General features: G+C 69.2%; 41 protein-coding genes and 7 pseudogenes (1 of these 48 running past the window's edge). 35 read left to right on the top strand and 13 right to left on the bottom strand.

The features are described 5' to 3' along the window. Positions 1–21 precede the first annotated feature (21 nt). The 10 genes and pseudogenes from AB0D57_RS18585 (at position 22) to AB0D57_RS18630 (ending at position 14,289) form a co-directional block, all read left to right on the top strand. Complete coding sequence (locus AB0D57_RS18585) at positions 22–2,220, top strand: FdhF/YdeP family oxidoreductase (RefSeq protein ID WP_362073600.1); 2,199 nt, start codon at positions 22–24, stop codon at positions 2,218–2,220. A gap of 89 nt (positions 2,221–2,309) precedes the next feature. Beyond that, a pseudogene (locus AB0D57_RS18590) lies at positions 2,310–3,267 on the top strand (MFS transporter); the annotation flags it as partial. Beyond that, a pseudogene (gene narY, locus AB0D57_RS18595) lies at positions 3,266–3,806 on the top strand (nitrate reductase subunit beta); the annotation flags it as partial. The pseudogenes AB0D57_RS18590 and narY, both read left to right, overlap by 2 nt. Then, positions 3,724–4,344 carry a nitrate reductase molybdenum cofactor assembly chaperone gene (gene narJ, locus AB0D57_RS18600; protein ID WP_362073398.1) on the top strand — a complete coding sequence of 207 codons (621 nt, stop codon included), beginning with the start codon at positions 3,724–3,726 and terminating at the stop codon, positions 4,342–4,344. The pseudogene narY and the gene narJ, both read left to right, overlap by 83 nt. Further along, positions 4,341–5,120: a respiratory nitrate reductase subunit gamma gene (gene narI, locus AB0D57_RS18605; protein ID WP_362073401.1), complete on the top strand. Its 780-nt coding sequence runs from the start codon at positions 4,341–4,343 to the stop codon at positions 5,118–5,120. The genes narJ and narI overlap by 4 nt, the downstream gene beginning before the upstream one ends. Before the next feature lie 275 nt (positions 5,121–5,395). Continuing rightward, positions 5,396–6,862: a diaminobutyrate--2-oxoglutarate transaminase family protein gene (locus AB0D57_RS18610; protein WP_362073603.1), complete on the top strand. Its 1,467-nt coding sequence runs from the start codon at positions 5,396–5,398 to the stop codon at positions 6,860–6,862. 421 nt (positions 6,863–7,283) lie between these two features. Continuing rightward, positions 7,284–9,266: an IucA/IucC family protein gene (locus AB0D57_RS18615; protein WP_362073606.1), complete on the top strand. Its 1,983-nt coding sequence runs from the start codon at positions 7,284–7,286 to the stop codon at positions 9,264–9,266. A gap of 39 nt (positions 9,267–9,305) precedes the next feature. Continuing rightward, positions 9,306–10,199: a GNAT family N-acetyltransferase gene (locus AB0D57_RS18620; protein WP_362073404.1), complete on the top strand. Its 894-nt coding sequence runs from the start codon at positions 9,306–9,308 to the stop codon at positions 10,197–10,199. A 168-nt stretch (positions 10,200–10,367) separates the two neighbouring features. Then, a complete protein-coding gene (locus tag AB0D57_RS18625; protein ID WP_362073609.1) occupies positions 10,368–12,224 on the top strand; it encodes an IucA/IucC family siderophore biosynthesis protein in 1,857 nt (618 codons plus the stop codon). A gap of 88 nt (positions 12,225–12,312) precedes the next feature. Next, positions 12,313–14,289 (top strand): ATP-dependent DNA helicase, encoded by a 1,977-nt coding sequence (locus tag AB0D57_RS18630; protein WP_362073408.1) that lies wholly within the window; start codon positions 12,313–12,315, stop codon positions 14,287–14,289. 237 nt (positions 14,290–14,526) lie between these two features. On the opposite strand, the gene lexA is transcribed toward AB0D57_RS18630, so the two are convergent. Beyond that, complete coding sequence (gene lexA, locus AB0D57_RS18635; RefSeq protein WP_362073411.1) at positions 14,527–15,303, bottom strand: transcriptional repressor LexA; 777 nt, start codon at positions 15,301–15,303, stop codon at positions 14,527–14,529. A gap of 518 nt (positions 15,304–15,821) precedes the next feature. Between lexA and nrdR the strand changes: the two genes are divergently transcribed. Both nrdR and AB0D57_RS18645 read left to right on the top strand, forming a co-directional pair. After that, entirely contained in the window at positions 15,822–16,376 is a 555-nt protein-coding gene (nrdR, locus tag AB0D57_RS18640) for a transcriptional regulator NrdR (RefSeq protein WP_362073414.1), read from the top strand. 150 nt (positions 16,377–16,526) lie between these two features. Beyond that, the gene (locus tag AB0D57_RS18645; RefSeq protein ID WP_362073417.1) at positions 16,527–19,424 is read left to right on the top strand and encodes a vitamin B12-dependent ribonucleotide reductase; all 2,898 of its coding nucleotides are present in this window, start codon (positions 16,527–16,529) and stop codon (positions 19,422–19,424) included. A 122-nt stretch (positions 19,425–19,546) separates the two neighbouring features. On the opposite strand, the gene AB0D57_RS18650 is transcribed toward AB0D57_RS18645, so the two are convergent. Continuing rightward, on the bottom strand, positions 19,547–19,804 hold the full coding sequence (locus AB0D57_RS18650; protein ID WP_362073420.1) for a hypothetical protein: 258 nt from the start codon (positions 19,802–19,804) through the stop codon (positions 19,547–19,549). Positions 19,805–19,833: 29 nt separating this feature from the next. Here AB0D57_RS18650 and AB0D57_RS18655 point away from each other — a divergent pair. Next, positions 19,834–20,353, top strand: a pseudogene (locus tag AB0D57_RS18655) (transposase); the annotation flags it as partial. Positions 20,354–20,650: 297 nt separating this feature from the next. Here AB0D57_RS18655 and AB0D57_RS18660 read toward each other — a convergent pair. Further along, complete coding sequence (locus AB0D57_RS18660) at positions 20,651–21,634, bottom strand: hypothetical protein (protein ID WP_362073423.1); 984 nt, start codon at positions 21,632–21,634, stop codon at positions 20,651–20,653. A gap of 683 nt (positions 21,635–22,317) precedes the next feature. On the opposite strand from AB0D57_RS18660, the gene AB0D57_RS18665 reads away from it, so the two are divergent. The 3 genes from AB0D57_RS18665 (at position 22,318) to AB0D57_RS18675 (ending at position 25,614) form a co-directional block, all read left to right on the top strand. After that, on the top strand, positions 22,318–22,998 hold the full coding sequence (locus tag AB0D57_RS18665) for a response regulator transcription factor (RefSeq protein WP_362073426.1): 681 nt from the start codon (positions 22,318–22,320) through the stop codon (positions 22,996–22,998). Further along, positions 22,985–24,460, top strand: coding sequence for a HAMP domain-containing sensor histidine kinase (locus AB0D57_RS18670; protein WP_362073428.1), 1,476 nt, complete (start codon positions 22,985–22,987; stop codon positions 24,458–24,460). The genes AB0D57_RS18665 and AB0D57_RS18670 overlap by 14 nt, the downstream gene beginning before the upstream one ends. Before the next feature lie 674 nt (positions 24,461–25,134). Next, positions 25,135–25,614: an S-4TM family putative pore-forming effector gene (locus AB0D57_RS18675; protein ID WP_362073612.1), complete on the top strand. Its 480-nt coding sequence runs from the start codon at positions 25,135–25,137 to the stop codon at positions 25,612–25,614. Here the strand turns inward: AB0D57_RS18675 and AB0D57_RS18680 are convergent. Together AB0D57_RS18680 and AB0D57_RS18685 are read right to left on the bottom strand one after the other, a co-directional pair. Beyond that, positions 25,608–25,991: pseudogene (locus AB0D57_RS18680) on the bottom strand (3'-5' exonuclease); the annotation flags it as partial. The gene AB0D57_RS18675 and the pseudogene AB0D57_RS18680 overlap by 7 nt on opposite strands. Positions 25,992–26,137: 146 nt before the next feature. After that, on the bottom strand, positions 26,138–26,671 hold the full coding sequence (locus AB0D57_RS18685; RefSeq protein ID WP_362073430.1) for a TerD family protein: 534 nt from the start codon (positions 26,669–26,671) through the stop codon (positions 26,138–26,140). 150 nt (positions 26,672–26,821) lie between these two features. On the opposite strand from AB0D57_RS18685, the gene AB0D57_RS18690 reads away from it, so the two are divergent. The 4 genes from AB0D57_RS18690 (at position 26,822) to AB0D57_RS18705 (ending at position 31,103) form a co-directional block, all read left to right on the top strand. Then, the gene (locus AB0D57_RS18690) at positions 26,822–27,427 is read left to right on the top strand and encodes a YdbC family protein (protein ID WP_362073433.1); all 606 of its coding nucleotides are present in this window, start codon (positions 26,822–26,824) and stop codon (positions 27,425–27,427) included. 106 nt (positions 27,428–27,533) lie between these two features. Further along, positions 27,534–28,217, top strand: coding sequence for a histidine phosphatase family protein (locus AB0D57_RS18695; RefSeq protein WP_362073436.1), 684 nt, complete (start codon positions 27,534–27,536; stop codon positions 28,215–28,217). Next, positions 28,207–29,112 (top strand): ADP-ribosylglycohydrolase family protein, encoded by a 906-nt coding sequence (locus AB0D57_RS18700; RefSeq protein ID WP_362073439.1) that lies wholly within the window; start codon positions 28,207–28,209, stop codon positions 29,110–29,112. Before AB0D57_RS18695 ends, AB0D57_RS18700 begins: the two co-directional genes overlap by 11 nt. Positions 29,113–29,630: 518 nt before the next feature. After that, positions 29,631–31,103, top strand: coding sequence for a DUF4173 domain-containing protein (locus AB0D57_RS18705; RefSeq protein WP_362073615.1), 1,473 nt, complete (start codon positions 29,631–29,633; stop codon positions 31,101–31,103). Positions 31,104–31,214: 111 nt separating this feature from the next. Here AB0D57_RS18705 and AB0D57_RS18710 read toward each other — a convergent pair whose 3' ends face one another. Continuing rightward, complete coding sequence (locus AB0D57_RS18710) at positions 31,215–32,762, bottom strand: MFS transporter (RefSeq protein WP_362073618.1); 1,548 nt, start codon at positions 32,760–32,762, stop codon at positions 31,215–31,217. Between the two features lie 173 nt (positions 32,763–32,935). On the opposite strand from AB0D57_RS18710, the gene AB0D57_RS18715 reads away from it, so the two are divergent. The 3 genes from AB0D57_RS18715 to AB0D57_RS18725 all read left to right on the top strand — a co-directional run bounded on the left by AB0D57_RS18715 (position 32,936) and on the right by AB0D57_RS18725 (position 35,037). Beyond that, positions 32,936–33,559 (top strand): TetR/AcrR family transcriptional regulator, encoded by a 624-nt coding sequence (locus tag AB0D57_RS18715; RefSeq protein WP_362073442.1) that lies wholly within the window; start codon positions 32,936–32,938, stop codon positions 33,557–33,559. An 81-nt stretch (positions 33,560–33,640) separates the two neighbouring features. Next, positions 33,641–34,342 (top strand): ribonuclease HII, encoded by a 702-nt coding sequence (locus AB0D57_RS18720; protein ID WP_362073445.1) that lies wholly within the window; start codon positions 33,641–33,643, stop codon positions 34,340–34,342. A gap of 68 nt (positions 34,343–34,410) precedes the next feature. Further along, positions 34,411–35,037 carry a hypothetical protein gene (locus AB0D57_RS18725; RefSeq protein WP_362073448.1) on the top strand — a complete coding sequence of 209 codons (627 nt, stop codon included), beginning with the start codon at positions 34,411–34,413 and terminating at the stop codon, positions 35,035–35,037. Positions 35,038–35,510: 473 nt separating this feature from the next. Here AB0D57_RS18725 and AB0D57_RS18730 read toward each other — a convergent pair whose 3' ends face one another. Beyond that, entirely contained in the window at positions 35,511–36,146 is a 636-nt protein-coding gene (locus AB0D57_RS18730) for a hypothetical protein (RefSeq protein ID WP_362073621.1), read from the bottom strand. A gap of 712 nt (positions 36,147–36,858) precedes the next feature. On the opposite strand from AB0D57_RS18730, the gene AB0D57_RS18735 reads away from it, so the two are divergent. Further along, positions 36,859–39,018 carry a DEAD/DEAH box helicase gene (locus AB0D57_RS18735; protein WP_362073451.1) on the top strand — a complete coding sequence of 720 codons (2,160 nt, stop codon included), beginning with the start codon at positions 36,859–36,861 and terminating at the stop codon, positions 39,016–39,018. 268 nt (positions 39,019–39,286) lie between these two features. Here the strand turns inward: AB0D57_RS18735 and AB0D57_RS18740 are convergent, their stop codons facing one another. Genes AB0D57_RS18740 through AB0D57_RS18750 form a run of 3 tightly spaced genes read right to left on the bottom strand, consistent with a single transcriptional unit; the run spans position 39,287 to position 41,210 of the window. Further along, positions 39,287–40,093, bottom strand: coding sequence for a thioesterase family protein (locus tag AB0D57_RS18740; protein ID WP_362073454.1), 807 nt, complete (start codon positions 40,091–40,093; stop codon positions 39,287–39,289). A 42-nt stretch (positions 40,094–40,135) separates the two neighbouring features. After that, a complete protein-coding gene (locus AB0D57_RS18745) occupies positions 40,136–40,462 on the bottom strand; it encodes an AzlD domain-containing protein (RefSeq protein WP_362073457.1) in 327 nt (108 codons plus the stop codon). Further along, positions 40,455–41,210: an AzlC family ABC transporter permease gene (locus AB0D57_RS18750; RefSeq protein ID WP_362073460.1), complete on the bottom strand. Its 756-nt coding sequence runs from the start codon at positions 41,208–41,210 to the stop codon at positions 40,455–40,457. Before AB0D57_RS18750 ends, AB0D57_RS18745 begins: the two co-directional genes overlap by 8 nt. A gap of 79 nt (positions 41,211–41,289) precedes the next feature. Here AB0D57_RS18750 and AB0D57_RS18755 point away from each other — a divergent pair, with 79 nt between their 5' ends. Continuing rightward, positions 41,290–41,727, top strand: coding sequence for an Lrp/AsnC family transcriptional regulator (locus tag AB0D57_RS18755; RefSeq protein ID WP_362073463.1), 438 nt, complete (start codon positions 41,290–41,292; stop codon positions 41,725–41,727). Positions 41,728–41,793: 66 nt separating this feature from the next. On the opposite strand, the pseudogene AB0D57_RS18760 reads toward AB0D57_RS18755, so the two are convergent. After that, positions 41,794–42,025, bottom strand: a pseudogene (locus tag AB0D57_RS18760) (NADPH:quinone reductase); the annotation flags it as partial. A 2-nt stretch (positions 42,026–42,027) separates the two neighbouring features. Further along, a pseudogene (locus tag AB0D57_RS18765) lies at positions 42,028–42,255 on the bottom strand (recombinase RecQ); the annotation flags it as partial. Positions 42,256–42,432: 177 nt separating this feature from the next. On the opposite strand from AB0D57_RS18765, the gene AB0D57_RS18770 reads away from it, so the two are divergent. The 7 genes from AB0D57_RS18770 to AB0D57_RS18800 all read left to right on the top strand — a co-directional run bounded on the left by AB0D57_RS18770 (position 42,433) and on the right by AB0D57_RS18800 (position 53,682). Continuing rightward, positions 42,433–44,106, top strand: coding sequence for a DUF4192 domain-containing protein (locus tag AB0D57_RS18770; RefSeq protein ID WP_362073466.1), 1,674 nt, complete (start codon positions 42,433–42,435; stop codon positions 44,104–44,106). A 661-nt stretch (positions 44,107–44,767) separates the two neighbouring features. Then, positions 44,768–46,900 carry a glycogen debranching N-terminal domain-containing protein gene (locus tag AB0D57_RS18775; RefSeq protein WP_362073469.1) on the top strand — a complete coding sequence of 711 codons (2,133 nt, stop codon included), beginning with the start codon at positions 44,768–44,770 and terminating at the stop codon, positions 46,898–46,900. A 131-nt stretch (positions 46,901–47,031) separates the two neighbouring features. Further along, on the top strand, positions 47,032–47,790 hold the full coding sequence (locus AB0D57_RS18780) for an NUDIX hydrolase (RefSeq protein WP_362073472.1): 759 nt from the start codon (positions 47,032–47,034) through the stop codon (positions 47,788–47,790). 122 nt (positions 47,791–47,912) lie between these two features. After that, positions 47,913–49,865 (top strand): ATP-binding cassette domain-containing protein, encoded by a 1,953-nt coding sequence (locus tag AB0D57_RS18785; RefSeq protein ID WP_362073475.1) that lies wholly within the window; start codon positions 47,913–47,915, stop codon positions 49,863–49,865. Positions 49,866–49,868: 3 nt separating this feature from the next. After that, positions 49,869–50,756: an FCD domain-containing protein gene (locus tag AB0D57_RS18790; protein WP_362073478.1), complete on the top strand. Its 888-nt coding sequence runs from the start codon at positions 49,869–49,871 to the stop codon at positions 50,754–50,756. A 439-nt stretch (positions 50,757–51,195) separates the two neighbouring features. Continuing rightward, the gene (locus AB0D57_RS18795) at positions 51,196–52,731 is read left to right on the top strand and encodes an RNA polymerase sigma factor (protein WP_362073481.1); all 1,536 of its coding nucleotides are present in this window, start codon (positions 51,196–51,198) and stop codon (positions 52,729–52,731) included. A gap of 132 nt (positions 52,732–52,863) precedes the next feature. Then, the gene (locus tag AB0D57_RS18800) at positions 52,864–53,682 is read left to right on the top strand and encodes a serine protease (RefSeq protein WP_362073484.1); all 819 of its coding nucleotides are present in this window, start codon (positions 52,864–52,866) and stop codon (positions 53,680–53,682) included. Between the two features lie 327 nt (positions 53,683–54,009). Here AB0D57_RS18800 and AB0D57_RS18805 read toward each other — a convergent pair whose 3' ends face one another. Next, the gene (locus AB0D57_RS18805) at positions 54,010–54,240 is read right to left on the bottom strand and encodes a hypothetical protein (protein WP_362073487.1); all 231 of its coding nucleotides are present in this window, start codon (positions 54,238–54,240) and stop codon (positions 54,010–54,012) included. A 441-nt stretch (positions 54,241–54,681) separates the two neighbouring features. Between AB0D57_RS18805 and AB0D57_RS18810 the strand changes: the two genes are divergently transcribed. The 3 genes and pseudogenes from AB0D57_RS18810 to AB0D57_RS18820 all read left to right on the top strand — a co-directional run. Continuing rightward, on the top strand, positions 54,682–56,805 hold the full coding sequence (locus AB0D57_RS18810) for a DNA topoisomerase IV subunit B (protein ID WP_362073491.1): 2,124 nt from the start codon (positions 54,682–54,684) through the stop codon (positions 56,803–56,805). A gap of 447 nt (positions 56,806–57,252) precedes the next feature. Continuing rightward, a pseudogene (locus AB0D57_RS18815) lies at positions 57,253–57,508 on the top strand (helix-turn-helix transcriptional regulator); the annotation flags it as partial. Between the two features lie 105 nt (positions 57,509–57,613). Then, positions 57,614–57,671: the 5' end (the start) of a DUF485 domain-containing protein gene (locus tag AB0D57_RS18820; protein WP_362073494.1), read on the top strand. 431 nt of this gene lie beyond the right edge of the window; only the first 58 of its 489 coding nucleotides appear in the window; its start codon is at positions 57,614–57,616; its stop codon lies beyond the right edge, outside the window.

Consider the following 57,671-nt stretch of genomic DNA (forward strand, 5'->3'; position numbering starts at 1 on the left):
GGGGCGGGGGGGGGGGGCGGACTGGGGTGGGGGCGGGGGGCCGGCGCGGGGGGCGCCCTCGTGGACGGGCCCCGGGCGATCATGCGGATGAACCACGAGAAGAGTGGCTTCGACTGCCCCGGATGTGCCTGGCCCGACGACACCAAGGGCCTGCACCTGGACATCTGCGAGAACGGCATCAAGCACGTCACGTGGGAGATGACCCACAAGCGGGTCGGCCGCGAGTTCTTCGCCGCTCATTCGGTCACGGAGCTGTTCGGCTGGAGCGACTTCGACCTGGAGGACCAGGGCCGGCTGACCGAACCGATGGTCTACGACCCGGAGTCCGACCACTACGTCCCGATCAGCTGGCACGACGCGTTCGAGAAGGTCGGCAGAGCCCTGCGCGAACTCGGCAACCCGGATCAGGCGTCGTTCTACACCTCCGGCCGCCTCGGCAACGAGGCCACGTTCCTCTATCAGCTGATGGCCCGCGAACTGGGCACGAACAACCTGCCGGACTGTTCCAACATGTGCCACGAGGCCAGCGGTCGCGCACTGCGGGCGTCCCTGGGGACCGGCAAGGGGACCGTCGACCTCAAGGACTGGGAGGTGACCGACGCCCTGTTCATCATGGGCGTCAACGCCGCCTCCAACGCGCCCAGGATGCTCACCGCTCTCGCCGAGGCCCACCGCCGTGGCGCCCAGATCGTGCACATCAACCCGCTGGTCGAGGCGGCGGCGACGCGCACCATCGTCCCGCACGGCTTCCTGGACATGGCCACGTTCCACACGACCCGGACCAGCACGCTGAACCTGCAACCGCGCATCGGCGGCGACATGGCGCTCCTGCGCGGCATCTCCAAGACGGTCCTGGAGCAGGCCAAGACCGACCCCAAGGCGCTGGACCAGGAGTTCATCGACCGGCACACCGCGGGCTTCGGCGAGTACCGGGCCCTGTGCGAGGAGACCTCCTGGGAGGAGATCGAGCACCAGTCCGGGCTTGGCCGCGACGAGATCCTCAAGGCGGCACACGTGTACCGCGACGCCGACCGCAGCATCATCAGCTGGTGCCTGGGCGTCAGCCAGCACGAACATGGTGTCGACACCGTGCGGGAGATCATCAACGTCCTGCTGTTGCGCGGCAATCTGGGGCGGGAGGGAGCGGGACCGTCCCCCGTGCGCGGGAACAGCAACGTCCAGGGCAACCGGACCTGCGGCATCGACCACCGGCCCACCGAGGAGTTCTTGGAGCGCCTCGACGAGGCCTGCAAGATCGACGCGCCCCGTGAGCACGGCCTGGACACCGTCGGCACCATTCACGCGATGCACCGCGGCGACGTGAAGGTGTTCGTCGGCATGGGCGGCAACTTCGCCCTCGCCGCGCCCGACACCCCGTACACCTACGAGGCACTGCGCAGGTGCGAACTCACCGTCCAGGTGAGCACCAAGCTCAATCGCAGCCATCTCGTCCACGGCCGGCGGGCGCTCATCCTGCCCTGCCTGGGCCGCACCGAGAAGGACGACCAGCGCCACGGCATCCAGAGCATCTCGGTCGAGGACTCGATGAGCATGGTCCACCTGTCCGTCGGCATGAAGCGCCCCGCCTCGCGGCACCTGCTGTCCGAGCCCGCCATCATCGCCGGGATCGCCCGCGCCGCCCTGCCGGACAGCCCCACTGCCTGGGAGTGGTACATCGAGGACTACGACCGCATCCGCGACACCATGTCCCAAGCCCTCGACGGTTTCGAGGACTTCAACCGACGTGTACGTCTGCCGCTCGGCTTCCGGATCAAGCAGCCCGCCCGCGAACTGGTCTTCCTCACGCCGTCGGGACGCGCCGAGTTCTCCACCGCGCCCCTGCCCGACGTCGTCCCCGCCCACGGCACCCTGGCGCTGGGCACCGTGCGTTCGCACGACCAGTGGAACACGACCATCTACTCCGACAACGACCGCTACCGCGGCATCAAGAATCTGCGCACGCTCGTCTTCATGAACAAGGACGACATGCGCGAGCGCGGCCTCTCCGAGTTCGATCCGGTCGACATCACCAGCACCGCCAAGGACGGCAGCACCCGCTCTCTGGCCGGCTTCCTCGCGATCCCCTACGACATCCCACGGGGTTGCGCCGCCGGGTACATGCCGGAGATGAACGTGCTCTGCGCGATCTGCAACTACAGCACCCAGAGCGACCAGCCGCTCATGAAACACGTCAAGGTCACCATCACCCCCGCCACCTGAGAGAGCGTCGTCGAGGCCGGCTCCAGCGATCGCCGGTTTGACGTTCTCCCGCGTCTGATCCTGTCGCTGGCTGTCGGCCCCCCGCTGCGCTGCTCAGCCCGCTCGGCCCCCGGCTCAAGGACAGCCTTGATCTGTCGTCGTTCGAGCAGTCGCTGCTGGTGGCGGTGCCGGTCGTGGTCGGCTCCCTGGGCCGTATCCCGGTCGGCGCGCTGACCGACCGGTACGGCGGGCGCGTCATGTTCCCGATCGTGTCGGCGGTCACCGTCGTGCCGGTGCTCTATCTCGGCCTGGCCAGGCATTCCTCCCTCGCCGCGCTGCTGATCGGCGGATTCTTCCTCGGCATCGGCGGCACCACCTTCGCTGTCGGCGTGCCCCTCGTCAACGCCTGGTTCCCGCCCGAGCGGCGCGGCCTGGCCATCGGCATCTTCGGCGCCGGTATGGGCGGTACCGCCATCAGCGCCCTGACCACCGTGAAGCTGGTCGACGCGCACGGTATGGCGACACCGTTCCTGATCACCGCCGTGGTCCTGGCCGTGTACGCCGTTGTCGCCGCGCTGCTGCTGCGCGACGCCCCCGGCCGAACCGTACCGACCGAACCCCTGGTCCGCAGGCTGGCCGCCACCGCCCGGCTGGGCATCACCTGGCAGGCGTCCGCGCTGTACGCGGTGGCCTTCGGTGGCTACGTCGCCTTCTCCGTCTACTTGCCCACCTACCTCAGGACCGGCTACGGCCTGACCCAGGCGGACGCCGCGAACCGCGTGGCGGGGTTCGTGCTGCTGGCGGTGGCGATGCGCCCGATGGGTGGCTGGCTGGCTGTCCGACCGGCTGGGCCCGATCCGGGTGCTGGCCGGCTCGCTGGCCGTGGTCGTGGCAGGGGCGGTCGCGCAGTCGTTCACCCCGGCGCTGGCGCCAGTGGGGACCATTGCCTTCCTGGCCATGGCGGCCGCGCTCGGGGCGGGCAGCGGGGCGACCTTCGCCCTGGTGGCCCTGCTGGCCCCGGCCGGCCAGGTCGGCTCGGTCACCGGAGTGGTCGGCGCCGCGGGCGGCCGAGAAGTGCACGCTCTGCTTCCCGCGCGTCGAGGTCGGCCTGCCCACCGTCGGCTCCGAGACCTGCGTGGGCCGGCTGCGCTACATCGGTCTCGTCCTCTACGACGCCGACCGCGTCCTGGAAGCCGCCTCCACCCCGGACGACACCGGCCTGTACGAGGCCCAGCGGCAGGTCTTCCTCGACTCCCGACGACCCGCAGGTGATCGCCGCGGCGGAGAAAGCCGGCATCCCGCGGGACTGGATCGAGGCCGCCCAGCGTTCCCCGATCCACGCCCTGATCAACACCTTCAAGGTCGCCCTGCCGCTGCACCCGGAGTACCGGACGATGCCCATGGTCTGGTACATCCCCCCGCTGTCCCCGGTGGTCGACGCCGTCCGCGACACCGGCCAGGACGGCGAGGACCACCACAACCTCTTCGCCGCCGTCGACGCCCTGCGCATCCCCGTCGACTACCTTGCCCAGCTGTTCACCGCCGGGGACCCCGCGCCCGTCGACGCCGTGCTGCGCCGTCTGGCCGCCATGCGCGCGTACATGCGCGAATCGCCGTCACCCTTCCCGACCCGGGCGCCCGCCCCTGCTGCGCTTCACCGCCCACGCCGAGCAGACCGCGCCCGCGGACCTGGCCGCCGCCTACGTGGCCACCTTCGACCTCCGCAAACGCTGCTGCCCGTATCTGACGTACTACGCGTACGGTGACACCCGAAAACGCGGCATCGGCCTGCTGCGGTTGAAGCAGACCTATGCTGCGGCCGGATGGCGCCTCGCCGACGACGAACTGCCCGACCACCTCGCCGTCGTCCTCGAATTCGCCGCCGCCGACCCCGCCACCGGAGCGCGCCTGCTCACCGAACACCGCGCCGGCCTGGAACTACTGCGGCTGGCTCTGACCGACGACGGCTCGCCCTGGGCGTATGTCCTGGACTCCCTCTCCGCCACCCTGCCGGCTCTCGCCGGCGACGACCGCGAAGCCGTGATGCGCCTGGCCGCCCAGGGCCCGCCCGAGGAGCAGGTCGGACTCGACCCGTACGCATCCCCGGTGTTCCTGCCCGACCCCGTAGTAGGAGGTCCCCGATGACCGCGCCCGCGCAGTTCGTCACCGCGGCTCCGGAAGCAGGCATCGGCGGCATTCTGCTGTGGATCGTCCTGCCCCATGTCTGCCTCGCGGTATTCGTCCTCGGCCACGTCTGGCGCTACCGCTACGACAAGTTCGGCTGGACCACCCGCTCCTCCCAGCTCTACGAGAGGCGGCTGCTGCGTATCGGCAGCCCGCTGTTCCACTTCGGCATCCTCGGCATCCTCGGCGTCCTGATCGGCCATATCGGCGGCCTGGTCATTCCCAAGAGCTGGACCGAAGCGGCCGGGATCAGCGAGCACACCTACCACATCGTCGCGGTCGCCCTCGGTATGGTCGCCGGCGCCGCCACTCTCGGCGGGCTGGCCATCCTGATCTACCGGCGGCGCACCGTCGGCCCGGTCTTCTCCGTCACCACCCGCAACGACAAGGCCATGTACGTCTCCCTCACCGTGACCATCGCGCTGGGCCTGTCCGCCACCGTGGCCGCGAACGTCGTCGGCGGCGGCTACGACTACCGCGAAACCGTCTCCCCCTGGTTCCGCTCCCTCTTCTACCTCCAGCTCGATCCGGACCTGATGACCGGCGCCCCGGTGCTGTTCCAACTCCACGCCCTCAGTGCCCTGCTGCTCTTCGCGGCCTGGCCCTTCACCCGGCTCGTCCACATGCTCACCGCGCCGCTCGGCTACCTGACCCGTCCCTACATCGTCTACCGCAGCCGCGACACCGGGCTCGGTGCCCGCGCCCCGCGCCGGGGCTGGGAGCGTACCGGGTCATGAATGCCCCGTGGTCGCTGACGGAGGTGGGCGATTGATGTCACCTACCTCTCCATCCTTGGCCGGGCCGTCACCGCATCGGTTCCGTCCCCACAAGGATCTTGGACTCACCCGCTTCCCACCATGGGGCGCGTCGTTGGTACGTACGGGGGTCTGCCGCCTGCGTTCAGAGCCCCCTGCCAACTCGCCTTTGGAGAGCGGGAGGACCCGAAGTCGTGGCCGTGACCGAGTCTGCGGTGGTGCCGGTGGGGCGCGAGCCCGAGGAGCCGCGGGAAGGTGTGCCCGAGACGGCGCGAGAGGGTGTCGGCCCGTCCGAGCGGGCGCGCACGGCGCATGAGGGGATTCTGCGGCGCCAGTCGGCGCGCGAGTCGGCGGCGCGCACCTATGCGCGCGCCCTGCCGATCGTCCCCGTCCGGGCGCGCGGGCTGACGATCGAGGGCGCGGACGGGCGCCGGTATCTCGACTGCCTCTCCGGCGCGGGGGCCCTGGCCCTGGGGCACAACCACCCGGTGGTCCTGGAGGCGATCAGAAAGGTCCTCGACTCCGGGGCACCGTTGCACGTCCTCGACCTCGCCACGCCCGTCAAGGACGCCTTCACGACCGAGCTGTTCCGCACGTTGCCGCCGGAGTTCGCCGGCCGCGCCCGGGTGCAGTTCTGTGGACCGGCCGGGACGGATGCCGTCGAGGCCGCGTTCAAGCTGGTGCGCGCGGCGACCGGGCGCTCCGGGATGCTCGCGTTCACCGGCGCGTATCACGGAATGACCGCGGGGGCGCTCGAAGCGTCCGGGGGAGCGACCGAGGTGCGGGTCGCGCGGCTGCCCTACCCGCAGGACTACCGCTGTCCGTTCGGTATCGGCGGCGAGCGCGGAGCCGAACTCGGCGCGCGCTGGACCGAGTCCGTGCTCGACGACACCAAGTCGGGCGTGTCCCACCCTGCCGGGATGATCCTCGAACCCGTCCAGGGCGAGGGCGGAGTGATTCCCGCGCCCGACGGCTGGATGCGCCGGATGCGCGAGATCACCGCGGCGCGCTCCATTCCCCTGATCGCCGACGAGGTCCAGACCGGGGTCGGCCGGACCGGCGTCTTCTGGGCCGTGGAGCACAGCGGGATCACCCCGGACGTGATGGTCCTGTCCAAAGCCATCGGTGGCAGTCTGCCCCTGGCCGTCGTCGTCTACCGCGACGACCTCGACGTCTGGCAGCCGGGCGCCCACGCCGGCACGTTCCGCGGCAACCAACTCGCCATGGCCGCTGGCGCGGCGACCCTCGCGTACGTTCGCGAGAACGGTCTCGCCGAGCGCGCCGCAATCCTGGGTGACCGCATGCTCACTCAACTCCGCCAACTCGCAGGGGAGTTCTCCTGCATCGGCGACGTACGTGGCCGTGGGCTGATGATCGGTGTCGAGCTGGTGAACCCCGAGGCATGCGCGAATCCCGCCGCCGACGGTCCCCGACCCGCCGCCCCCGAACTGGCCGTCGCTGTGCAACGCGAGTGCCTGCACCGGGGCCTGATCGTGGAACGGGGGGGCCGGCACTCCAGCGTGGTGCGGCTCCTCCCACCCCTGACCATCAGCGACGAACAGGCGACCGCGGTGCTCGACCGACTGGCGGACGCGATCGGGGCGGCGGTGGGCGGGGGTTCGGGCCGTGGTGGTCCGGTTCTGCGGAGCGGCGGGGGCCGTGGTGAGCCGGGTGAACCAGCCGAGCAGGGCCGGAGCCACGAATTCGGTGAGCTCGCCGGATAGGACCTGGGTGCTGGCCGGCCACATCCCACTGTGCCCCCCCGCAGCCGACCGCCTCCCGCCCCCAAGCAGCGTCCGTCTCCCGCACCAATGTCCCCGCCCCGGGCCGCCGCTCGCTGAGGCAGGAAACAGTCCCTCACCCGGACCACCACTCCCTCGACCTGATCCACAGACCCCACCCGATCAACCAGGAACACCAAAGGCCCCACGCACGACGCAGCACGCACCACGTACGCCAGTACCGCCTCGGTTCGTCGCCGCACGAGCCTGAACGACCCCACGAGGAACTCTCTTGAACGCCACCCCCGCATCCGACGGCCGTCCCGACACCCACGAGCGAGCCGCCCGTGGCACGCAGACCCCGCTCGCGCCGGGGGCCGAATCGGTCCCCCGGCAGAAGAGAGGGGCAGGGGAGGTCGAGCGGCTGCGCGGCACCACCGCCGACCTGCTGGAGCACCCCGCCGCTCACACCGCGGCCCAGTCGGCTGCGGTCGAGAACCTGCTGCGCTGCTGGGTGCGGGAGAACAACCTGTCCGCCCCCACCGACGGCACCCTCCGCATCCCCCTCCCTGCCAGCGGCACGTCCCTCCTTGCCCCGGTCCGCTACTGGTCCCCGACAGGCTGGCACCGCTTCGGCCTCCCACACCTCGCCGACACTCCCGACGGGGCACCGCCCGCCGACGCGGTCACGCTGGCAGCACTGCTCGCGCGCCAAACGGCGACGGGCGCCGAGACGGAGGCGTCCGCCGAGACCGCGCTGGGCGCGGAGATGTTGGCTGGCGTCGCGACGACAACCGCGGGCACTGCGGCGCCTGCGGGCACTGCGGCGCCCGCCGATGATCCCGCGCCCCCCACCGACGCGACAGCCACGGCCGGCACGGCGCCCGCTGCCGACCCCGTGCCCGACGCTTCCGCGCAGGACCCGCACAACCCCGCCGGTGACGGTTCCGACCTTGTCGGCCGCGTCGCGGACTCCGTGCGGCGCACGGTCGTATTTCTCAGCGACCGCAGGGAACGCCCCGCCGACACCCCCGACTTCTTTCTCGCCGCCGAGCAGTCACTTCTGCTGGGACACCCGTGGCACCCCACCCCGAAGAGCCGGGAGGGACTTTCCGAGGCCGAAGCACGGCGGTACTCACCTGAGCTGCGCGGCTCCTTTCCGCTGCACTGGATGGCGGTCGCCCCGTCGGTGCTGGCAGCCGGCTCGGCGTGGACGGAGCGCGGTCGCCCCGTCTCCGCCGAGCAGCTCACCGCGCGGCTGGCCGGAGCCGGGCTGTCGCTGCCCGACGGGTATGCCGCCCTGCCGCTGCACCCCTGGCAGATGGGCGAGGTCCGGCACCGTCCCGAGACCGCGGCGCTGCTCGACGCGGGGCTGCTCCGGGACCTCGGCCCGCACGGCTCCGCCTGGCACCCCACCTCCTCCGTCCGCACCCTCTACCGCTCCGGCGCTCCCGCGATGCTGAAACTGTCGCTGGGCCTGCGCATCACCAACTCCCGTCGTGAGAACCTCCGCAAGGAACTCCACCGTGGAGTGGAGGTCCACCGTCTGCTGCGCAGTGGCCTGGCCAAGCAATGGCAGGCCGCCCACCCGGGCTTCGACATCGTCCGCGACCCGGCCTGGCTCGCCGTCAATGCCCCCGACGGCACCCCTCTGGTCGGGCTCGACGTGATGATCCGCCACAACCCGTTCGGCCCGATGGACGACGCGGGCTGCATCGCGGGGCTCGTCTCACCTCGGCCCCACGCCCAACCCGGCGCACGGAGTCAGCCACACGACAGGCCCGCTATGCGGTCCCGGCTCGCCGAGATCGTCACCCGCCTCGCCGGGCGCACCAGTCGACCTCGGGGTGCCGTCGCCACCGAGTGGTTCCTGCGCTACCTGGAGCAGGTCGTACGCCCCGTGCTCTGGCTGGACGGCGAAGCCGGGATCGCGCTGGAAGCACACCAGCAGAACACCCTCCTCCTGTTGGACCCCGAGGGCTGGCCCGCGGGCGGCCGCTACCGCGACAACCAGGGCTACTACTTCCGCGCCTCACGGCGCGAGGAACTCGACGCCCGGCTGCCCGGCATCGGCGAGCACAGCGACACTTTCGTCTCCGACGAGGTCACCGACGAACGCTTCGCCTACTACCTCGCCATCAACAACGTGCTCGGTCTCATCGGCGCCTTCGGCTCCCAACGCCTTGCCGATGAACAGCTGTTGCTCGCCGCTTTCCGCCGCTTCCTCACCGACGTGGCCTCCGGCCCGGCGCGACTGCGTACGTCCTTGCCCGCCCACCTGCTCGACTCACCCGTCCTGCGGTGCAAGGCCAACCTGCTGACCCGGCTGCACGGCCTTGACGAACTCGTCGGCCCGGTCGACACCCAGTCCGTCTACGTCACTGTCACCAACCCCCTTCATTCCTGAGGACCATGACCCACCCCGTCTCCTGAGAGGAGCGTCGCCGTGCCTCCCACCGACGCGAGCACCGACGCCGGCACCGCCGCCGTCACCGATCTTGGCGCCGACCCGGGCCCCGGCTCGGGCACGGACAGCGAGGACACCCTCGACCTGCGTCTGCCCGACGAGCTCATCGCGCTCTTCGCCGGCGAGGTCGAATCAGCCGCGGGTACCGGGGAAGCCGCGGGACACAGCGCGGCCGCGGGCGACGCGAAGGCCAATGACGGCCGTGGCCGGTGCGACGAGCGCAGCCAGGACCAGCAGGGCAGAAAGGGCTGGCAGGGCTGGGCAGATGCCGCGGAGACCGCTCACGTCCGTCCGGCCGGTGACGACCTGCTCGACCACGTCGGTGGCTGGGGCCCGACCATCACTCCTCTGGGCACCTTCCACCTGGTTCCGGTACGTGTCGAGCGTGATCTCCCGCTCATCACCCGCTGGATGAACGACCCGGCCGTCGCGGAATTCTGGGAGCTGGCAGGACCTGAGTCGGCCACCGAAGCTCATCTACGCCTTCAACTCGACGGCGACGGACGCAGCGTGCCCTGCCTCGGCGTGCTCGAGGGCACCCCCATGAGCTATTGGGAGATCTACCGCGCGGACCTTGATCTCCTGGCCCGCCACTATCCCTCTCGTCCGCACGACACCGGAGTCCACCTCCTCATCGGTAGTGTCGCCAACCGCGGACGAGGCCTCGGGTCCGCCTTGCTCCGAGCGGTGGCCGACCTCGTACTGGACAAGCGCCCTTCATGCGCACGTGTCGTCGCTGAACCCGATCTGCGCAACACCCCCTCCGTGTCCGCCTTCCTGAGCGCCGGTTTCCGGTTCTCCGCCGAGGTCGATCTGCCCGACAAGCGGGCAGCCCTCATGGTCCGAGACCGGGCCCTGCGCGATCTGTTGTAGCGCCATCACTTTTAGTACACCGCTCGTCCCGATCCGGTTCCCTGTCGAGGAGTCCCCGTGCCGAATCCATCCGCCACCCCGGCCTTCGGAGAGCCGCCCGCCCTGTACGACCCACCTGAGCTGCGCAAAGACCGATGGGAGCAAGCCGGCCGCCGACTGCTCGCGAAGATGATCGGAGAGTTCGCATACGAGGAGATCATCCGACCGGAGCCGGAGCCGGAGCCGGAGCCGGAGCCGGAGCCGGAGCCGGAGCCGGAGCCGGAGCCGACGGGAGGACTGATCCCAGCGCGCAGCCAGCACGATGCAGCGACCAGCCTGGACACCGCACAACGGTCACTGACCCCCGCGCCTGCCCGTCTCTCCCCCCTACGCCCCTACACCCTGCGCCTCGACGCCGGTGACACCCTCTTCTTCCGCGCCCGCCGTGCCGCATACGACAGCTGGCGCGTCGACCCCGCCTCGCTCACCCTCACGGAAGAGGGGGAAGAGCCCCGCCCGCTCACCGACCCGCTCGACTTCCTCACCCGAGCCCGCGGCACGCTGGAACTCGACGGCGCGACGCTCGGCCATGTGATCCGTGAGCTGAACACGACGCTCGCGGCGGATGTGCGCCTCGACCGTGACGCCCTTACGGCGGCCGAGCTCGCCGACCTCGGCTACGCGGAGCTGGAGGGCCACCAGACGGGCCACCCCTGGATCGTGCTGAACAAGGGACGCCTCGGCTTCTCCGCGAGAGACGCCGCCGACTGGACGCCCGAGGCTCGCAGAGCGACGGCGCTTCCGTGGATCGCGGTACACACCACGCTCGCCACCTATCGAGGCGTCCCGGGCCTCGACACCGCGGAACAGCTCTACGCGCGCGAGCTCGCCCCCGCCACCAGGGAGACCTTCGACGCAGCACTACGCGCGCGCGGGCTCGCACCGGAGTCGTACCTCTGTCTGCCGGTGCACCCCTGGCAGTGGGACGCCGTCGTGCTGCCGCTGTTCGCGTCGTCCGTCGCCGTCGGCGCGATCGTGCCGCTGCCCTCGGACGGCGATCTGCGCCTGCCCCAGCAGTCGATCCGTACGTTCCTCAATGTCTCGCGCTCGGACCGGCACACGGTGAAGCTGCCGCTGTCCGTGCTCAACACCCTGGTGTGGCGCGGTCTTCCTACGGAACGAACGCTCGCCGCCCCCGCCGTCACCGCTTGGATGCAGACTCTCAGGGACGCCGACCCGTTCCTGCGGGACGCCTGCGGAGTGATCCTGCTCGGCGAGGTCGCCTCGGTGACGGTGAATCACCCCGTGTACGACGCACTTCCCGAGGTGCCCTATCAGTACAAGGAGTTGCTCGGAGCGATCTGGCGCGAGCCGCTCTCACACCACCTGGCGCCCGGCGAACGCGCCCGCACTTTGGCCGTGCTCCTGCACACCGATCCGGGCGGTCGCGCCTTCACGGCGGAGCTGGTCGCCCGCTCGGGCCTCGCCCCCGAGATCTGGCTGCGCCGTCTGTTCGCCGCGCTCCTGCCGCCGCTGCTGCACTTCTTGTATCGGTACGGCACGGTGTTCAGTCCCCATGGAGAGAACGCGATCGTTGTCTTCGACGACCATGACGTACCTGTCCGCCTGGCCGTGAAGGACTTCGTGGACGATGTCAACGTGAGCGCGGACCCCCTGCCCGAGCACGCGTCCATGCCGGACGACGTACGGAAGGTGCTGCTGACCGAGCCGCCGACGTTCCTTACCCAGTTCATCCATTCCGGGCTTTTTGTAGGCGTCTTCCGCTATCTCGCGCCACTCTGCCAGGAGCAACTGGGCGTTCCGGAGGCCGGGTTCTGGTCGCTGGTCCGCGCGGAGATCGTCCGCCACCAGACGCGCTTCCCCGATCTCAAGGAACGTTACGAGACGTTCGACCTGCTCACTCCTCGTATCGAGCGGCTGTGTCTGAACCGCAACCGGCTGCACCTCGACGGGTACCGCGACCGTCCCGAGCGCCCGCATGTCGCGGTGCACGGCACGGTGCCGAACCCCCTGCACCGGTCTTGATCACGCGCTGCCCACTCGTCTTGATCGCGTCCGTCGTCCCGGCCTTGATCGCCCGGTTGTCAGTGGCGCCCCGTAGTCTGGCAAAGCTATGACAGAGTCCTCACTCCCCGAACTCCTGCATGCTGCCGTCACTGCCGTCGGCGGCACGGAGCGCCCTGGCCAGGTGACCATGGCCGAAGCCGTCGCGGGTGCCATCGACGACAGCTCCCATCTGCTGATCCAGGCGGGCACAGGTACCGGTAAGTCGCTCGGCTACCTGGTGCCGGCGCTCGCCCACGGGGAGCGTGTCGTCGTGGCCACCGCCACCCTGGCGCTCCAGCGGCAGCTCGTGGAGCGCGATCTTCCGCGGACCGTGGACGCGCTGCATCCGCTGCTGCGCCGCCGCCCTCAGTTCGCGATGCTCAAGGGCCGGTCGAACTATCTGTGCTTGCACCGACTGAACGAGGGCGTGCCGCAGGACGAGGAAGAGGGCCTCTTCGACCAGTTCGAGGCGGCCGCGCCCACGAGCAAGCTGGGGCAGGACCTGCTGCGGCTGCGGGACTGGTCGGACGAGACCGAGACAGGCGACCGCGACGACCTGACGCCGGGCGTCTCCGACCGGGCGTGGGCCCAGGTGTCCGTGTCGTCCCGGGAGTGCCTGGGCGCCTCGAAATGTGCTTATGGGGCGGAGTGCTTCGCCGAGATGGCCCGCGAGCGTGCCAAGCTCGCCGAGGTCGTCGTCACCAACCACGCGCTGCTCGCCATCGATGCCATCGAGGGCGCGCCGGTCCTCCCGCAGCACGAAGTGCTGATCGTCGACGAGGCCCATGAGCTGGTCTCCCGGGTCACCGGTGTCGCAACCGGCGAGCTCACCCCCGGCCAGGTCAACCGCGCGGTCCGCCGCGCCGCGAAGCTCGTCAACGAGAAGGCTGCCGACCAGCTTCAGACCGCTGCCGAAGGCTTCGAGAGGCTGATGGAGCTCGCGCTGCCGGGACGCCTGGAAGAGATCCCGGAGGATCTGGGATACGCGCTGATGGCGCTGCGCGACGCCGCCCGGACGGTGATTTCGGCCATCGGCTCCACCCGCGACAAGTCAGTCCAGGACGAGGACGCCGTACGCAAGCAGGCCCTCGCCTCGGTGGAGAGCGTGCACGACGTGGCGGAGCGGATCACGAACGGCTCCGAGTGGGACGTCGTCTGGTACGAGCGCCACGACCGCTTCGGCGCATCGCTGCGGGTCGCCCCCATGTCCGTGTCCGGCCTTCTCAGGGAGAAGCTCTTCGCGGATCGCTCCGTCGTCCTCACCTCCGCGACGCTGAAGCTCGGTGGCGACTTCAACGGTGTGGGGGCGTCGCTGGGGCTGGCCCCGGAGGGTACGGAGGGCGACGACCTTCCGCAGTGGAAGGGCGTCGACGTCGGCTCGCCCTTCGACTACCCCAAGCAGGGCATTCTGTACGTGGCCAAGCATCTGTCGCGCCCCGCGCGTGACGGCGACCGCGCGGACATGCTGGACGAGCTCACCGAGCTGATCCAGGCCGCGGGTGGCCGCACGCTCGGCCTGTTCTCCTCGATGCGGGCCGCCCAGCTCGCGGCGGAGGAGCTGCGGACGCGCATCCCCGAGTATCCGATCCTGCTGCAGGGAGAGGAGACGCTCGGCGAGCTGATCAAGAACTTCGCGGCCGATCCGAAGACCTGTCTTTTCGGCACGCTCTCGCTCTGGCAGGGAGTCGACGTCCCCGGCCCCAGCTGCCAGCTGGTCGTCATGGACAAGATCCCGTTCCCGCGCCCCGACGACCCGCTGATGAGCGCCCGCCAGAAGGCCGTGGAGGACGCCGGGGGCAATGGCTTCATGGCTGTCGCCGCGACCCATGCGGCGCTGCTGATGGCGCAGGGCGCCGGCCGCCTCGTACGAGCCACGGGAGATCGCGGTGTTGTGGCCGTATTGGACCAGCGACTGGCGACGGCGCGCTACGGCAGCTATGTCAAGGCGTCACTGCCCGACTTCTGGTACACCACGGACCGTAACCAGGTGCGGCGGTCGCTCGCCGCGATCGACGAGGCGGCGCGGAGCGTGGAGGACGCGTAGCGTCTCCACGGCGGGCTGGTGCAAGCTGCGTTTCCGGGCCGGACCGATAGGAGCCTCGCCCGGAACGGTCCCACAACACCGGTCGTGTGACGACGCCAAGGGCAGCGGGAACAACGCCCCCCAGGGCCTGCACACATCCAAGGACTGGTCGGGAAAACGTCAGGGCCCCGGAACCGGCGCAGTTGGTTCCGGGGCCCGATCAGGGGCTGGGCGGTATGTCTCGCCCGATGCGCGCTGTCACACGCGCCGCAGTACTGCCACCACCTTGCCGAGGATGGTCGCCTCGTCGCCGGGAATGGGCTGGTACGCGGAGTTGTGCGGGAGCAGCCACACATGGCCGTCCTCGCGCTTGAAGCGCTTCACCGTGGCCTCGCCGTCGAGCATCGCGGCCACGATGTCGCCGTTCTCCGCGACCGGCTGGCGGCGGACCGTCACCCAGTCTCCGTCGCAGATGGCGGCCTCGATCATCGAGTCTCCGACGACCTTCAGCACGAACAGCTCGCCGTCGCCGACCAGCTGCCGGGGAAGGGGGAAGACGTCCTCCACCGACTCCTCGGCGAGGATCGGGCCACCCGCTGCGATACGGCCGACGAGTGGGACGTACGACGCGGCCGGCTTGCCCGTCGTGTCCGTGGGCTGCGCCGAGGACTGGTCGGAGCCCCGGACCTCATATGCCCGTGGGCGGTGCGGGTCGCGGCGCAGGAAGCCTTTGCGCTCGAGCGCCATCAACTGATGTGCGACCGAGGAGGTGCTGGAGAGGCCGACCGCCTGTCCGATCTCCCGCATCGACGGCGGGTAGCCGCGTCGCTGCACGGAGTCCCTGATGACCTCGATCACCCGGCGCTGCCTGTCGGTGAGTCCCGAGCTGTCCGCCCGGATGCCTGGAGGTCGGCCCGGCAGGGAGCGCTTGGGCCCCTCATGATTCGTGGCTTCATTCATCGCATGCACCGGCTCGAGTCGGCCCTGGGAGCGGTCCTGGGCAGTGATGGTGGCACTGTCTGCGGTGGTGGTCACGTCGGCCCCTCTCGATGGTCTCCCTGCTGGACAACGGTAGTTGCTTTCGAAAGGTTGCGCCAAACACACGTTCGAGTGAAAAAACGCAGATTGCCTGACGTGGTCAGGTGTTTGGGTGTATGGCTGACGCTACATCCGGCGGACAAAAGGGATCATTGTTGTACCCTTCACCGCCGGGGCGATGGCTGTGCCGACAGATGTGGGCCGCGGCCCAGTCTGCCATCCGGTACCTCGCCGACCGGGCACCGGCCCCCTTCTCGCGCGATGGCCACGGTATCCCCGTACGCCCGGGATCGGTATGGCCGTGCGGCACATGCCGATACGTGTGCGACACGCGCGCCGTGGGCGAATTTGCGGGTCGATCCCCACATCTAGTGGTTCGATTTCTGTAGCAGCCCAGAAGTTGTGGTCCCCCGGGTCTTCGGGCCTCCCGCCATCGCCTATGCTTGGGGCTGCTTCGAGGGGCCCAGGAGGTCTCGCGAGGTCTATGAGTCGTGCTGTGAAGGAGGGTTGGAGCCATGCACTGCCCCTTCTGCAGGCACCCCGACAGCCGCGTCGTCGACAGTCGTACGACCGATGACGGCACGTCGATCCGCAGGCGCCGCCAGTGCCCCGACTGCTCCCGTCGTTTCACGACCGTGGAGACGTGCTCGCTGATGGTGGTCAAGCGGTCCGGCGTCACCGAGCCCTTCAGTCGTACCAAGGTCATCAACGGCGTGCGCAAGGCGTGCCAGGGGCGGCCGGTCACCGAGGACGCCCTCGCCCAGCTCGGCCAACGGGTCGAGGAGGCGGTGCGCGCCACCGGAAGCGCCGAGCTGACCACCCATGACGTGGGGCTGGCCATACTCGGTCCGTTGCAGGAACTCGACCTCGTCGCCTACCTGCGGTTCGCGTCCGTGTATCGGGCGTTCGACTCGCTCGAGGACTTCGAGGCCGCCATCGCGGAACTCAGGCAAGGGGCGAGGCCAGGCCCCGCCGTGGACGACGAAGACGCGGACGCGGAGCGCCCGGAAAGCGACCGCGGGTCCGGAGGGACTGTGCAGGTCCCCGTGCCCGCCAACGCCGCCGACTGATGAGAGGGCCGGCATGAGCCGGTCGATCGGCGGCGACCACAGACCTGCTGCGAGGGGCCGCGTTCGCGGTGCCCGCAGCGCCAGACACACACCGTGCCACGGGAAGAACGAGGCACTTCAGGGCGTTTTAGCCCGATACAGGGAGGCGGCATGACAGAGACGGCGAGCGGTCCGGCACGAGGTTCCCGCGCCAAGGGCGGAACCAAGGCCACCAAGGGACTGCGCATCGAGCGTATTCACACCACCCCCGGCGTGCACCCGTACGACGAGGTGGAGTGGGAGCGCCGTGACGTCGTCATGACCAACTGGCGCGACGGCTCGATCAACTTCGAGCAGCGTGGCGTCGAGTTCCCCGGCTTCTGGTCGGTGAACGCGGTCAACATCGTCACCAGCAAGTACTTCCGCGGTGCCGTCGGCACCCCGCAGCGCGAGGTGAGCCTCAGGCAGCTCATCGACCGCATCGTGAAGACGTACACGAAGGCAGGTGAGGACCACAAGTACTTCGCCTCGCCCGCCGACGCCGAGATCTTCGAGCACGAGCTGGCGTACGCCCTCCTGCACCAGATCTTCAGCTTCAACAGCCCGGTCTGGTTCAATGTCGGGACGCCTCAGCCCCAGCAGGTCTCCGCCTGCTTCATCCTGTCCGTCGACGACTCCATGGAGTCGATCCTCGACTGGTACAAGGAAGAGGGCATGATCTTCAAGGGCGGCTCCGGCGCCGGCCTGAACCTGTCGCGTATCCGCTCCTCCAAGGAGCTCCTCTCCTCGGGCGGCAACGCCTCGGGTCCCGTCTCCTTCATGCGCGGTGCCGACGCCTCCGCAGGAACGATCAAGTCGGGTGGCGCCACGCGCCGCGCGGCCAAGATGGTCATCCTCGACGTCGACCACCCCGACATCGAGGACTTCATCGAGACCAAGGTCAAGGAAGAGGAGAAGATCCGCGCCCTGCGTGACGCGGGCTTCGACATGGACCTGGGCGGCGACGACATCACGTCCGTCCAGTACCAGAACGCCAACAACTCGGTCCGCGTGAACGACACGTTCATGAAGGCGGTCGAGGAGGGCGGCAAGTTCGGCCTCACCTCCCGCATGACCGGCGAGGTCATCGAGGAGGTCGAAGCCAAGGCGCTCTTCCGCAAGATGGCCGAGGCCGCCTGGGCCTGCGCCGACCCGGGCATCCAGTACGACGACACGATCAACAACTGGCACACGTGCCCGGAGTCCGGCCGTATCAACGGCTCGAACCCGTGCAGCGAGTACATGCACCTGGACAACACGTCCTGCAACCTCGCCTCGCTGAACCTGATGAAGTTCCTGAAGGACGACGGCAAGGGCCACCAGTCCTTCGACGTCGAGCGCTTCGCCAAGGTCGTCGAGCTGGTCATCACCGCGATGGACATCTCCATCTGCTTCGCCGACTTCCCGACCCAGAAGATCGGCGAGAACACCCGCGCCTTCCGTCAGCTGGGCATCGGTTACGCCAACCTCGGCGCCCTCCTGATGGCGACCGGCCACGCGTACGACTCCGACGGCGGCCGCGCGCTCGCCGGTGCCATCACCTCGTTGATGACCGGTACCTCGTACAAGCGTTCCGCCGAGCTTGCCGCGGTCGTCGGTCCGTACGACGGCTACGCCCGCAACGCGCAGCCGCACCAGCGCGTCATGAAGCAGCACGCCGATGCCAACGCCGTGGCCGTCCGTATGGACGACCTGGACAGCCCGATCTGGGCCGCCGCCACGGAGGCCTGGCAGGACGTGATCCGCCTCGGCGAGAAGAACGGCTTCCGCAACGCGCAGGCCTCGGTCATCGCTCCCACCGGCACCATCGGCCTCGCGATGTCCTGCGACACCACCGGTCTTGAGCCCGACCTCGCGCTGGTCAAGTTCAAGAAGCTGGTCGGCGGCGGCTCGATGCAGATCGTCAACGGCACCGTCCCGCAGGCCCTGCGCCGCCTGGGCTACCAGGAGGAGCAGATCGAGGCGATCGTCGCCCACATCGCCGAGCACGGCAATGTGATCGACGCCCCGGGCCTCAAGCACGAGCACTATGAGGTGTTCGACTGCGCCATGGGCGAGCGTTCCATCTCCGCGATGGGCCACGTCCGCATGATGGCCGCGATCCAGCCGTGGATCTCCGGCGCGCTCTCCAAGACGGTCAACCTGCCGGAGACGGCGACGGTCGAGGACGTCGAAGAGGTCTACTTCGAGGCGTGGAAGATGGGCGTCAAGGCGCTCGCGATCTACCGCGACAACTGCAAGGTCGGCCAGCCCCTCTCCGCGAAGACCAAGGAGAAGGAGAAGGCCGAGGTCACCGCCAAGGCCGAGGCGACCATCCGCGAGACGGTCGAGAAGGTGGTCGAGTACCGTCCCGTCCGCAAGCGCCTCCCCAAGGGGCGTCCCGGCATCACCACCTCCTTCACGGTGGGCGGCGCCGAGGGCTACATGACCGCCAACTCCTACCCGGACGACGGTCTCGGCGAGGTCTTCCTGAAGATGTCGAAGCAGGGCTCCACCCTCGCGGGCATGATGGACGCCTTCTCGATCGCGGTCTCCGTGGGTCTGCAGTACGGCGTGCCCCTGGAGACGTACGTCTCGAAGTTCACGAACATGCGCTTCGAGCCGGCCGGTATGACGGACGACCCGGACGTGCGGATGGCGCAGTCGATCGTCGACTACATCTTCCGCCGCCTGGCGCTGGACTTCCTGCCCTTCGAGACGCGCTCCGCGCTCGGCATCCACTCCGCCGAGGAGCGTCAGCGCCACCTGGAGACGGGCTCCTACGAGCCCGCCGACGACGAGGTCGACGTCGAGGGCCTCGCCCAGTCCGCGCCGCGTGCCCAGGAGCTGAAGGCCGTCGCCACGCCGAAGGCCGAGGCCGAGGCGGCCGCGCCCGCCCCGAAGCAGGCCCACACCAGTGCCGAACTGGTGGAGATGCAGCTGGGCATCCAGGCGGACGCCCCTCTGTGCTTCTCCTGCGGCACGAAGATGCAGCGGGCCGGCTCCTGCTACATCTGCGAGGGCTGCGGCTCGACCAGCGGTTGCAGCTGAAAATAGGCGGAGTTGCGTCGGACATAACATTCGACGTGACCCGGGAAGTTGCCTGACCTGCAGGTTTTGGAGGGGACCGGCCATCGGCCGGTCCCCTTCCGCGCACCCTGAAGCAGGGGTGCTTAACCGATACAACGATGTTGACGAACCCTCGGTCCGATCGTGTTCTGCATGTCGAGACGGGCTCGCTGCTGCAGCGCCCACCCCTCCAGCATCGCCGCGAAGACGGCAGGCTCGGGATCAAGATGCACCACCCCGTCCACCAGCACTAGGTGGGCGGCACCCGGCAGATTCGCTGCTCGACTCACGTTGTATTCAACGCAGGCCTTCATCGCCCACCTGCGATCGCAGCGGCCGAGGTTCGCCGTGTCGACGGCCACGAAGGTGATCCCGCCCGACGCCCTCTCAAGCCTGGGTCGTTGAACTCACCGGCAGTCTCCTCGACGGCTGGCCGAAGGGCGTTCGGTCGATCGTCCGCAAAGAACGCCCCCATCCCGGTGCCCAATTGAGGCTCACGGGCGCGGACGGCATGCGTCTGACCTGCTTCGCCACCAACACCATCGGCCGGCCGATCGCCGAACTCGAGCTCCGTCACCGGCTGCGGGCCCGAGCGGAGGACCGGATCCGGGCCGCCCGGGCGACGGGCCTGCGGAACCTGCCCCTATCTATACGACACCGCGCAGAACCAGATCTGGCTCGAGATCGTCCAGATCGCCCTGGATCTGCCGGCCTGGATGCCCATGCTCGCCCTGTCCGGCAAGGCCCGGCTCCGGGAACCGCGTCGCCTGAGGTTCCGCCTGTTCTCCACAGCCGGCCACCTCGTCACGACCGGCCGGCGCCGCATCGTTCGCCTCGCCCGCCACTGGCCCTGGACCGGCGAGATCACAGGCGCGATCGAACGGCGCGCACTCCTGCCGAACCACGGCTGACCTGCGAATTCACCCGTCCCCGCGAGAGAACCTCCAGCCCGGAGCAGTGGAACCCGGCGTTCACCCGAGACGACACCCGGGCCCCCAGCCTGCTCGGCCTCCGCCACAGAAAGCGAAGCGGTCCGCCAACTACGTCGGCGGACCGTCACGAAAGATCGAGGCTAAACATCGAGCAGGTCGCGAAGAGCGCTTCCGCAGCCGCCTGCGACGTCTCATACAACGAGGCGGCCAACGGCTGTCTGGCCGACCTTTTCGCCGCGCTCCGGGCACGCCTGAGGGGCGACGAACCGTCAGCTCCTACGACACCACGAGTTCAGCCTCAGTAGCCGTTGTACGGGGCTCGTAAATAATGACTTGCGCCCCGTCAATTTGTATGGTGCGGTCCTTGGTGAAATATTCTGCCAGAACACTCTCCTTCATTATCTCTGTCTCCTTGTTTTCGACATGAATGCCTTCGGGTTCCGTTACTACGAGAATTCGCGCGCTGCTGCGCATGCGCGCGCGAATCTGAGGGGAGGGCAATTCGGTGCCGTAAAGGTCGTGCGAGGCTGCCGGGGTGAGCGCCTGGGCAAGGTCGAACATCCCTCTATTTACCGAAGGATAGGCTAGTGACCATGCGCGCCTCTTCGTGGACAAGTAGAGAAGTCCGTCGCCAGGAGCGTATTCCCTGGACAGGATTATTGCCAGATCGGTGACATTATCTGATCGGCTTTCCGGTGCCCGCAGCTTAAGGGACTCGGGTATGAGCAGTGCGATTGCCAACGCGACAACAATCACTGCGGTTACTCGCAGGTTGCGCCCCAGCTCAGGCACGCGATCTAGCACGGCCCCCAGAAGGAGCGCCAGGCCGACGAGACTGTAGAGCACGTACCTCTCTACATAGAAAGGCTTGTAAAGAGAAATTAGCATGAGAAGTGCAGTGGGTAATATGAACAGAGGCAGGGCGATCGCCCGTAGACTGAAAGGCGCTTCAGGAGAAACTTTGCCAGTGTTCCCTGATGAAGCGAAGTAAGACAGCACTATCGCGAAAGAAGCTAGTATCGCGAAGCGCTGGTATTCACTACCGGTGACACTGTCGATCCATGCGACTTGCCCGGATTGCGCCATTCCCAGAGCCGCAAGGGGTGCGACTCCTGTCGCAACCAAAAGTGCGGTGTATACCCAAGGGTGCCGCGCATAATCTGGCAGGACGAAGGCATGTACTACCAGGGCAAGGGCGGCAAACTGATGCAGAATGCACGCTACCAGCATGACAGCGCCATATACGATCCACGGCGCCATTGAACTTCTACGCCTAATAATTACCGGGGCTCGGCAGCTAAGTGTCGCACTCACGAGAAAATATGTGGCCCAGACCACAAGTCCGCAGACCAGTGAGTACGAGCGCCCCTCCTGTGAATATCTTTGAACATCTGGGAGTATGGCGAAGGAAAGGCCTGCCAGTATTCCAGCTCGCGTCCCTGCCAATCGGACCCCGAGCGCCGTGACTCCTGCCGCTGCCAGCGCACCGGCGAGAACAGAGGGAAGACGCAGCACCAGGAGGTCGGTCCCGAATAGGCCAAACAGCCCGTGCATGAGAAGGTAATATGCTCCATGCACGGCGTCTATGTTACCCAGCGTCTGCCACAGGTCCGGCAGGCTGCGGGAAGCAAATTCGAGAGTCACAGCCTCGTCATGCCACAGGGTTCCATCTCTGCGAATTCCCCATACACCGAGAAGGGTGGACAGTGAAACGGGCAAGAGTAAGGGAGTGAGGAATCTTCGGCGTGAGAACAAGGAAACTCTCTGAGGAGAATTTTCCGTATCGTTGATAATGGCCAACTCATCGCAGGACATCGGCGGCAGGGCCTTTCAGCAGTGGCGAAGACACTCCGCCAGCGTGCCCGGACCTCGTTGACCGGATGCTGACCCAACCTGACCGGCCGATCAGGAAGGCGGGTCGGCACTGTGCAAGGCTGCACCGCATGCGCATCCTGGTGGTCGAAGACGAGGTGGACCTTGCCCGCACCCTGCACACCGGTCTGACCGCCGAGGGCTACAGCGTCGACCTCGCCCATGACGGCCGGCAGGGACTGTGGATGGCCCGGACCGGCGAATACGCCCTTGTCGTCCTGGACTTGATGCTGCCCGGACTCAACGGCTACAAGGTCTGCGCCCAGTTGCGCCGGGAAAGCAACGCGACCCCCATCCTGGTACTCACCGCCAAGGACGGGGACTGGGATCAGGCAGAGGCTCTGGACACGGGGGCCGACGACTACCTGGCCAAACCCTTCTCCTACATGGTGCTCGTCGCACGGCTGCGGGCCCTGGTCAGACGGGCCGCCACGGTCGCACCGCCCGTCCTTGCCGTGGGCGACCTCTCGTTGGATGTCGCCGGCCGGGTCTGCCGCCGGGCCGGGGCCCGCGTGGAACTCACACCCCGGGAGTTCGCCGTGCTGGAGCTGCTGGCCCGCCGGGCGGGCCAGGCGGTCTCCAAAGCGGATCTGCTCTATCACGCGTGGCCCGACGAGGCCCAGGATCCCAACCTGGTGGAGGCGCGCGTCAGCGCACTGCGCAAGAAGGTGGACGCCGCGTTCCACCGGCAGTCCCTGCAGACCGTACGGGGTTCCGGCTACCGGCTGGTGGACGACCGTGAACGCGACTGAGCCGCGACGCCGCTGGTGGCCGCGTTCGGTACGAGCCCGCGCGGCCCTGGCCGCCGCCTCGACCGCCGCTGTCATCCTGGTCAGCATCGGCTGGTGGGTACACCGCGACGTCTACCGCCAGGGCACGCAGATCGCCGAAAAACAAGCCCAGGAACAGCTCTGGGCTCTCGTCGATCAGCTGAACGAGGGTGTGGTTCCCGTTCGCAGAAGCGCCGTGCCGTACGAGGTCGTCGCGACCGGCCGACGCACCGCTGTCGCCTTCGGCGGAGGCATGGACGACTTCGATCCCGGCACCCGCCATGTGCTGCCCGCCCCATCGGAGGCCAGGCATTCCGGGCTCTTGACGATCCGTCCCATCCGCATACCGGTGCGCCGCGACTACAACCCCAGGGACAGATTCGATATGGCCGGCGGGACCTACATGGTCATGTTCGCCGATATCAGCGCCGATGAACTGAGCAGCGACAAAGTCGCCGCTCTGGGCGTCGCCACCGACGCCACGCTGCGGGTCTATGTGGTGGTGCTCCCGAACACAGCCGAGGCAATCACCAAGACCACCGACCGCCTGCTGCTGCGGGCAGGGCTCGTCAGCCTCGTACTGATCGCCGCCGTCGCCTACTTCGCCGTCCGAATCGCGCTGCGGCCGGTCGAAGCCATCCGCGTCCTCACCGCCTCGGTCACCCCGAGCGACCCCCGCGAACGCGTCACCGTCCCCGCCACGGGACACGAGATCACCGCCCTGGCCACCACCATCAACACCACCCTCCAACGCCTCGACAACGCCGCTGCCCAGCAACGCCGCTTCGTCGCGGACGCCGCCCACGAACTACGCAGCCCCCTCACCACACTGCTCGCCAGCCTGGAAGTCGCGCTCGCCTACCCGGAACGCACCGACTGGCCCGCCGCGGCCACCACCGCCGCACGACAGACCCGCCGCCTCCACGCCCTCGCCGAAGACCTGCTGCTCCTCGCCCGCCTCGACACCCGCACCCCCATAGCCAGCCCCGAAACCGTCGACCTGACAGCCCTCGCCTCCCGGCTGACCGAGCAATACCCCCTCACCGAACGACCGTTGACCCTCACCTGCGACAGCACCGCCCCCGCACACGCACACGGAAACCCCGACGAATACGAACGACTGCTGCGCAACCTCATCGACAACGCCGCCCGCCACGCCGCGCACCGCATCCAGATCACCATCCGAAACCAGGACGCCTGGGTCGTCCTCACGGTGCATGACGACGGACCAGGCGTGCCCACCAAGGACGCCGAGCGCATCTTCGAACGCTTCGTCCGGCTCGACGACGCCCGCTCCCGCGACCACGGCGGCACCGGCCTGGGCCTCGCCATCGCCCGCGACCTGGCCCACCGCCACCAAGGCACCCTCACTCTCACCCCCCGGACCCTCGGAGCATGCTTCCAGCTACGCCTCCCCCAAGCCCCCACCCCAGCCGGGAAATGACGCACCTTTCCACGTGAGACGCGTGGCGCGACGCGCGCCGGGAGCATGTGCATGCCCCCGAGCGCCAGCGTGAGGGGGAACACCACTGCTCCACGCGCAGACCCCGGTCGCATCTCAGGCATGCGAAACGTGGAAACCTCGACGGAAGCCGCAGTCACCTCAAGCTCGGGAAAAGCGTCGACCAGCCGCAGAAAGGGCGCTGCGGCTGAGGTGGGCCTGGGTTTGGCTGGCGTTCCACAATTCGCGGGCCTCTTCGTTGCCCGCAGCAGCTCTCCGGATTTCGGGTGGGTGGTGATGGCGTAGCGGATCTGCGCAAGGAAGGGTGCGGCCCAGTCGGTACGCCATTCAACTAGTACTCCAGCTGTTGATCGCGATCTTGCTCGTCGGGGCTGGTCCGGGAACGGGTGCGGCCACCGGTGATCATCGGTGTGTGAAGAAGAAGATCAGGCGGTGGCCGCGGGTCACAGCGTAGATCCTGCCCGCTGGCAGGAAGCGTTCGAGGTTCTGATGGGCCGGATCGCGGGATGGTTTGGCCGGGTGGAACCACGGGGCCGGGCACGGGCGTTCGTGCTCGGACTGTTGTCGGACCTGCCGCGCAAGAACTGCTGGACGCTCGCCGAGAAGGCCTCCGTATCTCCGACCACGGCCCCCATCTCGACTGGTACAGCGTCGACCTGGGCGACACCCCGTGGCCCGGCGACGTCTTGCTGTGCCAGCGCCAAAGCGCAGTGTGGAGCCGCCGGGACCACCACGCCTACGGCTCATTCCTGGCAATCACCGGCAGCCTGTGGGCTCTCGCGATCAACGTGTTCGCCCTCGTGCGCGAAATGACACTGCTCACTTTCCTCGTGGCGCTCTTCCTGCCCAGCGCAGCAGCGCTCCTCGACACCATCGAACTCGCCCGTAGCCACTGGCAGCAGGCCGCCAAACGCGGACAAGTCGAAGACGACATCCACGATGTATGGAACAAGCACCAGGCCAACGCCGGGGACATCCCAGCCGAGGAATGCCGACGCCTCCAGGACGCCACCTACCTCCTGCGGCGGGACGGTCCATCCGTGCCCAACTGGTTCTATAACCGGCGCCGCCCCGACACCAATGCCGTCACGAACGACGGCACCACGACTCTGCGATCGTCATCAGACCCTCATTGAGACGAGCAGCCCACCTGGGAAGGGTTGCTCATGGCTGTGACCAAGGCTTCGCCTGATGTGGGGCTGCGGCTTGTCTGAGGCGCAGGGCTCGTGCCGCTTGGCGCCGCGGGGTACGTGTCAATCCAGGACAGGCCGCCGAGGTCGCGCTGATAGCGAGCCCGAGTCACGGCGTCGTAGGCAAGGCGGGCGTCCGTGTCGTTGATCGGTTCCGGAATCCGGCGGCCTTGGGCGTCATGCTGGTCGGTGTCCTTGGGCGGAGGGAAGTCGTCGGCGATCTCGACGGTAGGCCATTCGCGGCCCTTGGCCTTGTGGGCCGTGGAGACGGTGACGTCGGCGTGCTTCTCGTCGGTGAGTTCATCGACGGCGGCAAGGATGGCGAGGAATAGCGCACGTCAGGAATATCGACTCTGCGCCAGTACCTGAAGCCCTGAAGGGCGGCACGACCACCGGTCGTGCCGCCCTTCGGCGTTTTCACGGTCCTACGGCGGGCCCATTGTGGGAGTGGGGTCCCCGGGGGATCCGTTCACGCGTCGTGGCGACTGCCCATCACCTGAGGGAAGGCCGCCAGGTCCGTGTCGTAACCGTGGATGCCCGGGTGGAAGGTCCACTCTCCGGAGTCGTCGCGCACGAACTCGCCTACCGTCGCGGCCGTCGCCGCCAGGACGTCGCCGAAGTCCTCCTCCGCCAGGACGGTGTAGCCCTCGCGCATGCGCAACGCGGGGTTGGGTACGCCGACGAACGTCCTGTGGCCGGCGCCCTGTTGGATCAGGACGCCGACCACCACGCGCGTGTAGCGGCTGTCGAGGCGGTTCAGCTCCAGCGTCATGACCTCGTCCCAGCCGAACCCCTTGCCGTCCTTGCTGTCCCGGTTGAGATACATGGTGCCGTCAGGTGAGCGGCTGTCGAAGTGCACTACGTAGGCGGGCTTTCCGTACGGGTCGCTGCCCAAGTAGGTCGCCGCGATGATGTCGAGGTCGGTCGCCGGCTCGCCGACGGGACTCGGGTCCCACTTCATCGCGAGCTCGACCTTGCGGATGCCCTTGTTGAGACCGTTCACTGGATCTCCCCCTTCTCCAAGTGCTTCCTGCCCCAACTGTTGTGCGGTCAAGGCCGGTTGTCCATCGTGCCATGCGCGCGGGGGCGCACGCTCGGGTGCACTACGCCGGAGCGTGACCTACGCCACGCGCGGTGGCCTTACGATGGCGCGGTGCTGGTCAAGTGGATTCGCTGCACCGTGGTGGACCGCCGCGGTTTCGAGCGGGGGCAGCGAAAGTGGGCGGGGCTTCTGGGCGAGCCGGGTTTCCGGGGACAGGGCGGGGGCTGGAGCCGGGGGCGGGCCGGTGTGGCGCACGTCTTCACCTTCTGGGAGAGTCGTGCCTTCTACGACTCCTTCATGGCCCGCTCGCACGACCGGCTTGCCGCCGCCCAGTCGGGCACCTTCAAGGACTCACAGGTCAAACTCTTCGATCATCGATTTGATGTGAAGACCGGTTTCGAACCGCGCTTCACGGACGCGGACCTGCTGCGGGTGGCCCATTGCCGCATCCACGAGGAACGGGCCGAGCACTTCGCGCTGATGCAGGAGAAGGTCTGGAATCCCGCGATGGCGGGCTCGCCCGGCATGGTGCGAGGGCTGTTCGGTGAGGCGCCGGGCCATGAGTTCCTGATTCTGTCCATGTGGCAGTCGGCCGCCGAGCACGGAAAGTACCGCTCCGAGCGCGTGGAGCGGCTCGCGCTGCGCGCCCAGACGGAGGCCGACGTCGCGGCCCTCGCGGGCGACATCGTCGGGCTGGAGCCGACCTGGACGGTCTGACGGGAGTGCTTGTCGTGGGTGCCGTATGGGCGGGAGATGTGTGATCTATGCCGTACGGAGCCCGTATGAGTGCTCGATTAGCCGTCAGCCGTTTTAGGGTCTTGGCATGGTACGACCACGGCGCATCGTCCTTGTCCGGCACGGCGAGTCAGCGGGCAACGCCGATGACACCGTGTACGAACGTGAACCCGACCACGCTCTGGCGCTCACCGAGAAGGGGTGGCAGCAGGCGGAGGAGACGGGCAAACGGCTGCGGGAAGTGTTCGGGCGGGAGCGCGTAAGCGTTTACGTGTCCCCGTACCGCCGTACCCACGAGACGTTCCGGGCCTTTCATCTCGACCCCGAGCGCATACGGGTGCGTGAGGAACCGCGGCTGCGTGAGCAGGACTGGGGAAACTGGCAGGACCGCGACGACGTACGCCTCCAGAAGGCGTACCGGGACGCCTACGGGCACTTCTTCTACCGCTTCGCGCAGGGGGAGTCGGGCGCCGATGTGTACGACCGGGTCGGCGGTTTCCTGGAGAGCCTGTACCGGAGCTTCGAGGCGCCCGACCACCCGCCGAACGTGCTCCTGGTGACGCACGGCCTGGCCATGCGCCTGTTCTGTATGCGCTGGTTCCACTGGACGGTCGCGGAATTCGAGTCACTGTCGAACCCGGGGAACGGCGAGGTGCGGATGCTCGTTCTCGGAGACGACGGCAAGTACACGCTCGACCGGCCGTTCGAAAGCTGGCGTGACCCCGAGCCGTACGGAGTCAGCGGGATAGAGTGGCAGAGCGATGACCGCTGACTCCTCTCCCGACGGGCGCCTGGACCGAGCCCTGGCCAGCTTGCGCGGACTCGCGGTGGGAGACGCGCTGGGCTCTCAGTTCTTCGTGCCCGCGAACTATCCGCTGCTCAAGTGCCGAGAACTGCCGTCCGGCCCCTGGCAGTGGACGGACGACACCGAAATGGCCTCCTCCGTAGTGGCCGTTTTGGCCCGGCACCAGCGCATCAACCAGGACGAACTGGCCCGCTCCTTCGCCGAGCACCACGACTTCGACCGAGGCTACGGACCTGCGGTCAACCGCCTGCTGCGGCAGATCCGGGAGGGGGGAGACTGGCGCGAGCTGGCGTCCGCCCTCTTCAAGGGACAGGGGTCGTGGGGCAACGGCGCAGCGATGCGCATCGCCCCCCTGGGAGCCTGGTACGCGGACGACCCCGAGCAGGCGACCCACCAGGCGGAGATCTCGGCGTACCCCACGCATCAGCACCGAGAGGCCGTTGTCGGAGCCATGGCCGTCGCCGCGGCAGCCGCCCTGGCGGCCGACCCCGCGGGCCCGCCGAGCGCCGAGGCACTGCTCGACGGCGTCATCGCGCTCGTCCCGCGCAGCGCCGTGGGTGCGGGGCTGCGGCGTGCCCGGGACATGCTCGACTACGGGGACACCGCGACGGTCGCCGCCGTACTGGGCTGCGGACGGCGTACGACGGCGCACGACACCGTGCCGTTCGCTCTCTGGTCGGCGGCCCGGACCCTGAGCGATTACGAAGAGGCCTTCTGGACGACTGCCCAGGTGGGCGGCGACATGGACACGACCTGCGCCATCGTGGGCGGCGTGGTCGCCTCCGGGAAGGCCGGGGCTCCGCCGGGCGCGTGGGTGCGGCGGACGGAGGCGCTGCCGGACTGGGTGGCGATGGGGGCGTAGGCGGACGGGGGCCGACGGGGGGCCGGGCGCGCGCCTCGTCAGGCCCGGGGAGCGGCTTCCGAATCTCGGCGCAGCCCCGCGTTCGGAGCGGGTGCCGCGGGTGCGCCGTCGTCCCATGGGCCCTCCGCGCCACGGACGCCGCTACCGTCCGCACAAGGCCACCGAGACCCATGAGGCTCCCTCTGTCACAGGCTTGCTACAGCGTGGCCGCCAGGGTCTGAGGCGGTTCGTCTGTGGATACTCTTTCCGCCACGCCGCCTGTTGATCATGCCGGGCGTGCGCCGACGAGACACCGGTCACCAGCCTTCCGCCTCAGCGGCGTCCAGTGGATTGCGCATGGGCCGGCAGGGAGGGGGCCCGTGTCCGACATACCGTCCACGCCTGAGCCGAGAGATCCGGAACCGGCGAAGTCGAGGGATCCAGAAGACTCCGTCCGCACGTTCGCGTCCACGCGCGAGCGGACCGGGTCCACCGAAGATGCCGACTGGACCCAGGCGTCATTCACGCCCGTTCCGTGGCTGGCCGAATTCCAGGCGGAGCCGGCGGCGCCGGTGCGTACCGCCACGTTGTGGGCCGTGCTCGCCACCGGCGTACTCAGCATGCTGCTCTTGGGGGACGGCCTGGCGGTCAACCTGCTGTTGGTCGCGATCCCGGCCGCGCTCGCCGCGTACTTCGCAGCCGAGGCTGCCGGACGCCGCCCCCGCCTGTGGACCCTGACCTGGGCCATCGGCGGGCTCGCCCTGCTGATCGTGCCCGCCCTGCGCGACGCGGACTGGCCGTCGTTCCTCGCCGGCGTCACCGCGGTCGCGCTGGGCTCGCTGGCACTGCACGGCGGCCGTACCTGGCCCGCCGTTCTGCTCGGTCCCATCGGCGTGCTCAATGCCCTGGTCACCGGCCCTACCTGGGGCTGGCGAGGGCTGCGTGAACGGTCCGGCGGCGGTCGGGGCAAGCTGGGCGTGGGCCTGCGCGCGCTCGTCGTGACCGCGATCCTGCTGCTGGTCTTCGGAGCGTTGTTCGCGAGTGCCGACGCGGCCTTCGCGGATCTGCTCAGCGATCTGGTGCCGGATGTCTCCGTCTCGGGTGTACCCAAGCACGTCCTGCTCCTGGTGCTCGGCCTGGCCGGATCGCTCGCGGTCGCGCACACGGCCGCGGCGCCCCTGCGGTGGGACCGCGTCCAGGTGCCCGCAGGCCGTCCCCGTGGCCGCTTCGAGTGGGCGCTGCCCCTGATCGTGCTGACCGTGCTCTTCGCGGCCTTCAACGCCGTCCAACTCGCCGTTCTCGTCGGCGGATACGACACCGTCCTGGAGAAGACCGACCAGACATACGCCCAATACGCGCGCCAGGGCTTCTGGCAGCTGTTGCTGGTGACGCTTCTGACCGTGCTCGTCATCGTCTTCGCACTGCGCTGGGCGCCCCGTGACGGCGCGCGCGACCGGACGCTGGTACGCGGAGTGCTGGGAACTCTGTGCGCGCTGGCGCTCGTTGTCGTGGCATCAGCGGTGCGGCGTATGGACATGTATGTGGGGGAGTATGGGCTGACGCGACTGAGGATCTCGGTGGTGGCCGTGGAGCTCTGGCTCGGTCTGGTCATCGTGCTCATCATGGCGGCCGGAGTGTGGGGCGCCCGCTGGCTGCCGCGCGCCGTCGCCGCCACCGCCGCGGCGGGAGTGCTCGCCTTCGGGCTGATGTCGCCGGACGCTGTGATCGCCGAGCGCAATGTGCAGCGGTACGCGGATACCGGCAGGTTCGACCTCGACTATGCGCGCGACCTGTCCGCCGACGCCGTACCGGCCCTCGACAAGCTGGCGGAGCCGCTGCGCTCCTGCGCGCTGCAGTCGCTCGCGGACCAACTGGGTGAGGATGCGTCACCTTGGTACGCCACCAGCTGGGGAGAGGCCCGCGCCCGGGACATCCTCCGCGACCGGCCGCCGTCCAAGGGCGCGGACTGGAGTGTGTGCGCCGACCTGGGGGAGAGCACCGCGTACCGCTGAGCGCAGGGGTTCACGCCGCACAAGGCTCGGCACTGTGTCGTACTGCGGATGGCCGGATCGTGGTCCTCGCCGTCTGTCCCCGGACCCGATCCGGCCTCCGCAGCCCCCTTGTCAGCCCGCGGCAGGTCCTGCTGTGCCGGCGAGGGCGTCCAGGTCGCTTTTGCGGACCCGTATCACCACCACGGCGGTGACCAGGGCCACAGCGGCCATCACGGCGGCCGGGATGAAGGCGGTCGAGATGCCGTGGGCGAGCGCTTCGTGGCCCCAAGGAGCGGGCAGTTGGCCGGTCTTGGCGAACTCCGCCTGCTGCTCCGGCGAGGAGTCCGTCAGGAACCTCGGCATCTGGTCCTTCGCCTCGTCACGGCTGGCGGAGCCGAAGACCGTGGTCAGGATGGAGAGTCCGAGCGAACCGCCCACCTGCTGCGTGACGTTGAGGAGCCCGGACGCCGCGCCCGCTTCGTGCTGGGCGACACCGGAGACCGCGGTGAGGGTCAGCGTCACGAAGTTCAGGCCCATGCCGAAACCGAAGAGCAGCATCGGGCCGAGCACCCCGCTGACGTACGAGCTGTCGGGGTTGATGAAGGTCAGCCAGCCAAGGCCGAGCGCGACGAGGGCGGACCCGACGACCATGAACGGCTTGGGGCCCAGGACCGGCAGGAATCGCTGTGAGAGACCGGCGCCGATGCCGATCGCGGCCGTGATGGGGAGGAAGGCGAGACCGGCCTCGATGGGTGTGTAGCCGAGCACGTTCTGTACGAAGAGGACGATGAAGAAGAACATGCCGAACATCGCGGCGGCCAGGCTCAGCATGATCACGTATGAGCCCGAGCGGTTGCGGTCGGCGAACATCTTCAGCGGCGTGATCGGTTCTTTCGCCCGGCTTTCGATGAGGGCGAAGCCCAACAGCAGGACCACGGCCGCGGCGAACGACCCGATGGTGAGGCTGTCGCGCCAGCCTTCCTCCGAGGCGCGGATGAACCCGTACACCAGGGAGGCCATACCGGCCGTCGAGGTGAGCGCGCCCGCGATGTCGAAGCGTCCGGGATGGCGCTCGGACTCGTTGATGTACATCGGCGCGAGCACGGCGATCAGTACACCGATGGGCACGTTGACGAAGAGCACCCAGCGCCAGTCGAGCCACTCGGTGAGCATGCCGCCCGCGAGGAGACCGATGGCGCCACCGCCTGCGGAGACCGCGGCGAAAACGGCGAAGGCCCGGTTCCGTTCCGGGCCTTCGGGGAAGGTGGTGGTGATGAGGGCCAGCGCGGTGGGGGACGCTATTGCGCCACCCACACCCTGGAGGGCGCGTGCGGCCAGCAACTGCCAAGGCTCCTGGGCGAGTCCGCCCAGCAGCGAGGCGAGCGTGAACAGCAGGATGCCGGTCATGAAGACCCGGCGCCGGCCGAGGATGTCACCCGCCCTGCCACCGAGAAGCAGCAGGCCACCGAAGGTGAGGGTGTACGCGCTGACCACCCAGGTCAGGTCGGTCGTACTGAACTTGAGTGCGTCTTGAATGTGCGGGAGGGCGATGTTCACAATCGTCGCGTCGAGTACCACCATGAGTTGGCAGGCCGCGATGACGGCGAGTGCGATGCCGGGATGCCCCTCCCGGCGGGCCGCTCCTGGCTTTGAGTCTTTGACTAACTGAGAGGTTGTCACCATGGTTCCCCCACAAGTGCGTTAGTGAACGCTCGCGTTCACTGTCGCGTCAACGGTAGTGAGTCCCCGACAGTGAACGCAAGCGTTCACTGAAGTCGCTGCCGCGTGGCGTCATTCGAACGCTCGCCCTGCCCCGAACTCCCCGCTCCCCCATGCACAACGGAGATACTCAGATGGTTACTTCGCGTTGGACGGCCGCTCCCGCTCAGACGGCCTCCCTGCGTCGACGCGGTGCCGTGCTCGAACGCGCGATCCTCGACGCCGCGCTGGAGCAGCTCAGTACGGTCGGCTGGAACGGCCTCACGATGGAGGGTGTCGCCGCGCGCGCCCAGACGGGCAAAGCCGCGGTCTACCGACGCTGGCCGTCCAAGGAGGACCTCGTCGCGGACGCGCTGAAGGCCGGCCTGCCGAGCCTGGCGGAGGCGCCCGACCTGGGGAGCGTCCGGGAGGACCTCCTGGAGCTGTGCCGGCAGGTGCGTGAGGCGATGTTCTCGCAGCCCGGATTCGCACTGCGCTCAGTGCTTTACGAATGCGACGCAGCGCAGGCGGAACGCTTTCACGGTGTGATCCTCAGCGGGGTCATCGAGCCGACCAAGCATCTCCTGCGAGAGATTATTCACCGCGGTATTGAGCGGGGAGAGGTGCGCTCCGACGCTGCGAACTCCTATGTCTTCGACGCCATTCCGGCGATGATGATGTACCGCTCCAAGGTGTGCGCTAGCGAATGGGGTGAGCGGGATCTGGAGGAGTTGATCGACCAGCTGATGGTCCCGCTGCTGCGACACGGGGGCGCCTGATCCTTGCTGCCGGGGGGCTGTGGTTGCTCGGGGAAACCTGGGTGTCGCGAGGGTCTCCGGGCGGCGTAGGCTGAGGGCGCCATGCCGTACGAACCACCTACCCACACCGTCGAGCGCTCCCTCCGCGCCACGACCGGAGCGAAGATCATTGCCGGTGTCGACGAGGTGGGCCGCGGTGCCTGGGCCGGCCCGGTCACCGTCTGCGCCGCGGTCACGGGGCTGCGTCGGCCACCCGAAGGCCTCACCGACTCCAAGCTCCTCACCGTCAAGCGGCGTACCGCACTGGCCGTGGAACTGGAGAAGTGGGTGACGTCGTACGCCCTGGGGCATGCCTCTCCGCAGGAGATCGACGACCTGGGGATGACTGCCGCGCTGCGGCTCGCCGCGGTGCGCGCCCTGGAGGCCTTGCCGGTCCGCCCCGACGCGGTCATCCTCGATGGGAAGCACGACTACCTCGGGTCACCGTGGAAGGTCCGTACGGTGATCAAGGGCGACCAGTCCTGCGTGGCCGTCGCGGCGGCCTCGGTGATTGCCAAGGTTCAGCGCGACAAAATGATGGCCGAACTGGGTACCGACCATGCAGACTTCGGTTTTGCGGCCAACGCCGGGTATCCGTCCCCGGTGCACAAGGCCGCGCTGGAGGAGCGGGGCCCCACTCCGTACCACCGGCTGTCCTGGGCGTATCTTGATGCGCTGCCCCAGTGGCGGCACCTCAAGAAGGTCCGCAGCTGGGGGAACGGAAGCGGTCCGGAGATCGAAGGTCAGCTCGGCTTCGATTTCTGACGGTCCCGTTCGCACTCATGTGCCACCCGCCGACGCTAGTCGCACCGGCGTTTGATAAAAATCAGCTCATGCCTCTCATTCCCGAGGAGCCTCAGATTCACGAGAGTGCCCAGGGTCCCCGCGCCACTCCGGCCAGTGGCCGAACCGCGCCGACCCCCCGCCCTGTACCCGGTCCCCGTCCCGTGGCTCCGCCGCGTCCCGGACGTCCGGGACCTGTCCGGCCGATGCCGGCCCAACGCACCCCGCGTGAGCCGGTCGTGGCCACGCCGGGGCCATCCGTCCCAGCGGCCGCTCCCGCTGCCGCCACCCCGCAGATCCAGCTGATCCCGGCCTCGGCCGAGGGGGCGCTGGACGCTGCCGAAGAAGCCGTCGACCTGCTGTTGGAGTCGGGCCGCGCCCCCGGTGAGGTGCTGGTGATCACCACCGGCGAACCGCATCCGTGGGCCGCGCACGAACTCTCCTTCGGCGAAGCCGCCTACTGGGCGCAGCACGACGCGGGCGACGACGTCTTCTACGCCGACGCCTCCGCCGCGGGCCGGGCGGTGTCCCGTCCTGTGGTCGTGGTCGCCGTCAACGGCGGCCCTGACGCTGTTGCCGCCACCGCCCTGCCGCTGGCTCTCGGTCGGGCCGGCGCCCTGCTGATCGTCTGCGGTGACCCGCAGCAGATCAACTCGGTGCTGGGCGCCGGGGTCTGAGCGAATCCCGGACGGTGTCCGGGGCGCTCGCGGTGCCCGAAGGCGACGGAGGTGGCGCTGCGGCGGCACTTGCACGGCGGTCTTTTCGGCGTGCGCGCAGTGCGCGCTCGGCACGGCCGTGGTGGTGGTTCGTGAGGGGGCGTTCGGTTGGGGATGGGCTCTCCGTGTGCGGGGCGCCTCTCCATGGACCGGGTGCTTCTCTGCGGACGGGGTGCTTCTCCGTGAGGCGGGTGCTTTCTGGGCGTACATCCTTTGTCGTGCGTCCCCGGGGTGAGCCGGACTGTAACGACGCTGCCTGGTTGTCGGTCGGTCGGACGGCCGTGACCGGACCGGTCACGGTTGCCCCACCGGTCGTCCCAGGCAGCCCCAGCTCGGCTTTGCGAGCTGAGGCGGCCGCCATGGCGCGGGCTGACATGCTCGGGCCACGGGGGCCGCGTCCTCTCGGCCGGGGCGGAGCCTGGAGGGGGTCCGGCTCAGCGCGCCGCCGCTCGGCGCAGTACGTCCGACGCGGCGCCTCCGGTGCGCGGCAGCGGCGGCGGTGCCGCGGTCGTGGCGAAGGACTCCGGCGGCGAGTCCGTGTGCGGACGGCGTCCGCCACGGCCTTCACCGAGAACCTGCCAGCCGTCCTGCGTCAGCGTGATGTACGCCCCGCAGCGCAGCCCGTGGAGTGTGCAGGCGTCCCGCAACCCCCACATCCACGCTCCGTCCTCCTCCGTCCAGCGCGCCTCACCCTCACGGCAGTAGAGCAGCACAGCGGTGCGCACCGGGGTGCGGCGCCGCAGGTCGTGCGGGATGACCCGGCGCAACTGCGCGAGCAGGGCGTTGCGGAACACCCAGCCGTCGGCCGGTGCCGAACGCCGGGTGAACGAGGCGCTCGCCCTCAGCCGCTCGTCCGCGTCGAGGACGGCCACGATCGCGGTCGCAGGTCTGGGCCGGTGCCGGGCGTGCAGTCCGCTGACGACCTCACGGGGATTGCGCAGCAGCGGAATCCCCGCGGCGGCCCATTCGGCGGGTTCGAGCATCCGGGCCAGTGGGTTGGCGGAAGCGGCGGACAAGTCGGCAGACGTCGACATGGATGCCGCCGAGGACGGAGCGAATCCGAAGGTCACGGTCCTCCCTTCGGCTACGCGCCCACACAGCGGGCGAGGTCGGACTTGGGGGAGCGCACACCGCAGCAGGGCCCTACCGGACCACGGGCGAGCCGTGCGGGGAGCGGACCTCAATTCTCCTTGTCGAACTTGGTTGCGGCAACGAGCAATTGGGGCCACCGACCGTTTTCCTGCCGTACGTCGTTTATATCCCTGCCCCGTGTTCTTGATGACGACACGTGAGCCATGCCTGTGCTGCCAGGACCAGCGGCAACATGCCCTGCTCCCCGGAGCGTCGGAGCATGCGCGCGGCCACCGCGAGGGTCCGGCCGATCTCCGTCGTGTCGTCCACGAGCGGGGCTCGGCGTCGACGCCCGCGTGGCCGAGTTCGCCGTCGAGCGCCGCAGGGGACACGGACGTCTCGAACCGGGCTCGCCCGCACGGCACCACCTGCTCGTCGTCCAGCTGCCGCCGCGGGAACTCCATCCGGCAGTCGGTTGTCGACGTTGTTGAGCCGTTATGGGCTGCAGAACTGGGAAGGCGTTCGAATTCCAGCGGGAATGGCACCCTGACCTGCGTAAACATGTTGATCACGTGCTGATCCAGGATGCTCGTGGCCGAGCAATGTGCCCTGGCCATCCTCGATCGGCGCGTGGCCGGTGGACCGTTCGCGAGCTTGTCGTCACGCGGGGTGAATTGGCCGATTGTCCTTGCCATCGGGTTGCATGGGGGCATGGACAACCTGGAGCTCCGCGCTGAAGCCGATGCCATCCTCGCTGAGCTCGTCGGTGCCCCGGGGGGTGCGGCGCGGCTGCGGGAGGACCAGTGGCAGGCGGTGGCGGCTCTGGTGGAGGAGCGCCGGCGTGCCCTGGTGGTGCAGCGCACCGGCTGGGGCAAGTCGGCGGTGTACTTCGTCGCCACGGCTCTGCTGCGCCGGCGTGGCTCCGGCCCCACGGTGATCATCTCGCCGCTGCTGGCGCTGATGCGCAACCAGGTCGAGTCGGCGGCGCGGGCGGGGATCCGGGCGCGCACCATCAACTCGGCCAACCCGGAGGAATGGGACACCATCTACGAGGAGGTCGAGCGCGGCGAGACCGATGTTCTCCTCGTGAGTCCGGAACGCCTCAATTCTGTAGATTTTCGCGAGCAGGTGTTGCCCAAGCTCGCGGCCACGACCGGTCTTCTGGTGGTCGACGAGGCGCACTGTATTTCCGACTGGGGGCACGACTTCCGCCCCGACTACCGCCGGTTGCGCACGATGCTGGCGGAGTTGCCGGCGGGTGTGCCGGTCCTGGCCACGACGGCGACGGCGAACGCGCGGGTGACCGCGGATGTGGCCGAGCAGTTGGGGACGGGGGGCGGGGGTGCTCTGGTTCTGCGGGGGCCGCTGGACCGGGAGAGCCTGCGGTTGGGGGTGCTGGAGCTGCCGGATGCGGCGCATCGGCTGGCGTGGCTGGGGGAGCGGCTGGGGGATCTGCCGGGTTCGGGGATCATCTACACGCTGACGGTGGCGGCGGCGGAGGAGGTCACCGCGTTCCTGCGTCAGTGCGGGCACACCGTGACGTCGTACACAGGAAAGACGGAGAACGCCGATCGGTTGCAGGCGGAGGAGGATCTGCTGGCGAACCGGGTGAAGGCGCTGGTGGCGACCTCGGCGCTGGGGATGGGCTTCGACAAGCCGGACCTGGGCTTCGTGGTGCACCTGGGGTCGCCCTCGTCCCCGATCGCCTATTACCAGCAGGTGGGGCGTGCGGGGCGTGGTGTGGACCATGCGGATGTGCTGCTGCTGCCAGGGCGGGAGGACGAGGCGATCTGGGCGTACTTCGCTTCGGTGGGCTTCCCACCCGAGGAGCAGGTACGGCGCACGCTGGCGGTTCTGGAACAGGCGGGTCGTCCGCTGTCGCTGCCGGCGCTCGAGCCGTTGGTGGATCTTCGACGTTCGCGGTTGGAGACGATGCTGAAGGTCCTGGACGTGGACGGGGCGGTCAAGCGTGTGAAGGGGGGCTGGACCGCCACGGGGCAGCCGTGGGCGTATGACGCGCAGCGGTACGCGTGGGTGGCCCGGCAGCGTGAGGCGGAGCAGCAGGCCATGCGGGACTACGTGGCGACCACGGGGTGCCGCATGGAGTTCTTGCAGCGGCAGCTCGACGACGAGAAGGCGGTCCCGTGCGGTCGCTGCGACTCCTGCGCCGGGCCCTGGCTCGATCCCGCCGTCTCGCCCGGCGCTCTCGCCGGCGCGGCGGGTGAGCTGGACCGCCCGGGGGTCGAGGTCGAGCCGCGCCGAATGTGGCCCTCGGGTATGCCCGCGGTCGGGGTCGACCTCAAAGGCCGTATCCCAGCAGGCCAGCAGGCGGCCACCGGGCGTGCGCTGGGAAGGCTGTCGGACATCGGCTGGGGCAACCGCCTGCGTCCGCTGTTCTCGGCGCAGGTCGCGGACGGGCCGGTTCCGGACGACGTGCTGGCCGCCGTCGTGACGGTGCTTGCCGACTGGGCGCGCTCGCCGGGCGGCTGGGCCGGCGGCGCCCCTGACGCGATGGCGCGGCCGGTGGGGATCGTCTCCATGCCCTCTCGCACCCGCCCGCAACTGGTCGCCTCACTGGCCGGGGGCCTGGCCCGGGTCGGCAGGCTCCCGCTGCTGGGCAGCCTGGACTACACCCCACAGGCCGGCGAGCACGCGGCGCACCGCAGCAACTCCGCCCAGCGGCTGCGCGCCCTGGCCGCCTCGTTCACCGTGCCCGACGAACTCGCCGCCGCCCTGGCCGGCACCCCCGGCCCGGTCCTGCTCGTCGACGACTACACCGACTCCGGCTGGACCCTGGCCGTAGGTGCACGCCTCCTGCGCCAGGCCGGAGCCGGCCAGGTACTCCCACTCGCCCTCGCCGTGGCTGGGTAGACGACTCCCGCTGCTCGCCCCGCACCGGCCGACCTGTGCCGCGTGGTGACGCCCTCGATGAATGGGTCGGCGTGGCCGCGGTTGCGCGTGCGTTCGCCGTCCGGGTCCGGCAGCTTGGCTTCAGCTCGCAGTCGAGTCCTTGGCCGGCGCGTCCATGGAGAGGTCGACGAGTCGACGGGCAAGGCCGGCTCCGACGCTTCACCTTGGGCAACAGCGGCTCGATCATCGCCCACGGCCCCGCACCGACTTCCGAGGGCTTCGTCCGCGCTCACTGGTTCGGTATGGGACGGACGGTGAGGATCTGTTGTGCGTGTCCGACCGGGCCGTTGAGGTCGTGCAGGACGGTGCTGGTGAGACCTTGGCCGGTGGGGCCGAAGGTGACCGTGGTGTCCAGGCCGGTCCAGTGGCCTTCGGGCCGGCGGTGGAGGTGGACGGTCAGGTCGACGTTGGGGTACATCCAGGCGGTGGGCGGCTGTCGTACGGCGATGCCGTTGGCGGTGTCGACGAGGGCGAGGTAGGACGCGAGCGGGCTGCTGGGCTCGCCGGCGACGAGGCCGACACGGGTGGAGATCCAGGCTGCCGTACGGCCCGGCCGGGGTGGCGCGAGCGGGCGGACATCCAGGGAGGCGATGTACCCGCCCGGCCACACCGAGGTCATCGGCCAGGAGCCGAACCCCTCGGGAGGGGCGAGCCGGTCGTCGGGGCCGCCGGCGACGGCGGAGGTGTCGATGGTGGCGAGGAGCCAGGCTCGGGCCCGGACCACGGGCTGGTCGGCGATGAGTACGACTGCTTCGATCAGCTCGATGGTGCGGCCAGGGCGGACGGTGTCCACCCGGATCTCGCACTCGTCGAGGGCGAGCCGCCCGAGGATGTCGTAGCTGATTCGGGCCAGGACCAGGCCGGTGTCCGGCCGCGCGGCCAGATGGCGGTCGATGGCGTGGACGACGAGGCCGCCGAGCGGGCTGAAATGCTGTTCGTCGGGATCCCAGGCCCCGCCCGCGTGGGTTGTCGGCTTGTAGCGGTGCTCGTCGATGCGCTCGTAGTAGCTGTCGGGGGCCGGGGTGAAGGTGTTCAACGGACGTTGCTCCTCGGGCTGATCGCGGCTGATCACCGCTGGTCACAGGGTGTTGAGCAGGACGACGTAGAGGGCGGTGCCGATGCCCACGCTCAGGATCGTGCGGTGGCCGAAGGCCAGGTGGACGCCGATGGTGACCGCGACGGCGAGGAGCGCGTATGCCATTCCGTGCGGGTCGGTGGTGATCGTGCCGTGCAGGGCCGTGACGGCGAGGATCGCCAGGATGCCCACCGGCATCCACACCGACAGTTGCTGCACCATTGCCGAGCCGCGCAGCCTGCCGAGTACCGCGAAGGGCAGGGCGCGCAGGGCGAGGGTGATGGTGAAGACGATCGCCAGGACGGCGATGAGGTACGAGGTGCTAGGCATCGGTGGGCTCCTTGGCGGGGCGGGGTGCGGTGACCGCGTGGCGCACCAGGAGCAGGCCGGCGAAGAGCAGCAGCGCGGTGAACATGGCGAGGCCCGGGGTCAGTACGAGCGCGACGGTGGCACTGGCTCCGGCGAGCAGGACCGAGGGGACCTCGCGGCGGGAGCGGAAGGCGTCCAGGGTGAGCACGGTGAACAGGGCGCAGAGCGCGAACTCCAGGCCCTTGATCGGCGCGGGCAGCGCGGCGCCGAGGGCGACGCCGACCAGGCCGCCGCCGACCCAGTAGATCTCGCAGGCGATCTGCATTGCGAGTAGCCGGGGTCCGGAGCGTTCGGTCTCGGGCAGCGAGGCGTTGACCGCATACGCCTCGTCGATCATCGCGTAGACGGCGTATGCCTTCGCGGCCGGGTGCTTGACCAGGTGGAGGGGGAAGGAGAAGGCGTAGAAGACGTGCCGGAAGTTGACCACGAGTACGGTCAGCGCGACCGCGGCCAGCGGCGTGACGGTGGCCATCATGCCCACCAGCAGCAGTTCCAGCGAGCCGGCGAACGCGGCCAGGGACAGGGCGGGTGTGAGCCACCACGGCAGGCCGGCCTGGAGGATCAGCAGGCCGAGAGCGATGCCCAGGGGGAAGATCCCGAGGCCGGCGGAGAAGGAGTCACGGACTCCTTCGGTTATCTGCTGGCGCCGGGAAGCCGGGGCCGGGGCGGCTTCCGGTACCGGTGCGCGGGTCAGAACGTCTTGTTGCATCTGTTTATCGTCTCGAAAAACGCACCACATGTGGTTGCAAAGATTGCTCATTCGTCAGTCTGGGGTGCAATCTTTTGTCGTGGATGCGATCGATCTGGCAATCATTGCCGAGCTGGAGCGGGATGGACGGCTGACCAACGTCGAGCTGGCGCAGCGCGTCGGGCTCACGACCGGGCCGTGCCTGCGGCGCGTCCAACGCCTGGAAGCCGACGGTGTCATCCGCGGTTATCGGGCCGTCATCGACCCGGCTGCCGTGGGCCGCTCCTTCGAGGTGCTCATCGAGCTCAGCCTCGAAGCCCAGGACGCGCAGACGGTCGAGCGCTTCGAGCAGACCCTCACGCAGGCCGAGGAGGTCATCGAGCTGCGCAGGCTGTTCGGCATCCCGGACTACTTCGTGCGCGTCGCCGTCGCCGACCTGCCCGCTTACGAGACCTTCCTCAGCCGGCGCGTCATGACCATCCCGCGGATCAAGAACGTCACCTCGCACTTCACCATGAAGACGGTGAAGACGGCCTGACACGGCCTGACACCTGGGCCGAAACCACCTGTCAGGGGCGGCGGTCATGACGCGCCGACGGACCGATCAGCGAGGGAAGGTGACCAGCGCCCGTCCCCGGCCGCCTGCGTCGACGCGGTCGTGGGCCTTGGCGATGTCGCCCCAGCGGGTAGCGGTCGCCGACCTCGACGGTGAGGGCGGCGACGGCTGCCGCGGCGGCGAGGGCGCGGGTGGCCCGGCGTTTGGCCTCTGCGGGGAAGTCGTCACTGCCGGGCAGGCGCAGGGTGACGTTGTTGAACAGCCGTGGTCAGAAGGGGATGTGAGCGAGAGGAGCGGCGAGACGACGACGGTGGGCCCGGTGCCCCGCTCCGCGCAGCGGCTCGGTCGCGACGAAGTGCACCGCGGACTTGCCTCACTCCGCGCGCTGCGCGACCAGGGCTCTGGGCTTCTCGGCTACTGGGGCATCGAGGGCACGCCACTGATCCTCGCGCAGCCGGGCGGCGCCCGCCGGGGCACCGACGAGCGGGCGAGTACGGCGTCGGCCGCGATGTGCGGGTCATCGTCGGCCGTGGGTCCGGGTCTTCGTTGGTCATGCCCCCAGGCAACCCGATGGATCGGACATCGCGTGAACCTGCCTGCCGCCTTGTGGACAACTCATGTCGTGTCCATGGTCGTGGTTATCCACAGGTCGCAGCGGGATTTCGAGATTCGCGGGATGGTCACGGCATGACGAATCACGACGAAGCGGCCGGTGCGTCCGGCAACGGTGACATCGGCGGGCATGGTCTGCACGGGGGAGATGGCGGGCACGGTCTGCACGCAGGAGAGGGTGGGCGCGGCGGGCACGACGATGGTGCCGCGGGCGGCGCGCGGAAGGGGCGGCCCGGGAGCGGAGGGCCCGATCTGCCCAGCGAGCACCAGGTCACTCTGCGGTCGCCGGCCGAGCTGGCCGATGCCCTGCCGTACCTGCTCGGGTATCGGCCGGAGGACAGCATCGTGCTGGTCGCCCTGCACGACCGAGAGCGGCGCGGTCGCTTCGGCGGGCGGGCGCGGCTCGGCATCCCCGCCCACGCGGACGATTGGCCTTCCGTGGCCGAGCAGCTGGCGCAGGGTTTGGTGAAGGGAAGCGAGCGCAGAGGTGCCCGGCCCGAGAGCATGGTCGCCTACCTCTGCCTGGAACCGGAGAGCGGAGAGTCGGGACGGGACGTCATGGAACGTCTGCGGCCGCTGGCGCAGTTGCTGCGGACGGCCTGCGGTCGCCTTGACGTCCCTGTGATCGAGGCCCTGTGTATTTCCGACGGTCGCTTCTGGTCGTACTGCTGCCCGGGCCAGGGGTGCTGTTCGTCCGACGGGGAGCCGATCGGTTTGCCCGGCACCTCCGTCATCGCCGCCGCCGCGACCTACGCGGGCCTCCAGGTGCGGGGGTCCCTGCGGGAATTCACGGCTCGGCTCGTTCCCTGGGAGAGCGCGGTCGCGCTGGAGCAGGAGGCCGCGCTCGACACGGCGAGCATGGCTCTGGTCCCCAGGATCCTGGACGACGAGAGTCGCGCACATGTGGCTGCGGAGGCCCTCGAGCTGGCCCGGCAGGTCATGAAGCGGCTCGCCGACGCTCCACCGGTGTCCGGCACCCGCCCGGCGGACCTCCGCGACGACGGACTCCTGGAGCACGACGAGGCCGCCACGCTGATCCTCGGTCTTCAGGACCGCACGACCCGTGACCGTGCCGCCGAGTGGATGGAAGGGGACGAGGCGGGCCCGGCCTTGCGCCTTTGGCGAGCGCTGGCCCGCCGCTGCGTCGGCTCCTACAGCGAGCACGCCGCGGCACCTCTCACTCTCGCGGGGTGGGTCGCTTGGTCGACCGGCGACGAACTGGAGGCCCGGGAAGCCTTGGCCATGGCCCTTGGAGCCGATCCCGACTATCTCTTCGCCCGACTTCTGCACCAGGCGTGCAACGAGGGCCTGGACCCGGAATCGATCCGCCGCTGCCTGCGCGCGGAGCGTACCGGGCGCACCGGGGCGCAAGCGGAGCAAGCATCGGAGCCCGCTCTCTCGGCGCCGCGCGATGGTGACGGGCCGAGGTCGGGCTCGGGACGGCCAGGAGCAGCGGCCCCTTCCGAGCAACTCGACGTGGTGGTGCCGTCGACGGGCTCCGGCGCAGCCGGAGCCACGGCGCAGTCCTCGGGCACCGCAACCCGTCGCCGACTTGGGGCGCGTTCGGCAGGAAGCGGGGGAGCACGTCCGAGTCGTCGGTCCCCGGGGGCGGGCAGTCTCCATCGGCGCCGGCCCGCCGACGAAGCCTCACCCGCCGGGGACGGACCGGGCCGAGCGCCCGAGGGGACGAGCGGTCGGCCACGGGCCCGCCGTGAGGCCGGTCGGCGCGGTGCGGGGGAGGAGACATGAGCGCCGGAATCAGGGTGAGGTGGCGAGCAACAGGCCGGGTGAACGGCCTGGTGCCCTTGGTACGGGGTGCCGCTCCGTGCCATGCGACGGCACGCGCTCACCTCCGTGCCATGGGTGGCAAACGATGTTGCTGCCGCGCCGAAGGCGAACCGCACGCTCACCACGACGAGGTGCATGACTCCCTCGCGGCAGTGGACCGTCACGGCGAAGGTTGCTCCCACCATGCCGATGACGAAAGGCGCTTCCATCCTGCCGGTGATCGCCAGGGCTCCCACCGAGCGGTGGGCGGGCAGCACTCCCACCGGGCCGTCGGCGAGCAGCAAATTCAGCGCGCCGATGACCTATGGGACGCCCATCGCGCCGTTGGCGAGCAGTGCGCCCACCGAGCCGATGGCGCGTGTGTGCGTCTCCCCACCCGTTTGCCACATCCCCTGGGTGCACCGACCGTGTCCCGGTCGGCCTGGACGCGGTCGGCCGACCACCTCACCGCCATTCGGTCGGCTTCACCGGCCCAGAGCGTGACCCGGAGCCGCGCCATGCCGTTCACCTGTGTGGCGGTATCCGTGGCCGGGCCGTGCCGCCGCAACACCCCGACCCTCCGGAGCCCCCAACCCGGCGCCGAGCGCGCCCAAGGCGCACCGAGCGCGGAGGAAGCCGCCCCATGCTCTTGCCCAATCCGTCCTCCAGCCCTGATGGCGACCTTCCGCCGGGTCGCCCGACTGCGCAGCCCTTCACGCGTCGAGGTGGTTCGTCGGCCCAGTTCGCCGGAGCGGAGAGCGCTTCGAGTTGCTTCAGCGGGGCGGGCGGTCCCGCAACTCGTCACGCGCCCAACGCACCGCGCCGGACCACGCACCTGCCGCCGGCGCACACCGCGCTGATCTGCGTCGCCCTGCCGGGACTGGCGATCTCCACGGAACAGGGGCAGCTGACCGGCCATGGGCTGGAGGGTTTCTACTGTGGAGGTCGGCGGATACTTTCCCGCTGCCAGGTGCGGGTGGCGGGGCGCGAACCGCTCGCCGTGCAGGCCCGGATGGTCGCGGCCGACCGAGCCCGCTTCGTGGGTACGGTCCGCGCGTCTGCCGACGGTGGCCCGGATCCGAACGTGGTCGTGGAACGGACACGCTCCGCGGACGGCACGGAGCGGATCACCCTGCAGAGCGCCGCTCCGCGCACCCTGCGCCTGCCCGTCGAGGTCGCCCTGGGCACGGATCTCGCGGAGCTCGGCTCGGTTGCCTCGGGCCGTGCCGGGCCCGAACTGCCGGCCAGCGTCCACGACTCGGGCCTGCGATGGTCCTGCGCAGCGGGAAACTCGGCAGTTACTGCCGACCCTCCGCCCGCCGATGCCCTGGCCTCCGCGGGGCTGCTCCGGTGGGAGATCGAACTGCCGCCCGGCGGAGCGCGAAGCGTGGAGCTGCGGGTACGTCCGGACGGCGCGGGGCCCATCAGGGCGGTGGGACACGGTGCGACGAGCCCGCTGTCCCAGGCCCGGGCGGTGAGCGACGACCCCAGGGTTCCGGCGTTCCTGCACACCTGTGTCGAGGATCTCCAGGCGCTGCTGCTGCGTGACCCCGTCCACCCGTCCGACACGTACCTTGCGGCAGGGGCGCCGTGGCGCTGCGGCCTGGCCCCGGCCGAGGCACTGGTCGCGGCCCGGATGACGTTGCCACTCGGCGCTGGGCTCGCCGCGGGCACTCTGCGGACTCTCGCCCGCACCCAACTCGCGGGTCCCGGACAGCAGTCCGGCCTGATCCCCGGACCGCGCCGGGACGCGGGCCCGCACCTGCCTCCGGGTTGCACGGCCACCGAAGCGACCCTGCTGTTCCCCGTGCTCCTCGCGGAAGCCCGGCGCTGGGGCCTGGCGGAGCATGAGACGGCGGAGTTGCTTCCCGCAGCCGAACGCTGCCTCACATGGCTGCGGGCTGCCGTCGGCGGCGGTACCTACCTGCCCGATCCGGACCCTGGCGGACCGTTTCGCTGCGAGACGCAGGCGCACGCCCATCGGGCGGCACTGCTGGGCGCCGATCTGCTCGACGCACATGGCAGGCCGGGTGGTTTGGAGCTGCGGCAGTGGGCGCAGGAGCTGCGGACCGCGTTCCGCGAGGAATTCTGGGTCGACGACCGGGGTGGTGGCAGACCGGCGGCCGCCCGAGCCCTGGACGGGCGCCTTGTGCTGCGCCTCGGTGCGGGTAGCGTCCACCTCCTCGACACGGGGCTGCTCGGCTCCGGCGCGCTGGCACCCGGCCTGCTCGACAAGGCGCAGACGGAGCAGCTTGCCCGGCTGCTCGGCGGCCCGGCCATGGACTCTGGCTGGGGGCTGCGCAGCCTGGGCGTGAGGGAGGCGGCGTACAACCCCTTCGGCCACCGGGGTGGCGCCGTGCGCGTTCAAGAGACCGCGATCGCCGTCTCGGGACTGGCCGCCGCGGGCTACGAGAAGGAGGCGGGCGCGCTGCTGCGGGGGCTGCTGACAGCGTCCGAGACCTTCGGGCACCGACTGCCCGAGATGTACGCGGGGGAGCAGCGCACGGAGGCCGGCGCACCCCTGCCGCATCCCGCGGCCTGCCGACCGGCGGCCACGGCAGCGGCAGCCGGGGTACTGCTTCTCACCGCTCTTGCCGGGATCCGCCCCGACGTCCCGGCCGGGACGGTGACACTGCGCCCGGTCAGCAGCGCACCGCTGGGCGAGCTCGGGCTGACCGGACTGCGGATCGCGGGCGCCCCCTTCTCCGTACGCATCAGCAGGCTCGGTCTCGCCATGGTCGAGGAGGCGGCCGATTGGCTGCAGTTGGGAGTGTGACCTTGCGGGACGCGCCTTCGGACGGGGATGGGCAGCGGCTGGTGGGACCCGTACCGGACGGAAGGGGATCAGCGGTGGAAGCGGCCTGCGAAGGGCGTGTTTATCGTCAGGCAGACGACTATGATCGCGGCATGCCCTACGACCCGTCGGCCTTTCCGCCCTTTGCCGTGACCGTGGACCTGGTCGTGCTGACCGTGCGTCGCCATGCCCTGTGCGCGCTGGCGGTGCGGCGGGGTGAGCAGCCGTTTCAGGGCCGGTGGGCGCTTCCGGGCGGCTTCGTGCGGTCCGACGAGGATTTGGCGCAGGCGGCGGCGCGCGAGTTGGTCGAGGAGACCGGGCTGTGTGCCCACGACCCATCCGCCCCGGCACAGGACAATGGCGCGCACCTGGAACAGCTGGCGACCTACGGCGACCCCAAGCGTGACCCGCGGATGAGGGTGGTCAGCGTCGCCCATCTCGCGCTGGCTCCCGATCTGCCCGCACCGAGGGCCGGTGGTGACGCCAACAGCGCGCGCTGGGCGCCCGTGGAGGAGCTGTTGCAGCAGGGTGGTTATGCCCGCGACGGTGAACAGGCGGCGCCTCTCGCCTTCGACCACGCGCAGATCCTCTCGGACGGTGTGGAGCGTGCCCGGTCCAAGATCGAGTACTCGTCGTTGGCCACCGCTTTCTGCCCGACCGAGTTCACCGTGGGCGAGCTGCGCCGTGTGTACGAGGCCGTGTGGGGTGTGGCACTCGATCCGCGCAACTTCCACCGCAAGGTGACGGGCACACCGGGTTTCCTCGTGCCTACGGGCGGCACGACCACGCGCCAGGGCGGTCGACCCGCTCAACTGTTCCGAGCGGGCGGCGCCACGTTGCTCAATCCGCCGATGCTGCGGCCCGAGGTCTGACGAGGGGAGAGAGGGAGAGCCCGACTCGGGGCCGGGGCGTTCTCGCGAGAGAGATGAAGGCCGGGCCGCGATGAGCCTCAGGCTGCCCGAAAAAACGGAAATATAGCGCTATCTTGCTGTGAGTGATCCAGGCCATCGGATTGACCAGCAACCCCTGTAAGGATTTTCCAGCCGCTGTCGACGACGTGTCCTTCGAGGCGCGCGCGGGCCGCGTCACCGCGCTCCTCGGAGCCCCTGGCGCGGGCAAGACGACGACGCTCAGGCTCATGCTCGAACTTCAGCAGGGCCGCGGAATCGCCTACTTCAGAGGCCGCCCGCTGCACCGGATCGCCCATCCGTCGCGCGAAGTCGGCGTGCTTCTGGGTGAGGTGCCCGGCCATCCCGCGCGCACGGTCCGCGGACAGCTCCGCATGCTGTGCGCCGCCGCCGGTGTGCCGGTACGGCGTGCCGACGAAGTGCTCGAAGTGGTCGGGCTCGTCAGCCTGCGCGACGAACGCCTGCGCACCCTTTCACGCGGCATGGACCGCCGCCTCGGTCTTGCCTGCGCACTGCTGTCCGACCCGCACACCCTCGTCCTCGACGATCCCGCCGACGGACTTTGCGCCCGAGAGGGCCGCTGGCTGCACGGGATACTGCACGCGCACGCGGCCCAGGGCGGCACCGTGCTGTTCACGACGGCCGATCCCAAGGAGGCCGCGCGGACCGCCGACCGGGTCGTCACGCTGGAGGAGGGCCGACTCGTCGCCGAGCAGGAGGTCTCGGACTTCGCTCGCACCCGGCTCCGTCCCCGGGTGGCCGTCCTCAGCCCGCACGCCGCCCGTCTCGGCGCCCTGCTCACCAAGGAAGCCCGCACCGCACAGCGTTCCGTCGAGATCGTGCGAGAGGAGGGAAACCGGCTCTCGGTGTACGGCAGCACATGTGCCGACGTCGGTGAGACCGCCTTCCGGCACGGCATCCTCGTACACCAACTCGCCGACGAGATCGGCGACATGGGATCCCGGGCCGCGGCGCCCGACGACGGTGGCGCGCGCACTGCCGACGAGCCGAGCCTGACGGGCGCGCGCACTGCCGACGAGCCGAGCCCGACCGAGTCGCCGACCGCGGAGACTCTGCCCCCGCTCCCGCCGCCCATCGCCGTACGCCAAGCCCCGAGCCCGCTGCGTCCGCTGCGCTACGAACTGCGGCGTGCCGCCGGAGTCGGCACCGGCTACCTCACCTTTGCCGCTGTGCTGGTCACGTCCGCGCTCCTGTCCGTATTTCTGGCCAGAATCGGTCACACGTCTCAGCCGCGCCTGCTGGCCGCTTGGCCGCAGCAATGCCCCCTGCCCCCCGCGGCGCTCGGCGCGGGGCTGCTCGGGGCGATCGCCTCCGGCGAGGAATTCCGCCACCCCGCCCTGGCCGCGGACCGCGGCACCGTCCCCCGTCGCCTGGGACTGCTCGCCGCCAAACTCCTCGTCGCCTCGGCCACCGCCCTGATACTGGCTTTCCTCACCGTGGGCTGCGACCTCGAAGCGCTCTATCTCGTCTACGGACGGGAGCTCACCGGAGTTCCCGCCGACTGGCTTTCCCTGAGCGCGAGTTGGATCGGACTCGTGGTGGGCTGCGCCTGGGCGGGGGTGCTGGCGGCGGGCATCTTCCGTGCCACGTCCGCCGGGCTCGCAGCGGTGCTCGCCGTGCCGATCGTGGTCGTACCGCTCGTACAAAAAGCCTTGGAGGGGCCGTCCGTACGGACGGCGGCCGGGTTTCCGGAGCGACTGTGCGAGCTCGTGCTGATGCAATGGCCGTTCGGTGGGGAGCGCTATCTGGCCGCCGGAGCGCGGCTGATCGCCCAACCCGTGGGTGGTGCACTGATGTTGTCGCTGACCGCGCTGCTCTGCGCATATCTGCTCACGACCCTGCGGAGCGGGGTTCGATGGCGACCGTCCGTACCCTTCCGTTCCCGCCATGCACACAACTCCCCGGAGAACGCCCATTTCTTTCCGATAAGGCGTCAATTGCGACGGGGTGAGCGATCACCCTTTCGTGTGCTTTTCACCAAAGACCTCAAGGGAGTTGGGGACAGCGCCGACAAATGATCCGTGAGTACCCTTGCGCACACCATGATGACCGCCGCCCGCTCCGCAGACTCCGGCCTGACCGGCCCGGGCGAACTCGACCGCTACCCCTACGCCGAGACCCCTGGTGCCGAACGTGTCGGCGCCTCCGCGTGGGAGAGCGCGGACCCGGAGCTGGGCCGCGTGGGCCGACGCGCCGCGGGCAGCCGCGGACGCGGACTGCACGGCCAACTCGTCCAACAACTGGGCCAGATGATTGTTTCCGGCGACCTCGGCGCGGACCGCCCGCTCGTCCCCGAGGAGATCGGACAGCGGTTCGAGGTCTCCCGCACCGTCGTCCGTGAATCGCTCCGCGTGCTCGAAGCGAAGGGCCTGGTCAGCGCCCGCCCCAATGTCGGTACGCGGGTGCGCCCCGTCAGTGACTGGAATCTCCTCGACCCGGACATCATCGAATGGCGGGCCTTCGGGCCGCAGCGCGACGACCAGCGGCGCGAGCTGAGCGAGCTGCGCTGGACGATCGAGCCGCTCGCCGCGCGCCTGGCCGCGGGGCACGGGCGTGAGGAGGTCCAGCAGCGCCTCGGCGACATGGTCGAGATCATGGGCCACGCGATGGCACAGGGTGACTCGCTCACCTTCTCGCGGGCCGACGCGGAGTTCCACTCGCTGCTCATCCAGGTCTCGGGCAACCGCATGCTGGAGCACCTTTCGGGGATCGTCTCGGCCGCGCTCCAGGTCTCCGGCGGCCCTGTCGCCGGCTGTGACCGGCCGAACGAGGCTTCCCTGGGGCACCACGCTCGGATCGTCGACGCTCTGGCCGCGGCCGACGGCGCGGCGGCCGAGGCGGCCATGCGGCAGTTGCTCACCGTCCACCCCGAGGTGGAGCGCGTGGTGCCCGCGCCGCGCGAGCACTGACCGCGGCCCGAGGGCGGCGTGGTCGGGGGCATGTGCCCTCTCATGGCATCGCTTGGTCGGCGAACCGGTCCTGTCGGACCCCGCCGGACCCCGTCGGATCCTTCCGGGACCCGACGGGGTCCGGCGGTGCGATGAGGTGATGAACCCATCGGTTTGCGGTGATGGGTCCACCGGCTACCCCCATCTGGCCGTATCTGGTCGTTTTTGAGTGCTTACGGGGTGTGACTCGGGCCACGCAGATTGGGCGTAACGCTCCTCGGAACTGCGCGATGACCTAAGAGGTGACAGCCGAGGAGGGAATACGGACGCCGCTTACGGCGCTGTGCTTCTTCCCGGCCCCCGCCCGCGCCGTCGGCCCATTCCCAAGTCGGCGGTCGTCGGTTCCTGTCCGCAGTGGACGGGGCCGGAAGCCGTTTTCCAACGTTCCGAGAGGTTGTTCGTGTCGGCCAGCACATCCCGTACGCTCCCGCCGGAGATCGCCGAGTCCGTCTCTGTCATGGCGCTCATTGAGCGGGGAAAGGCTGAGGGGCAGATCGCCGGCGATGACGTGCGTCGGGCCTTCGAAGCTGACCAGATTCCGGCCACTCAGTGGAAGAACGTACTGCGCAGCCTCAACCAGATCCTCGAGGAAGAGGGTGTGACGCTGATGGTCAGTGCCGCGGAGCCCAAGCGCACACGAAAGAGCGTCGCAGCGAAGAGTCCGGCCAAGCGCACCGCCACCAAGACGGTGGCGGCGAAGACGGTGACCACCAAGAAGGCCACCGCCACCGCCGCCCCGGCGGTGCCCGTCGCCGACGATCCGGCTGAGGACGCGTCCGCCAAGAAGGCCACTGCCAAGAAGACGGTCGCCAAGAAGGCCGTCGCGAAGAAGACGGTCGCCAAGAAGACGGCGGCCAAGAAGACCACCGCCAAGAAGGACGACGTCGAGCTGATCGACGACGAGGCGGTCGAGGAGACTCCGGGCAAGCCCGGCGCCGAAGAGCCCGCCGAGGACGGCGCCCAGGGCTTCGTACTGTCCGACGAGGACGAGGACGACGCGCCCGCGCAGCAGGTCGCCGCGGCCGGCGCCACCGCCGACCCGGTCAAGGACTACCTCAAGCAGATCGGCAAGGTCCCCCTCCTCAACGCCGAGCAGGAGGTCGAGCTCGCCAAGCGCATCGAGGCCGGTCTGTTCGCCGAGGACAAGCTGGCCAACGCCGACAAGCTCGCCCCGAAGCTCAAGCGCGAGCTGGAGATCATCGCCGAGGACGGCCGCCGCGCCAAGAACCACCTCCTGGAGGCCAACCTCCGTCTGGTGGTCTCCCTGGCCAAGCGCTACACCGGCCGCGGCATGCTCTTCCTGGACCTCATCCAGGAGGGCAACCTCGGTCTGATCCGCGCGGTCGAGAAGTTCGACTACACCAAGGGCTACAAGTTCTCCACGTACGCCACCTGGTGGATCCGTCAGGCGATCACCCGCGCCATGGCCGACCAGGCCCGCACCATCCGTATCCCGGTGCACATGGTCGAGGTCATCAACAAGCTCGCGCGCGTGCAGCGCCAGATGCTCCAGGACCTGGGCCGCGAGCCCACCCCGGAGGAGCTGGCCAAGGAACTCGACATGACCCCCGAGAAGGTCATCGAGGTCCAGAAGTACGGCCGCGAGCCCATCTCCCTGCACACCCCGCTGGGCGAGGACGGCGACAGCGAATTCGGTGACCTCATCGAGGACTCCGAGGCCGTGGTTCCGGCGGACGCGGTCAGCTTCACGCTCCTCCAGGAGCAGCTGCACTCCGTCCTCGACACCCTGTCCGAGCGCGAGGCAGGCGTCGTCTCCATGCGTTTCGGTCTCACCGACGGTCAGCCGAAGACCCTCGACGAGATCGGCAAGGTGTACGGCGTCACGCGTGAGCGCATCCGCCAGATCGAGTCCAAGACGATGTCGAAGCTGCGTCACCCGTCGCGCTCGCAGGTGCTGCGCGACTACCTCGACTAGGTCTCGGCCGTACGGCACTGAGGGCCCGACTCCCGCTGGGGAGCCGGGCCCTCGGTATGTGTGCGGCGTGCGTGACATAGCCCGCTGAATCACTCTGGGTACTCCATGGTCATCCCAGAGTGAGGAGCGCGAATGTGCCGTCCCATCGCCCCAGCGCTGGCCCTTGCGGCCGCGGCGGCCCTGATACCCCTGTCGTCCCCTGCCCCGGCGGCTGCCGACAGCGTCGTCGTCGGCGGCTTTCCGGTCGACATTTCCCAAAGCCCGTGGACGGTGGCGCTGTCCAGCCGTGACCTGTTCGGAGGTACGCGCGCGGGGCAGTTCTGCGGCGGCGTGGTGATCGATCCGTCGATGGTGCTGACCGCGGCCCACTGTCTGAGCCAGGCTGTGCTGGGGGCGCCACCTCAGGAGGTCCGTGACCTGAAGATCATCGCCAACCGTGGCGACCTGCTCTCCGGTAAGGGTCAGGAGATCTCCGTGCGCGACACCTGGGTCAACCCGGGGTACGACAGCTTCACGAACGCCGGGGACTTCGCCGTGCTCACGCTCGCCTCCCCGCTGCCCGAGAGCGCGGTCATCCGCATGGCGCCCTCCAAGGACACCGCGTACACGCCTGGTACGGCCGCCATGGTCTACGGCTGGGGTGATACGACAGGCGGCGGCGACTACGCGCTCAGCCTGCGTGCCGCTCCCGTGAAGGTGCTGTCCGACACCCACTGCAAGCAGGCGTATTCGGGTGGCGCGGACGGAACCTATCGGGCCGACTCCATGTTGTGCGCCGGGGAGATCGCGGGTGGGCGGGATGCCTGCCAGGGGGACAGCGGCGGTCCGCTGGTCGCCCAGGGGCGGCTAATAGGCCTTGTGTCGTGGGGCAGCGGCTGCGGGCGGCAAGGAAGCCCTGGGGTCTACACAAGGGTCTCGGGCGTCGTCAGGTCGCTGAGCCGGGCCCGCTGAGGCGCCGGCGGGAAGTAGTACGAACGGCAGTCGCCCCGCGTGAGCGGTATGCGCTGCAGCTTTCGGTGCGCGGGCGGAGCGGCGTGCCGCAGCTCTAGGTGGACGGGCTGCAGCGGTCTGCGCTGCCGCCCGTGGGTGCGCGAAAGCGGCGCACGGCAGGGCAGCCGCTCGGAGGACGAGCAGACAGCAGACGATACGAACCGCGAAACCGCGGTCGCTCTGGGCGCACAGGGAAGCGGTACGTATACGGGTGGCCACCCCCGGTAGTGGGGGCGGCCACCCGTACACCGGCCTATGCCGGGGCTGGCTCGTCGTTGATGCGAAGTGTCAGCGCTCTTCGTCATTGGACGTCGCCGGGACCGACGTCAGTCGCTCCGTCTCGTCCTGTATCTCAGCGGCGATCTTCTTGAGTTCCGGCTCGAACTTGCGCCCGTGGTGGGCGCAGAAGAGCAGTTCACCGCCGCTGCTGAGGAGGACGCGCAGATATGCCTGGGCGCCGCAACGGTCGCAGCGGTCAGCGGCCGTCAGCGGGCTCGCGGGGGTCAGAACAGTAGTCACGTCGCCTCTTCTCTAGCTCGACGAGCTGTCGTACCAGGGTCAACATCCAACCAGGCCGAAAACGTTCCCGCTCGTGGCTTTTCCTCGAAAATTTCTCTCCGGGGCGGTTGTCTGCTGCCAGGTGGCGGCGAATGGGCCGTATTGCGTGTCTTCGTGTCTTACGGGTTCGCGCGGTCTGTCAGGGTCGATCCTCCCGGCTGGCTTGCCGGTTGTTCATGAGGACGTGCCCGGAGCCTAAATGGTTCATGCCTGGAAGGGAACGTGATATGTACTTCACTCCATCGAGGGATCGAACACCCATGCGACTCTGGACTAGTCTGAGTTTCATGCGAGGGTGGCGTTACAACGGCTCTACCAGGCCTCGGTACCCTCTGAGCGGTGACCGAAGCCGGACCCTTACCCATTAGGGTCCCATCTGAAATTCAGCGAGGAGCGAACCGCGTGACCGCCGAGACGTCCGTGCCGTCCACAGCGTTGCTGACCGGAGCAGACCGGGACGGTTCCAACTACACCGCGCGGCACCTTCTCGTCCTCGAGGGGCTCGAGGCCGTGCGCAAGCGCCCGGGCATGTACATCGGATCGACCGACAGTCGCGGTCTGATGCATTGTCTCTGGGAGATCATCGACAACTCCGTCGATGAGGCACTGGGGGGCTACTGCGACCACATCGAGGTGATCCTGCACGACGACGCCTCGGTGGAGGTGCGGGACAACGGCCGCGGTATCCCGGTCGACGTGGAGCCCAAGACCGGTCTCTCCGGCGTTGAGGTCGTGATGACCAAGTTGCACGCCGGCGGCAAGTTCGGCGGCGGCTCGTACGCGGCCTCGGGTGGTCTGCACGGCGTGGGCGCATCCGTGGTGAACGCGCTCTCCGCCCGGCTGGACGTCGAGGTCGACCGTGGCGGCCACACCCATGCGGTGAGCTTCCGGCGCGGCACTCCCGGAGCGTTCAAGGCGGACGGTCCCGACGCCGGCTTCGACGCGACCAGCGGGCTGCGCAAGCTCAAGAGGATCCCCAAGACCCGCACCGGTACGCGCGTGCGCTACTGGGCCGATCGCCAGATCTTCCTCAAGGACGCCAAGCTCTCTCTGGAGAACCTGCACCAGCGCGCCCGTCAGACCGCCTTCCTGGTGCCGGGCCTGACCATCGTCGTCCGCGACGAGTTCGGGCTCGGCGAGGGCGGCAGCAAGGGTGAGGAGTCGTTCCGCTTCGACGGTGGAATCAGTGAGTTTTGCGAGTATCTGGCGACTGACAAGCCCGTCTGTGATGTCCTCCGCTTCTCCGGGCAGGGCACCTTCAAGGAGACCGTCCCGGTCCTGGACGATCACGGGCAGATGACGCCGACCGAGGTCACCCGCGAACTCGGCGTCGACGTGGCGATGCGCTGGGGCACCGGCTATGACACGACTCTGAGGTCGTTCGTGAACATCATCGCCACGCCCAAGGGCGGCACGCATGTCGCGGGCTTCGAGCAGGCAGTCACCAAGACGGTCAACGAGGTGCTGCGGGCCAAGAAGCTGCTGCGTGTCGCCGAGGACGACATCGTCAAGGACGACGCCTTGGAGGGCCTGACCGTCGTCGTCACCGTCCGCCTCGCCGAGCCGCAGTTCGAGGGGCAGACCAAGGAGGTGCTCGGTACCTCGGCGGCCCGCCGCATCGTGACGAACGTCGTCTCCAAGGAGCTCAAGGAGTTCCTCACCTCCACGAAGCGGGACGCGGCCGCGCAGGCCCGGGTCGTCATGGAGAAGGCCGTCGCGGCCGCTCGTACGCGGATCGCTGCCCGTCAGCACAAGGACGCGCAGCGCCGGAAGACGGCCCTGGAGTCCTCCTCGCTGCCCGCCAAGCTCGCCGACTGCCGCAGCGACGACGTCGAGCGCAGCGAGCTCTTCATCGTTGAGGGAGACTCCGCGCTCGGCACCGCCAAGCTCGCGCGCAACTCCGAGTTCCAGGCGCTGCTGCCGATCCGCGGCAAGATCCTCAACGTTCAGAAGGCGTCCGTCACGGACATGCTGAAGAACGCCGAGTGCGGTGCGATCATCCAGGTCATAGGTGCCGGGTCCGGCCGGACCTTCGACATCGACGCGGCGCGCTACGGGAAGATCATTCTTCTTGTCGACGCCGATGTCGACGGCGCGCACATCCGCATTCTGCTGCTGACGCTGTTCCAGCGCTACATGCGGCCGATGGTCGAGGCGGGGCGGGTGTTCGCTGCCGTACCCCCGCTGCATCGCATCGAGCTCAGCCAGCCCAAGAAGGGGCAGGACAAGTACATCTACACGTACTCGGACCGCGAGCTGCGGGACACGCTGCTGGAGCTGCAGCGCAAGAACGTGCGGTACAAGGATTCGATCCAGCGCTACAAGGGTCTTGGCGAGATGGACGCCGATCAGCTGGCCGAGACGACGATGGACCCGCGGTACCGGACTCTGCGCAGGATCAATATCTCCGACCTGGAGGCGTCCGAGCAGGTGTTCGATCTGCTGATGGGGAACGATGTGGCTCCTCGCAAGGAGTTCATCTCCAGCTCCGCGGCGACGTTGGATCGGTCGCGCATCGACGCGTAGGCGCTGCGCTCGCGGCCGCCGGATCCGGCGCGGGCCCGGCAAGGAAGCCGCTGCTCGATCCGCACGTGAGCGAGGGGCTGTGCTGTGCGACGTACCGGCACGGCCCCTGCCGCGGGTGGGGCGGCTGCGGGAGCGGTCGGGCTGAGGATCGGCGCTTACCGTCCGGCGTTTGAGGACGAGGCCGTTCAGGCCGCAGCAGGAGGCCTGGGGGTGGAGCCCCCAGGAGATGGGAATGGGTAAGGGCGGCGGGGGTGAAAACCGGCCCCCCGCGGGAAACAGCGCCTGGAAACAGTGCCGTGCGGGGCTCCACCCGTGGGTGGAGCTCGGGCCGGTTACGGATCCACCCGTGATCCCCCCTTGCTCCGATCTGTTGACCTGCCGGTTTCCGTAGCGTCGAAGGCGTCGACAGCGCCCGCTGCCGGTACCCGCCTCTGCTCGCCCACGGAGGCCCTGATGTCCGGGCTCGTCGATGCTTTGGCGATCTTCGCCGAGCATGCAACGGCGGCTGCTGGAGCGGCTGTCGGAGCCGGAGTCTGCGCCGGGTGTTCCCGCGCATCAGGAGATCGCTCGCAAGCCGCATGTCTCCACCGCCACCGTGAAGACCCACATCAACAGCCTTTTCGCCAAGGCGGGGCTCAAGGGCCGTGCTCAGGCGGTCCGTTACGCCTTCGGGAAGTGTCTCGTAGGGCCACCGGTGGGTTGAGTCATCCGATGGGGTGAAGAGCGCGGAGAGAAGAGTCCGGGATCTTCCTGATCTGTCCATCCTTGAGCACGCGACCGAAAGAGGGTCGCGGACAAGGAGAGTTTGGTGGAGAAGCACGACGGTCGCGATACCGGGGAACTCCGGTTCGACGACCCCTGGTACG

The organism is Streptomyces sp. NPDC048275 (genome assembly GCF_040652275.1).
In the GTDB taxonomy this organism is placed as follows: domain Bacteria; phylum Actinomycetota; class Actinomycetes; order Streptomycetales; family Streptomycetaceae; genus Streptomyces.

Excerpts from the sequence above, each read along its gene's own strand:
- narI (WP_362073401.1), top strand. The coding sequence starts at position 4,341 with ATGACCGCGCCCGCGCAGTTCGTCACCGCGGCTCCGGAAGCAGGCATC.
- AB0D57_RS18625 (WP_362073609.1), top strand. The coding sequence starts at position 10,368 with ATGATCGGAGAGTTCGCATACGAGGAGATCATCCGACCGGAGCCGGAG.
- AB0D57_RS18630 (WP_362073408.1), top strand. The coding sequence starts at position 12,313 with ATGACAGAGTCCTCACTCCCCGAACTCCTGCATGCTGCCGTCACTGCC.
- nrdR (WP_362073414.1), top strand. The coding sequence starts at position 15,822 with ATGCACTGCCCCTTCTGCAGGCACCCCGACAGCCGCGTCGTCGACAGT.
- AB0D57_RS18645 (WP_362073417.1), top strand. The coding sequence starts at position 16,527 with ATGACAGAGACGGCGAGCGGTCCGGCACGAGGTTCCCGCGCCAAGGGC.
- AB0D57_RS18660 (WP_362073423.1), bottom strand. The coding sequence starts at position 21,634 with ATGGCGCCGTGGATCGTATATGGCGCTGTCATGCTGGTAGCGTGCATT.
- AB0D57_RS18665 (WP_362073426.1), top strand. The coding sequence starts at position 22,318 with ATGCGCATCCTGGTGGTCGAAGACGAGGTGGACCTTGCCCGCACCCTG.
- AB0D57_RS18695 (WP_362073436.1), top strand. The coding sequence starts at position 27,534 with ATGGTACGACCACGGCGCATCGTCCTTGTCCGGCACGGCGAGTCAGCG.
- AB0D57_RS18700 (WP_362073439.1), top strand. The coding sequence starts at position 28,207 with ATGACCGCTGACTCCTCTCCCGACGGGCGCCTGGACCGAGCCCTGGCC.
- AB0D57_RS18715 (WP_362073442.1), top strand. The coding sequence starts at position 32,936 with ATGGTTACTTCGCGTTGGACGGCCGCTCCCGCTCAGACGGCCTCCCTG.
- AB0D57_RS18720 (WP_362073445.1), top strand. The coding sequence starts at position 33,641 with ATGCCGTACGAACCACCTACCCACACCGTCGAGCGCTCCCTCCGCGCC.
- AB0D57_RS18725 (WP_362073448.1), top strand. The coding sequence starts at position 34,411 with ATGCCTCTCATTCCCGAGGAGCCTCAGATTCACGAGAGTGCCCAGGGT.
- AB0D57_RS18735 (WP_362073451.1), top strand. The coding sequence starts at position 36,859 with ATGGACAACCTGGAGCTCCGCGCTGAAGCCGATGCCATCCTCGCTGAG.
- AB0D57_RS18745 (WP_362073457.1), bottom strand. The coding sequence starts at position 40,462 with ATGCCTAGCACCTCGTACCTCATCGCCGTCCTGGCGATCGTCTTCACC.
- AB0D57_RS18750 (WP_362073460.1), bottom strand. The coding sequence starts at position 41,210 with ATGCAACAAGACGTTCTGACCCGCGCACCGGTACCGGAAGCCGCCCCG.
- AB0D57_RS18770 (WP_362073466.1), top strand. The coding sequence starts at position 42,433 with ATGACGAATCACGACGAAGCGGCCGGTGCGTCCGGCAACGGTGACATC.
- AB0D57_RS18775 (WP_362073469.1), top strand. The coding sequence starts at position 44,768 with ATGCTCTTGCCCAATCCGTCCTCCAGCCCTGATGGCGACCTTCCGCCG.
- AB0D57_RS18780 (WP_362073472.1), top strand. The coding sequence starts at position 47,032 with ATGCCCTACGACCCGTCGGCCTTTCCGCCCTTTGCCGTGACCGTGGAC.
- AB0D57_RS18800 (WP_362073484.1), top strand. The coding sequence starts at position 52,864 with ATGTGCCGTCCCATCGCCCCAGCGCTGGCCCTTGCGGCCGCGGCGGCC.